The following is a 56452-nucleotide window of genomic DNA, read 5'->3' as shown; positions in this document are numbered from 1 at the left end:
ATCGCCGCTGGCAACACCGACCCGTTCTATGGCGCCAAGCTGCAGACGGCGCGCTTCTACTTTGCCAAGCTGTTCCCCGAAACCGCCACGCTGATGCGCACGGCCCGTGCCGGCAGCAAGGTGCTCATGGACACGGATCTGGCCCTGGCCTGATCGGTAGACCTGCGGATTTCAAGCTTTTTTGGCACGGAGCGCCTATGTATAAAGCGATAGTAGCTATCATTTTCGTAGCGTTTTCAGCGCCCGTCTGGGCGCAGGCGACGCCCGAAGGCCTGTGGCGCAACATCGACGACAAGACCGGCGAGGCCAAGGCCGAAATCCGCATCCGCGACATCGGCGGCGGCGTTTTGAACGGGGCGCTGGAAAAGCGCCTGTCCAAAGACGCCAAGCCCGACGATGTCTGCGACGAATGCTCGGATGACCGCAAGGGCAAGCCCATCTTGGGCCTGGAGATCATCCGGGGTGCCAAGAAGGCTGACGGCAAAGAGGTGTGGGAAGGCGGCAAGATTCTCGACCCCGAGAACGGCCGCAGCTACACCCTGCGCATGACCCCCGTCGAGGGCGGAAAGAAGCTCGAAGTGCGGGGCTCCATCGGCCCGTTTGGCCGCACGCAAACCTGGATCCGCATCCAGTAAACCCCATTCCCGTGGCCTTGCGCGCGCCATGCGGTGTTGCGCAAGGCCCCAACCAGGAACCCAACCCATGTCCCGATTCCAAGTGAAGAAAGTCGCCGTGCTCGGCGCAGGCGTGATGGGCGCGCAGATTGCCGCTCACCTCGTCAACGTGAAGGTGCCCGTGGTGCTGTTCGACCTGCCTGCCAAGGAAGGACCCAAGAACGGCATCGTCACCAAGGCCGTCGAAGGCCTGAAAAAGCTCAAGCCCTCGCCCCTGGGCGTGGCCGACGACGCGGCGCTGATCCAGCAGGCCAACTACGAAGAGCACATGCACCTGCTCAAGGAATGCGACCTCGTGATCGAGGCCATTGCCGAGCGCATGGACTGGAAGCTCGACCTGTACACCAAGATCGCGCCCCACGTGGCCAAGCACGCCATCCTGGCGTCCAACACCTCGGGCCTGTCGATCACCAAATTGAGTGAAGTGCTGCCCGAGAGCATCAAGCCCCGTTTCTGCGGCATCCACTTCTTCAACCCCCCGCGCTACATGACGCTGGTGGAGCTGATCAACACCCCCACCACCCAGCCCGAAGTGCTGGACCAGCTCGAAGCCTTTGTGACCAGCGGCCTGGGCAAGGGCGTGGTGCGCGCGCACGACACCCCCAACTTCGTCGCCAACCGCGTGGGCATCGCCGGCATGCTGGCCACGATGAAGGAAGTCGAGAACTTCGGCCTGACCTACGACGTGGTGGACGACCTCACGGGCAAGAAGCTGGGCCGTGCATCCAGCGGCACCTTCCGCACCGCCGACGTGGTGGGCCTGGACACCATGGCCCACGTGATCAAGACGCTGCAGGACAACCTGAGCATCGAGACGGATCCGTTCTACGAAAGCTTTGGCACGCCCGCCGTGCTGAAAAAGCTGCTGGAGCTGGGCAACCTGGGTCAGAAGACCAAGGCCGGTTTCTTCAAGAAGGTCGGCCGCGACGTGATGCGCTTCGAGCTGGAAAGCGAAGAGTACGTGCCCGCCGGCCAGAAGGCCGACGAGGTGTACGCGCGCATGCTCAAGAAGCCTGCCGCCGAGCGCCTGCGCCTGCTGCGCAACGCCGAAGGTGCGCCCGGCCAGTTCCTCTGGGCCATCCTGCGCAACAGCTTCCACTACGCTGCCGTGCACCTGGGCACCATCGCGGACAACGCCCGCGACGTGGACCAGGCCATGCGCTGGGGCTTTGGCATGAAGCAGGGCCCCTTCGAGCTGTGGCAGGAAGCCGGCTGGCTCGAAGTCGCCAAGATGATCCAGGAAGACATCGACGCGGGCAAAGCCCTGTGCAAGGCACCGCTGCCCGATTGGGTCTTCAAGGGCCCCGTGGCCGAAGCCGGTGGCGTGCACACGGCGCAAGGTTCGTGGAGCGCATCGCAGAACAAGTTTGTGCCCCGCCGCCAGTTGCCTGTGTACGAGCGCCAGATCTTCCCCGAGGCCCTGCTGGGCGAAACCGGCCTGCCCGACTGGCGCACCGCTGGCACCACCATTGCTGAGTCGAAGGCGCTGCGCACGTGGACGCTGGACGGCCAAGTGCTCATCGCCAGCATCAAGAACAAGATGCACGCCATCAGCCCCGAAGTGATGGAAGCGCTGATGGAAGCGCTGGAACTGGCCGAGTCCGAGTACCAAGGCATGGTCATCTGGTCCGGCGACGCGCCTTTCAGCGTGGGTGCCGACCTGGAAGCCACGATGCCCGCGTTCATGGTCGGCGGCGCCGATGCGGTGGAAAGCATCGAGCAGGAGCTGCAAAACCTGATGATGCGCATCCGCTATGCGCAGGTGCCTGTCGTCGCAGCCATCCATGGCATGGCGCTGGGCGGTGGTTGCGAGCTGGCCGTGTATTCGGCCAAGCGTGTGGCCCACATGGAAAGCTACATCGGCCTGGTCGAAGTGGGCGTGGGCCTGGTGCCCGGCGCCGGCGGCCTGACCTACATCGCCCGCCGCGCGGCCGAGAACATGGCCGCCTCCACATCCAAGGACATCCTGCCGTTCCTGACCGAGGGCTTCACCGCCGCCGCCATGGCCAAGGTGGGCACCAGCGCCATCGAATCGCGCAAGCTGGGCTTTTTGCTGGACAGCGACATCATCGTGCCCCACAAGGACGAGCTGCTGTTCGTGGCCATCAACGAAGCCAAGTCCATGGCCGCGAGCGGCTGGCGTGCACCGCACAAGCGCCTGTTCCCCGTGGCGGGCCGCAGCGGCCTGGCCACCATCAAGGCCCAGCTGGTGAACATGCGCGACGGCGGCTTCATCAGTGCCTACGACTTCAAGATCGGCGCCATGATCGCCGAGGTGGTCTGTGGCGGCGATGTGGATGCCGGCTCGATGGTGAGCGAGGAATACCTGCTCACGCTGGAGCGCAAGGTGTTCTGCCACCTGATCGCCCAGCCCAAGACGCACGAGCGCATCCTGGGCATGTTGTCCACCGGCAAGCCGGTTCGCAACTGATCCGGACGTCGATGGATAGCCGGTAGACCGACATGAGCGAACACGCCCCCAACAAATTGCAGCGCTCGCTGATGCGCCTGGACGAGGCGCCCGCCTTCATGCGCGGCTTCGTGCAGAACATCATCCTGCGCCGGGCCGTGCCCTTCACCGGCACGGCCGGGGTGCGGTTCGTGTCGCTCACGCCCGAGCGTGTCGAGGTGCACCTGGCCAACGAGCACCGTGTGCAAAACCACATCGGTGGTGTGCACGCCTCGGCCATGAACCTGCTGGCCGAAACGGCCACCGGCATGGTCGTGGGCATGAACGTGCGCGACGACTGCCTGCCGCTGGCCAAGGAGCTCTCCATGTCGTTCAAGAAGCGCGCCACGGGCGGCCTCAAGGCCGTGGCCACGCTCACCGCCGAGCAGCGCGCTGCCATGTTGGCCAGCGACAAGGGCGAGGTGCAGGTGAAAGTCACCGTGACCGACGAAGCCGGTGTGGAGCCGGTCGAATGTGTATTTACGTGGGCCTGGGTTCCTTCCAGCCGCCCCCCCAAGAATTGAAGGAGTTTCACCATGGCTCAAAAACAAGTCCAGGACGCCTACATCGTCGCCGCCACGCGCACGCCCATTGGGCGCTCGGGCCGCGGCTATTTCAAAAACACACGGCCTGACGACCTGCTGGTCGCCGCGATCAAGAGCGCCATGCTGCAGGTGCCCACGCTGGACCCCAAGGCGATTGAAGACGCCATCATTGGCTGCTCCTTCCCCGAAGGCGAACAGGGCATGAACATGGCCCGCATCGCGGTGGGCCTGGCGTTCGACCACCCTGTGGGCGGCGTTACCGTGAACCGCTTCTGCGCATCGGGCATCACCGCGCTGCAGATGGCCGCCGACCGCATCCGCGTGGGCGAGGCCGACGTGCTGATCGCCGGCGGCGCCGAGTCCATGAGCCTGGTGCCCATGGGCGGCAACAAGCCCTCGTTCAACGCCGAGATTTTTGCCAAGGACGAAAACGTGGGCATCGCCTACGGCATGGGCCTGACCGCCGAAAAGGTCGCCCAGCAGTGGAAGGTGAGCCGCGAAATGCAGGACGCGTTCGCCCTCGAATCCCACCTGCGCGCCATCAAGGCGCAAAAGGCCGGTGAGTTCACCGACGAAATCACGCCCATCGAGATCGTGGAGCGTTCGCCCAACCTCGCCACCGGCGAAGTGGTGGAAAAGCGCCGCACCGTGAGCCTGGACGAAGGCCCCCGTCCCGACACGTCCCTGGAAGGCCTGGCCAAGCTCAAGCCCGTGTTTGCCGCACGCGGCAGCGTCACGGCAGGCAACAGCTCGCAGACCAGCGATGGCGCGGGTGCGCTGATCGTGGCCAGCGAAAAGGCGGTCAAGCAATTCGGCCTCACGCCCCTCGCGCGTTTTGTGAGCTACGCCGCGCGCGGCGTGCCGCCCGAAATCATGGGTATCGGTCCTATCGAAGCGATTCCTGCGGCCCTGCGTTATGCGGGTCTCAAGAGCGATGACATCGGCTGGTACGAGCTGAACGAAGCGTTTGCGGCGCAGTCGCTGGCCGTCATCAATACGCTGGGGCTGAACCCTGCGAACGTGAACCCCATGGGCGGCGCAATTGCATTGGGGCACCCGCTGGGGGCGACGGGTGCCATCCGTGCGGCGACGGTGGTGCATGCGCTGCGTCGGCACAAGCTGAAGTACGGCATGGTCACGATGTGTGTAGGTACCGGGCAAGGCGCCGCCGGCATCATCGAGGCGTTGTAACTGGCTACTGCGCGTCTTTCAGGCGTCGTTGGGCGGTGCTCGCAATCCTCACGTACCGCAAGTACGTTCCGGTTGCTGCGCTCCGTCCGCCTCGCCTGAAAGCCGCTCGCTACGCCCTTGAGGGCGGGGTGTGAAGGCAGGGGGAAGTGCACTGCCTGTTTTTCTTTTCCATTCAAGCTGGCGCAGATCGGCATTGAACCAAGGAGACAGACATGAACAAGCAAACCTTGCAGGTCAACGGGGCGGTGTCTTTGGCGCTGCGTGTCTACGAACCCCAAGGCGCACCGCGCGCCAGCGTTGTCATCGGCGGCGCGATGGGGGTGCGGCAGTCGTATTACGAGGCCTTTGCGCTGTGGATGGCGCAGCAGGGGTTTCGGGTCACCACGTTTGACTACCGAGGCCACGGCGATTCGCTGCAGGGCGCCATGCGCGATGTGAAGGCGGATCTGTTTGATTGGGCGCAGGACTACGAGGCGGTGATTTCTGCCGCCAAGGCCGCACTGCCGTCGCAGCCGCTGTATTTGCTGGGCCACAGTCTGGGCGCGCAGTTGCCCGGTCTCTTGAAGAAGCCCGAGCAGGTTGACGGCCTGCTCAGCGTGGCCGCAGGTAGCGGCTACTGGCGCGATAACGCGCCCCAGCTCAAGCGCATCGTTCCGTATTTCTGGTGGGTGCTGGTGCCGCTGGCCACGCGGCTGTGCGGGTACTTTCCGGGGCGCACGCTCAAGAAGGTGGGCGACCTTCCGGCGGGTGTGATCCTGCAGTGGCGGCGCTGGTGCTTGCATCCTGCCTACAGCGTGGGTGCCGAAGGGCCTGCGGTGGCGCAGAGTTATGGCGCGGTGCGGTTCCCGGTGCTGGCGCTGTCGATGGCGGACGACGAGCTGATGACCTTGCGCGGCACGCACAACCTGGTGAACCTGTACGCCAACACCGAACGCCGGGTGGAGAGCATCACGCCGGCCGACCTGCAGGTGCGGCGCATTGGGCACTTTGGTTTCTTTCGCGACCAATTCCGCCAAAGCCTGTGGCCGCGCGCAGCGGCTGCGCTGGCTGCACTGGGCGGTGGCGGAATGCCCCACGGCGAAGTCTCCGGTACGACGGCCTGAGCGGTCGTTTCGCGGCACACTTGCAGCATGACTTCCTCTTCATCCACTTCTTCGTCTGCGTCTTCGTCCTCCGCGACCCACCCGCTGGACGAGGCGCTGCAACTGACGGCTTCGTCCGCTGCGACGGGCCAGTACGAAGGGCAGACCCACCCCGGCTACTGGAACATGGTGGGCCCGTTTGGCGGCATCACCGCCGCCACGCTGCTGCAGGCCATCCTGCAGCACCCTGACCGGCTCGGCGACCCGCTGTCGCTCACTGTCAACTATGCGGGCGCACTGACAGCCGGTGCGTTCACGGTGCAGGCAACTCCTGTTCGCACCAATCGCTCCACCCAGCACTGGACGCTTTCGATCCTGCAGGCTGGTGCCGACGGCGCGCAGGTGGTCACCACCACGGCCACCGCCGTCACGGCCGTGCGCCGCGAGACCTGGAGCGTGGGCGATGTGCCCATGCCTCAGGTGCCTCCGCCTGCAGAGCAAAAGGCCATCGTCGCCCCCTTGGGCGCTGTGGAGTGGCTCAACCGCTACGAGATGCGCCCCATCGCTGGCTTCATCCCGCGCACCTGGGACGGCAGTGGCGACCACAGCCTCACGCAGCTATGGATGCGCGACACACCACCCCGGCCGCTCGACTTCGTGGCGCTGTCCGCATTGGCCGATGTGTTCTTCCCCCGCGTGTGGCTGCGCCGCGCGCGCCAGGTGCCTGCGGGCACGGTGTCCATCACCGTGTACTTCCACGCCACGGCAGAGCAGCTGCAGGCCACGGGCACGGGCTTCCTGCTCGGCCAGGCGCGCGGGCAGGAGTTCCGCAACGGATTCTTCGACCAGACCGTGCAGCTCTGGAACGAGGCTGGCACCATGCTGGCCACCAGCCATCAGATCGTTTACTACAAGGAATAGGAAGTCGGCCCGTTGCTCTGCACGTGCATTCTTTCCTCCATCCATCAGCCCCCGGAACCCTTACCACCATGACCGAAGCCACCCAAGACATCCTTGCCCACACCGAAGCGGGCGTGACCACCATCACCTTCAACCGCGTGGACAAGAAGAACTCCATCACGCGCGACATGTACGCCGCCATGGCCGATGCGCTCGATGCCGCCAAGGCGGATGCCAGCGTGCGTGTGGTGGTGTTCCAGGGCGACGTGGCGATCTTCAGCGCGGGCAATGACATTGGCGACTTTCTGCAGCAGCCGCCCGCCACGCAGGACTCGCCCGTGTTCCGTTTTCTGCGCGGCATCGCCACTTTCCCCAAGCCTGTGATCGCCTCGGTGTGTGGCCCGGCCGTGGGCATTGGCACGACGATGCTGTTCCACTGCGACCTCGTTTACGCGGGCGACAACGCGGCGTTCTCCATGCCGTTCGTGAATTTGGGCCTGTGCCCCGAGGCTGCATCGAGCCTGCTGGTGCCGCAGATGCTGGGGTACCACCGCGCTGCGGAAGCCTTGCTGTTGGGCGAGCCGTTCATGGCCGAGGCCGCGTTGGAAGTGGGGCTGGTCAACCGCGTGGTGCCGCCGACCGAGTGCAATGGCGTCGCACAGGCGCAGGCCAAGAAGCTGGCGGCCAAGCCGTTGTCGTCGCTCATCGAAACCAAGCGGTTGATGAAGGGTGGGCAGACGGCGAAGGTGCTGGAGGTGATGGCGGAAGAGGGCGAGAGCTTTGGGCGCATGTTGCGTGAGCCTGCAGCGCGGGAAGCGTTCTCGGCTTTTATGGAGAAGAGAAAGCCTGATTTCAGCGCGGTTTGATTCGCTAGTTCTGAGGTATTTTTGGCTGCTGGCGCTTGTACATAAAGCGCTGGCAGCTATTGTTTTTATAGTTCGTTCTCGCCCCGTACGTTTGGGTTGAGCCTACCGAAGCTTGTTTTGGCGGTGGCTACTGCATGCCCGTGTGAAGTGCGGGAGCCGGGAGTCGCCCGGCGTGCGAGTAACTTTCTTTTGCTTCGCCAAAAGAAAGTCACCAAAGAAAAGGCGACCCCCAGTCTGCGACCCCTTCGCTGGCGCTGCGGGGCAAACCTGCGTCGTGTCGGTTGCGGGGTGCGCCGTGGAACTCGCTTTGCGCTGGCGCGCGCCGCTCGGACAACCACGGTGAGTCAGTTAACGAGGCATGGGCGCTCCGACGCCCATGCTCACCCCCCAACCGCCCCGCCGCAGGCGCAGCCCGCAGGGGGTTGGGCAGCCGAACATCCAACAGCCGGACACCCCCACGGGCCTTTGCTTCGCTCGGCCCCGCCTCGCGGGCGCAAGCGCCTCGCGCTGCGCAGGGCGGGGCCGAGCGCAGCGATGGCCCGAATGGATGTCCGATCCCGGTGGGTTCCCTTCTGTATGTGCCTGGGGCGCGCAGGGCGCGGGGTGGCGCGTGTGCCGAAGGACACACGCGCTTCGTGAACTGACTCACCGCAGTTGTCCGAGCGGAGCGCCGCAGGCGCGCAGCGAGTTCTGCGGTGCACCCCGTGACCGAGCACCCCAGGTTGCCCCGGAGCGAAGCGAAGGGGTCGCAGGCAGCAGGGTCGCCCTTTCTTTGGTGACTTTCTTTCGGCGACGCGAAAAAAAGTTACTCGCCTGCCGGGCGACTCCCGGCCTCCGTCCTTCGCATAGGCACGCGATCTGCTTCCAAATGAATAGCAAATCAGGCAGTGAATACTGGCGCTCAACCTCAAAAAGCACCCGTAGCAATCACGATCAGACAAGCTATCTATTTTTACAAAGCACTTGCTTGCTAAAAATAAACAGTTTTGCTATCGTGCCAGCATGGATTCACCCGTGCCGCGCACCAGCGCCATCGCCCCAGCTCCCAAGAAACCCCCGGCCCGCCCTCGCAGCAAGGCCGTAGCCCCCTCCGACGCCAATGCAGCCACTGCAGAGGCAACCCCCACCCGCCGCCCCCGTGGCCGCCCGCGCAAGACCGCCGAGGAACTGGATGACGGCAATCGCCGTCGCAAGCTCATGGACGGCGCGGCCAAGCTCTTTCGCACCCAGGGCTTTGCCGCCACCAGCACGCGCGACATTGCGGCGGCCGCAGGCATGCACAGCGGCTCGCCCTTCTACCATTTCGAAAGCAAAAGCGCGCTGCTCTACGCCGTGATGAGCGAGGGCATGACCATGGCCACACAAAGCCAGCAGCAGGCACTCAATGCACTGCCCGCCACGGCCACACCGCGCGAGCAATTGCACACGCTCATTCGCCACCATTTCGAGATCCTGCTCGGGCCCCGCAGCAGCTTCATCCCGGTGATGCTGTACGAGTGGCGCTCGCTCACGCCTGCGCAGCGCAAGGGCATTGCCCGCATCAAGGACAGCTACGAGGCCACCTGGATGCCCGTGCTGGAAGCGCTGGCACAGCAGGGCGCGCTGCAGGCCGAGCCCGGTGTGGCGCGGCTGTTCATCTTCGGGGCGCTCAACTGGGCGGTGCAGTGGTTCTCGCCCAAGAAGGGCAAGTCGCTCGACGCGCTCACCGACGAGGCGCTGGCCTTGTTCATCCGTTCATAACAAACAACCCCATCAAGGCAGAGTCACCATGGCCCCCACAGCGCGCAACGCCTACCAGTCTGTGTTTGCTCCGGGCCTGTTCCAGGGGCAGGTGGTGGTGGTCACCGGCGGCGGCTCCGGCATTGGCCGGTGCACGGCGCACGAACTCGCGCACCTGGGCGCGCATGTGGTGCTGGTGGGGCGCAAGCCAGAAAAGCTGCTGGCCGTGGCCGAAGAGATCACCGCCGATGGCGGCAGCGTGTCGTTCCACGTGTGCGACATCCGCTCCGAAGAAGCTGTGGTGGCGCTGGTGCAGCAGATCAACGCTGCGCAGGGCCGCATAGATGCTCTGGTCAACAACGCGGGCGGGCAGTTCATGTCGCCGCTCGAATCCATCAGCGCCAAGGGCTGGGAGGCCGTGCTGCACACCAACCTCACGGGCGGCTTTTTGATGGCGCGTGAGTGTTATCGGCAGTGGATGGCGCAGCACGGCGGCTCCATCGTCAACATCGTGGCCGACATGTGGGGCTCCATGCCGGGCATGGGGCACAGCGGGGCTGCGCGCGCGGGGATGGTCAGCTTGACGGAAACGGCAGCGCTGGAATGGGCGCACAGCGGTGTGCGCGTGAACGCCGTGGCGCCGGGTTACATCGCCTCCAGCGGCATGGACAACTACCCGCCCGAGGCGGCAGACATGCTGCGTGCCATGCCGCGCACGGTGCCGCTTGGGCGCTTTGGCAACGAGGCCGAGGTGTCGGCGGCCATCACCTTTCTGCTCAGCCCGGCAGCCAGCTTCATCAGCGGCACCAAGCTGCGGGTGGACGGCGCACGGCCCCAGGTGCGCATGGGCTGGCCGCAGCGCCCGCCTGGTGCCACCGCCGCTGCACACCCCGCCGTGCGGCCGTTTGACGGCTTTCACCGCGCGCAGGTGCCGCAGGTGTTTGCACCTTCCTATCCCCCCAAGACCGAGGCCGCATGACAGCCGTCTTCACTTCCCGATTCAACCCAGGCAGCGCCGAGGCCACCCAACGCCGCGCGGCGCTGCAGGCCCGCCTTCATGCCCTGCGCGCGCTGGAAGAGCGTGCCGCCGCCGCCTCGGCCCGGTCGCTGCCCCAGTTTGAAAAACGCGGCCAGCTGCTGCCGCGCCAGCGTGTGGCGCTGCTGCTGGATGCGGGTGCGCCCTGGCTGCCGCTGTGCACCCTGGCGGGCTACCTGCAGGACGTGAAAGACCCTGAGAAGTCTGTGCCCGGTGGCGGCATGGTCGCGGGCATCGGCTTTGTCAGCGGTGTGCGCTGCATGGTGGTGGCCAGCGATTCGGGCATCGAAGCCGGCGCCATCCAGCCCATGGGCCTGGAAAAGATCTTGCGCGTGCAGGAGATCGCGCTGCAAAACCGCTTGCCGTTCATCCACCTGGTGGAGAGCGCGGGCGCCAACCTCATGCGCTACCGGGTGGAGGGCTTCGTGCACGGTGGCACGCTGTTCCGCAACCTTGCGCGGCTGTCGGCGGCAGGCATTCCGGTCATCACCGTGCAGCACGGCTCGGGCACTGCAGGCGGCGCCTACATGCCCGGATTGTCGGATGTGGTGATCATGGTGCAGGGCCGCTCGCGCGCCTTCCTGGCCGGGCCGCCGCTGCTCATGGCTGCGACGGGTGAGATTGCGACGGAAGAAGAATTGGGCGGGGCCGAGATGCACACCGCTGTGTCCGGTCTGGGCGAATACCTGGCGCAGGACGACCGCGAGGCCATTGGCCTGGCGCGCGATGTGGTGGCGCAGCTGGAGTGGGGCGTAGCCCCGCGACCCAGCGCACCCGGCCCTACCTTGCCCGCAGACGATCTGCTCTCCCTGATGTCTGCCGACCTGCGCCAACCCGTGGACATGCGCGAGGTGATGGCGCGGCTGGTCGATGGCTCGGAGCTGCTCGAATTCAAGGCCCGCTACGGCATGGCCACCGTGTGCGCGCAGGGTCACATCCAGGGCCATGCGGTGGGCTTCATCAGCAACAACGGCCCCATCGACGTGGCGGGCGCGAACAAGGCCACGCATTTCATCCAGTGGATGTGCCAGCTGGGCCACCCCATCATCTACCTGCAGAACACCACGGGCTACATGGTGGGCAAGGACAGCGAGCAGGGCGGCATGATCAAGCACGGCAGCAAGATGATCCAGGCCGTGACCAACGCCACCGTGCCGCAGATCACCATCCAGTGCGGCGCCAGCTTTGGTGCGGGCAACTACGGCATGTGCGGGCGGGGCTATGCGCCGCGTTTCCTGTTCAGCTGGCCGGGTGCCAAGACGGCGGTGATGGGCGGCGAACAGGCTGCGCGCACCATGCAGATCGTGACCGAGGCGGCGCTGGCGCGCAAAGGCATCACGCCCGACCCGGCCGAATCGCAGGCCCAATTCGACAAAATCGTCGCCATGTTCGAGGCCCAGGCCGATGCGTTCTACACCAGCGGCCTGCTACTGGACGACGGCGTGATCGACCCGCGCGACACGCGCGCCGTGCTGGCGTTTTGCCTGGACACCTGCGCCGAGGCACAGGCCCGCACGTTGCGGCCCCTGAGCTTTGGCGTGGCGCGGATGTAAGCGCTTCGCACGCAATCGCCCCGATGGCCGAGCCTCTCAAATACCTGCTGAACGGCACCGTACCGCCGCGCATCGCGGCCATGGTGCGGCGCGCGTGGCGCAAGTTCGATACCACTGCATTTCTGCAGCAGGTGGAGCCCGGCTACGAATCGCTGGAGCTGATGGCGCGCGGCCAGCGCATTGCGCAGGCACTGCAGGCCCACCTGCCGAAAGATGTGCCGCGCGCGCTGGGTGTGCTGGTCGATTCGATGGACCCACCCATGGGCCTCGATGCCGCCGGTGAGCCCGACGCGGGTGACCGCCCCTACAGCGCCTTTTTGTATCTGCCGCACAGCATCTACATCGGCACACACGGTCTGCCGCATTTCGAGGCGGCCATGGCCGCGCAGCACGCGCTCACCCAGCGCTTTACCGCCGAGTTCTGCATACGCCCCTACCTGCTGCACCACCAGGGCCCTACGCTCGCGCGGCTGCGTGACTGGGCGCACGACGGCAACGCCCATGTGCGCCGCCTGGTGAGTGAAGGCACGCGGCCCCGCCTGCCTTGGGCGCCGCGCTTGCCCGCGTTCCAAAAGGCCCCTCAGCTGGCCCTGCCGTTGCTCGATGCACTCAAGGACGACCCATCGTCGTACGTGCGCCGCTCGGTGGCCAACCACCTGGGCGACATCGCCAAGGACCACCCCGACCTCGCTGTGGGCACCGCCCGAACCTGGCTGCAAGGCGCACCCGCCCCGCGCGAAGCCCTGGTGCGCCACGGCCTGCGCTTTCTCATCAAACGCGGCGACGCCGCTGCGCTCGATGCCCTGGGCGTGGGCCATGCCGTGGCGCTGGATGTGCGGGCCGCGCGCGTGCTGCCCGCCCGCGCACGCATTGGCGACAAGGTGCGCATCGAGGTCGAACTGCACAACCCCACGCTCCAGCCCCAGCGCGTGCTGGCGGACCTGAAGGTGCACTACGTCAAGGCCCACGGCGGCGCGGCGCCCAAGGTGTTCAAGCTGCAGACGCTGGACATACCGCCCGGCGCCACCGTAGCGGTGGGCAAGACGCTGTCGCTGCAGCAGATGACCACGCGGACCCACTACCCCGGCGCGCACCAGGTGGAGCTGGTGCTCAACGGGCGGCCCCAGCCGCTGGGGCAATTTCAGCTTTCGTGATCGAGGTTTGCAGGCACACCAACATACAAACGCAACAGCAGGAGACAAGCACCATGCAGTTCACACACGAGCACCGCGAGATCCAGAAAACCCTCAAGCGCTTCATCGACGAAGAGATCAACCCCCATGTGGACGAGTGGGAGGCGGCCGAGATCTTCCCCGCGCACGAGGTCTTCAAGAAGATGGGCAACCTGGGCCTGCTGGGCCTGTGCAAACCCGAGGAATACGGCGGCCAGGGGCTGGACTACTCGTACAGCCTGGCCATGGCCGAGGCGCTGGGCCACATCCACTGCGGCGGCGTTCCCATGGCCATTGGCGTGCAGACCGACATGTGCACCCCGGCGCTGGCGCGCTACGGCAGCGAAGAGCTCAAGCGCAACTTTCTGGCCCCTGCGATTGCGGGCGACATGGTGGGCTGCATCGGCGTGAGCGAGCCTGCGGCGGGCAGCGATGTGTCCGGCATCAAGAGTGTGGCGCGCAAGGATGGTGATGACTACGTGATCACCGGCCAGAAGATGTGGATCACCAACAGCCTACAGGCCGACTGGATGTGCATGCTGGTGAACACGGGCGAAGGGCCTGTGCACAAGAACAAGAGCCTGGTGATGGTGCCCATGCGGGATGGCCCGGGCGGCAAGCTCACCAAGGGCATCGAGGTGGCGCAAAAGATTCGCAAGATCGGCATGCACAGCAGCGACACGGGCTTGATCTACTTTGACGAGGTGCGCGTGCCGCAGCGCTACCGCATCGGTGCCGAAGGGCAGGGCTTCATCTACCAGATGCAGCAGTTCCAGGAAGAGCGCCTGTGGTGCGCCGCCAGCACGCTCGAATCGCTGAACCACTGCATCCAGTGGACCATCGACTACGCACAGGAGCGCAAGTTGTTTGGCAGTACGCTGGCCGACCAGCAGTGGGTGCAGTTCAAGCTGGCCGAACTCAAGACCGAGGTCGAAGCGCTGCGCGCACTCACCTACCGAGCCTGCGACCTGTACGTGAACGGGCAGGACGTGCTGGAGCTGGCCAGTATGGCCAAGCTCAAGGCCGGCCGCCTGAACCGCGAGGTGCCCGACATGTGCCTGCAGTTCTGGGGCGGTATGGGCTTCACGCTGGAGAACAAGGTCTCGCGCATGTACCGCGACGGGCGGCTGGCGTCGATTGGCGGAGGCGCAGATGAAGTGATGCTCGGCATCCTCGCCAAGCTGATGGGCATTGCGAAGCGGCCCGTATGAGGGGAAGCAGTTTGCCCTGCAATGAGCAGCGCGCGCGGTCTTCTGGCCCCTCTCCCCTCGCGGGAGAGGGGTTGGGGAGAGGGGCATGCGCCAGCGCTGCGCCCCAGTCCGGCGCCCCCTCTCCCCAGCCCTCTCCCGCAAGGGGCGAGGGAGTGAATACCGCCTGCTGCGTGCGTGCAACGAATCACTGAAATGACCCTTACACCTTTGCTCATCGACCGCGTGCCGCTGCCCAGCGGCAGCGTCGAAACCTGGACGCTCAACGACCCCGCCAGCCGCAATGCGTTGTCGGAGGCGATGGTGGACGCACTGCTGGCCGCGTGCGAGCGCGCCGCTGCAGATGCCGACCTGCGCGGCGTGGTGCTGCGCGGCGCGGGAGGTCACTTCTGCGCAGGTGGCAGCCTGGGCGGCTTTGCCAAGACCATTGGCCAGTCCCTGGCTGCAGGCGAAGCCGATCCGCTGGTACCGCTGAACCGCCGATTCGGCACGCTGCTGCAGGCCCTGTGCGCGCTGCCGCAGTGGCTCATCGTGGCGGTGGAAGGGGCGGCCATGGGTGGCGGCTTTGGTCTGGTGTGCTGCGCCGACCAGGTGTTGGCCCACACCAGCGCGCAGTTCGCCACGCCCGAGGTCACGCTGGGCATCGTGCCTGCGCAGATCGCGCCCTTTGTGGTGCGGCGCCTTGGCCCGTCTGCTGCGCGGCGGTGTTTGCTGACCGGCGAGCGCTGGGATGCCGCTGCCGCCCAGCGCTTGGGCCTGGTCGATGACCTGGTGGAGGGCGACATGAATGCCGCTTTGCAGGCCGCCATTGCACGCCACGCTGCCGCAGCGCCGCAGGCAGTGGCCGCCACCAAACGTTTGTTGCTGGCACAGCCCGAGACGGCGTTGCCCGCGCTGCTCGATGACGCCGCCCTCGCCTTTGCGCAAGCGCTGCGTGGCCCCGAGGCGCCGCAAGGGCTGGCAGCGTTTGCTGCGCGCAAGGCGCCGCCGTGGAGTGCGAACTCATGAAGAAAATCCTCATAGCCAATCGATCAGAGATCGCACGCCGCATCATCCACACCGCCCGCCGCATGGGCATCGAAACGGTCGTGGTCTATTCCGACCCCGATGCCAACGCCCTGCATGTGCGCGAAGCCACCCAGGCCATCGCGCTGGGCGGCGCAGCCAGCGCGGATACCTACCTGCGCACCGACAAGCTGCTGGCCGCTGCCCGTGCCACCGGCGCCGATGCCGTGCACCCCGGCTATGGCTTCCTCAGCGAGAACGCCGACTTCGCCCAGGCCGTGGTCGATGCTGGCCTGACGTGGATCGGCCCGCCGCCCGGCGCCATCCGCGCGCTGGGCAGCAAGGCCGGGGCCAAGGCGTTGGCCCAGACGCAGGGCGTGCCCTGCCTGCCCGGCTATGCGGGCGACGACCAGAGCGACGAGCGCTTTGCCGCCGAGGCTGCGCGCATCGGCACGCCCCTAATGGTCAAGGCCGTGGCGGGTGGGGGAGGGCGCGGCATGCGCCTGGTCACCGACCTGGCGCAGTTGCCTGCCGCGCTGGACAGTGCCCGGTCGGAGGCTCTGGCGGGCTTTGGCTGTGGCGACCTGCTCATCGAGCGCGCGCTGCTGCAGCCCCGCCATGTGGAGGTGCAAATCTTTGCCGACGCTCACGGCGCGTGCATCCACCTGGGCGAGCGCGATTGCTCGGTACAGCGCCGCCACCAGAAGATCATCGAAGAGGCCCCCAGCCCAGCCGTGGACGCAGCATTGCGCGAGCGCATGGGCGCCTGCGCCGTAGCGCTGGCGCAGGCTGCGGGCTATGTGGGCGCGGGCACGGTGGAGTTTCTTCTCAATGGCAGTGATTTCTACCTGATGGAGATGAACACCCGCCTGCAGGTGGAGCACCCGGTGACCGAAGCGCTCACGGGGCTGGACCTGGTGGAGTGGCAGATCCGCGTGGCGCGGGGTGAGCCGCTGCCGCTCACGCAAGATCAGGTGCATCTGCAAGGCCACGCCATCGAGGTGCGCCTGTGCGCCGAAGACGCGCACTTCCGCCCCCATACCGGTCGTGTACTGCAGTTCAGCGCACCACCGGCCGCCGCCTTTGAGCGGGCTGCGCCGGGCGCGCTGCGCTTTGACCATGCGCTGGAGGAGGGGGCAGAGGTCACGCCTCACTACGACGCCATGCTGGGCAAGCTCATCGTGCACGCTCCCACGCGGGCCGAGGCCATTGCCGCGCTGGTGCGTGCGCTGCACAGCACCCGCGTGTTGGGCCTGCCCACCAACCGCGCGTTTCTGGCGGCGTGCCTGCAGCACCCGGTGTTTTCCAGTGGGCAGGCGCTGGTGCCGTTCTTGGCAGAGCACGCTGCTAGCTTGCAAGATTTGCTATTGAAAAAGGAGCTATCAGCGCTTATGCAACCAGCGCTAGAGGCCATTTTTGCTTTAAATCCTGCGTCAGATCTGCCTTGTTCCATGGCCCGGCCTTTGCGCCTGCGCCACCAGGGCCAGGTGCACTCCGTCGCCGTGCGCGAGCTAGGCAGTGGGCGGCTGCAGGTTGAGCAGGCCGGGGCTGAGCCCACCAGCATCACGCTGCAGCTGCCCCATCGCGGTGTGCATTACGCTGCCGTGGGGCCGTTGCGCTGGCACTGGCAAACCGACGGCGTGGACGGGTGGGTAGAAGACGCATCGTGGGAGTCCGCCACACGCGCAGGCGCCGCTGGTGGCGCCACCGAGTTGCGCGCCCCCTTCAACGGAAAGGTGGTTGCGCTGCCCGTTGCCGCAGGCCAGGCGCTGGCGGCCGGCGATACGGTGGTGGTCATCGAATCCATGAAGCTAGAACACAGCCTGTCCAGCCCCGCAGCCGCCACCGTGGCCGAGCTGCTGGTGGCCCCCGGCCAGCAGGTGTCGCCCGGCCAGGTGCTGGCCCGATTTGCACCCGCCACGCAAGGAGCGCCCGCATGACCGCCACATCCGACGCAACCCCTGTGAGCGACGAAGACCGCACCGCCCTCACCGACACCGTCACCCGCTTTGCCCGCACCGAGATCGCGCCGCATGTGGACGCGTGGGATGCCGCCGGTGAATTCCCCCGCAGCCTGTACCGCCGCGCGGCCGACCTGGGCCTGCTGGGCCTGGGCTACCCCGAGCCGTACGGCGGCACGCCTGCCAGCTACGCCTTGCGCCTGCCGCTGTGGCGCGCGCTCAGCCGCCACGGTGCCAGCGGCGGTGTGCTGGCCAGCCTGCTGTCGCACAACATCGGCCTGCCGCCCGTGTTGGCCCATGGCAGCGATGCTGTGCGTGCTGAGGTCATTCCACCGGTGCTGGCGGGTGAGGAGATTGCCGCACTGGCCATCACCGAGCCCGGTGGCGGGTCTGACGTGGCCCAGCTCAAGACCACCGCGCAGCGCGAGGGGGATGAGTACATCGTCAACGGCGAAAAGGTGTTCATCACCTCCGGCATGCGCGCGGACTGGATCACGGTGGCTGTGCGCACTGGCGACGCTGGCAGCAAGGGCAGCGGCGGCATATCGATGCTGCTCATCCCCGGCCACAGCGCAGGCCTGTCGCGCAGCAAGCTCGACAAGATGGGCTGGCTCTGCTCCGACACCGCCCATCTGCGCTTTGACAACGTGCGCGTGCCCGCCCGCTACCTGCTGGGCGAAGAGGGCGCGGGCTTTCGGATCATCATGGCCAACTTCAACGGCGAGCGTTTTGGCCTGGCCGCATCGGCCCTGGGCTTTGCAGAAGCCTGCTACGACGAGGCCCTGGCCTGGGCCCGCCAGCGCAAGACCTTTGGCGCCGCGCTGGTCGAGCACCAGGTCATCCGCCACAAGCTGGTGGACATGCAGATGCGCATCCAGTCCACCGCCGCGTGGTGCGAGTCCGTGGCCGCGCAGGCCGACGTGGGCCGCACCGGCCCTGAGTGGGTGGCGCAGGTGTGCCTGCTCAAGAACCACGCCACCCAAACCATGCAGTTCTGTGCCGACCAGGCCGTGCAGATATTGGGCGGCATGGGCTACATGCGCGGCACCGTCAGCGAGCGTATCTACCGCGAGGTCAAGGTCATGATGATCGGCGGCGGTGCAGAAGAAATCATGAAAGACCTGGCTGCACGCCAGCTAGGCATTTGAAGGAGACAGGCACCATGCACAGCACCGACCACAGCAACAAAGCCATCATCACCTGCGCCATCACCGGCGTGCTGACCGACCCCGGCCAGCACCACGTGCCCGTCACGCCCGAGCAACTGGCGAAAGAAGCCCGCCGCGCCTACGACGCAGGTGCCGCCGTGGTCCATGTGCACTTTCGCAACCAGGAGCCCGGCAAAGGCCACCTGCCCAGCTGGGACCCGCAGGTGGCGCGCGACTGCGTGCAAGCCATGCGCGAGGCCTGCCCGGGTTTGATCATCAACCAGACCACCGGCGTGGTGGGCCCCAATTACCAGGGCCCGCTCGATTGCCTGCGCGCCACCCGCCCCGAGATGGCCGCGTGCAATGCCGGCTCGCTCAACTACCTGAAGGTGCGCAGCAACGGCACCTGGGCCTGGCCGCCCATGCTGTTCGACAACCAGCCCGCCAAGGTCAAGGACTTCATCGACGTGATGCTGGAAACCGGCACGCTGCCCGAGTTCGAATGCTTCGACGTGGGCATCGTGCGCTGCGTGGAGATGTATGTGCAGACCGGCATGTACACCGAGCGCCTGCCCGAATACAACTTTGTGATGGGCGTCGAGTCCGGCATGCCTGCGGACCCGGACCTGCTGCCCATCCTGCTCAAGCTGAAAATCAAGGACGCCCCCTGGCAAGCCACCGTCATCGGCCGCAGCGAGATCTGGCCCGTGCACCAGCGCGTGGCCGAACTGGGCGGGCATCTGCGCACGGGGCTGGAGGACACGTTCTATCTGCCGGATGGGGCCAAGGCGGATTCGAACGGGCCGCTGATTGAACGGCTGGCGCAGTACGCGCGCAATGCGGGGCGGGAGGTTGCGTCGCCGCAGGAGGCGCGGGGGATGTTGGGGTTGCCTATTCGAGGCTCTGCGGGCCCACTCCTGTCAGTGGAGAGCTAAGGATAGTCACGCTTGGGAACAACTCCCAATCTATAAGCTATCGACGCTCCTGATCTATGCTTTGAACCAACCTTCGAAAACGCGCGTACATGTTCGCAATTCTGAAGACGTGCATAGTCGCGGCAATCACACAAGTCAGGGCGTACAAGAAGGCCCCGTAGCCTGCAAATCCTGCAAGTCCATTTAAGAGGGGAAGCCAGTTTCGGATGGGGTCTACGAGGGGGGTGTAAAACCACCAAGACTTGGCAATTACCGCCATAAGTAGCGCAATCGCCTGGACCAGAATGAAGTGAACAAACGAAGCACAAAGTTCAACATACATTGTTGGAAGGTTGCTAGCTTCATCGTCGTTCGTGGAAGACGGGTCTGCTAAAGCGCCTCGAAATTTCTCATCGCCGAAGCCAATAAATATAGCGAAACCACCAAGGGTAAAACCGAGGAGGTTAGGCAGCACAGAAAGGCTTTGGTCCCACCAAGCGACGCACGATCCTCCTGCTGGACACTGAGGTGCCCACCACGTATTCCAGGTCAGCGCGAGCACGAGCGCCGCCAGATGCAAGTATGGCGAGCAGAGTAAAGCGCCTAGGCCACCATAGGCCTTCCAATAAACCTTGAAAATTGAGCGAGCGCCGCTGTACATAGCCGTTGCATCCTAGATGCATCACTCATCTTTTGCACGTCGGAGAACATCCAATGCTGTTTCAATTGCGCTATTGACACGCATGTATAGACGCTTCGGCTTTTGGGCTGTTGTTCTTTCAATGGGGCGACCAAAGTCGTCGCGGCCGATCCCCTTGACATTTCCATTTCGCGCCGCCACTTCGGCTTCCGCGCGGAGTTGGTCATCGGGCTGCAATTCTTGGCCCCTGGCGGCCGCCAGAGTTTCCTGCCTGCTGCGGACATTCATCGCGGCCAAGCGTTCTTCGAACTTGGCTTCCAAATCTCCCGCATCGTCGGGGTTGGGACGCTTGAAAGAGAGCTCAATCCGATGAAGTCCGGGTATATCAAAAACTTCATCAAGTGCATCTTCGTCCGGTAAAGCAGTTACGGCTATTTCCGGGAACTGATGCTCGTTCGCCGTCTGTTCCAACAATGGTTGGAAAAACTTTTCCATTGCTCCAACAGAAAGAGCGTCTTTTTTGTCTTTTGCCACGAACCACAGTTGGTGCTCCCTCGGATAGAAGACGAATTGGATTCGTTGCATATGAGCGAGCAAGTGTTCAGGTATGGCAATTTGCTCAACCTCTTCGGGAGTAGCTTGTCTCCGCGTGCGCGTGTCAAACCAAGGCTCATTCGCGTCCACCTTGACGAAGCGATACACCTCGCCAGTGAATTCATTCGCCTCAACCGCGTCTCGGAGTCCTTGTAAGCGGCCAAGCATCAGGCCATGTATTTCTCCTTGTGAGTACAAACGCCGCGCTGCATGAGCCGCTCTGAAAAGATCTACGTAGCGCTGAGGAGAATGTGGTCGGTGCATTGCTACATTGAGCGCACTGATCGTTATTGTTCTAATTTGCTTAGCCACGCACTTGCCCTCCCGTTTGCGCAGTTTGGTCTGTTTTATTGCGACTAGCGTTCAGCTTGCGCCTCGGCTAGTTCTTTCACTCTATCAAAGTCCGTAGTTCTGTCACTTGATATTTGTCGTAGCTCCCGGGACTCCGGATAACAGAACTGCGCCGTGGGGGACGGTGTTCTTCAATGCGCTGACTTATGACGAGCGATTGCCGTTACTGCCTTTTCGTCCAGAACGAACCCCCGCCCATACTTCTTCGCCAGTGCATCCGCACGCTTCATGAACGCCTCAACACCCGTTCCATAAACGAACTGCATCGCCCCCCCCGTCCACGCCGGAAACCCAATCCCAAAAATCGACCCGATGTTCGCGTCATGCACGCTGGTCAGCACCCCTTCAGCCAGGCAGCGTGCGGTTTCGATGGCCTGGCGGTAGAGCAAGCGGTCCTGGATTTCCTGCACGCTCCATTCCACGCCAGGCTTTTCGAACAGAGGTTTCAGCTCTGGCCACAGGTGCTTCCTGGCGCCTGCGGGGTAGTCGTAAAAGCCGCCGCCACCGGCGCGGCCGGGGCGCTTCAGCTCCTTGACCATGCGCTCCACCAGCAGCTCGCCGGGTGTGGTGGTGTAGGTCTTGCCTTCGGCCGCGTAGTCGGCGCGGGTCTGGTCCAGCACGTGCACGCTCAGGGTCAGCGCGGTTTCGTCCAGCACGGCCAGCGGGCCCACGGGCAGGCCAGCTTGCATGGCGGCGTTTTCAATCGCAGCGGCGGGGATGCCTTCGCCCAGCATGGCGGCGCCTTCCATCACGAAGGTGCCGAAGGTGCGGCTGGTGTAGAAACCGCGTGAGTCGTTGACCACGATGGGCACCTTGCCCAGGGCCTGCACGTAGTCGAACGCGCGGGCCACGGTTTCGTCGTCCGTCTGTTTTCCGCGAATGATTTCCACCAGCTTCATCTTGTCCACGGGGCTGAAGAAGTGGATGCCGACAAACTTCTCGGGCCGGCTGCTGGCCGTGGCGAGGCTGCTGATGGGCAGGGTGGAGGTGTTGCTGGCAAAGAAGCCGCCGGGTGCCAATTGCGGCTCGGCCTCTTGCGTGACTTTGGCTTTCAGGTCACGGCTTTCATAAACCGCTTCGATGATGAGGTCACAGCCCGCCAGGTCAGCCGTGCTGGCGGTGGGCGTGATGCGGGCCAGCAGCGCCTGCTGCGCCTCGGCCGTCATGCGTCCCTTGTCCACGCGGGCCTGGGTGAGCTTGGCGCTGTAGGCCTTGCCGGCCTCGGCCTTCTCTGCGCTCACGTCCTTGAGCACGGTGGCGATGCCCCGGCTGGCCTGGGCCCAGGCGATGCCCGCGCCCATCATGCCGGCGCCCAGGATGCCGACCTTTTGTGGCTTGTAGCGTGGGGCTGAGCCTGGGCGCGACTTGCCGCTCTTGATCGCGTTCATGTCAAAGAAGAACGTGTTGATCATGTTGCGCGCCACGGGGCCGGTCATCAGGCGGGCGAGGTAGCGGCTTTCGATGCGCAGGGCAGTGTCGTAGTCCACCATCGCGCCTTCGACCATGGCGGCCAGCGCCGCCTCGGGCGCGGGGTAGCGGCCGCGCGTGGTCTTCTTGAGCATGGCGGGCGCTACCGTCAGCGCGCCTGCAATCTTGGGGTTGGCGGGCGTGCCGCCGGGCATCTTGTAGTTCTTGTCGTCCCACGGTTGCACGGCGTGCGGGTGGGTGGCGATGTGGGCCAGCGCGGCGGGCAGCAGCTGATCGCGCGTGGCCACCAGCTCGTGCACCAGTTGCAGCTCCAGCGCCTCGGCGGGGTTGAAGAGCTTGCCTTCCAGGATGTAGGGCTGTGCGCCCATCAGGCCCAGCAGGCGCGTCATCTTGGTCACGCCGGTGGCGCCGGGCATCAGGCCCAGCGTGACCTCGGGCAGGCCGAACTGGATCTTGGCATCGGCCACGGCGATGCGGTAGTGGGCGATCAGGGCCACCTCCCAGCCGCCGCCCAGTGCTGCGCCGTTGAGGCAGGCCACCACGGGGATGCCCAGCGTTTCGAGCGTGCGAAAGTGCTTCTTCATGCGCTCGATCTCGCCAAACGCGTTGGGCGCATCGGCGGGTGTGAGGCGCATGGTGGCCTTGAGGTCGGCACCGGCAAAGAAGCTGGTCTTGGCCGATGCCAGCACGATGCCTTTGAGCGCAGTGCCCAGGCGTTCGCGGTCGCCCAGCACCTGGGCCGTGACCTCGCCCAGCTCTTGCTGCCACTGGCGGCACATGGTGTTGACGGGGGAGTTGGTTTCGTCAAACGTGATGACGGCGACCTGGCCTTCGGTGCCCTGGGCGGGGATGAGTTCGTAGCGGATGGTTTGCATGTTGTTGTCTCCTTCCCAGTCAATCAGATTCGCTCGACGATGGTGGCAATGCCCATGCCGCCGCCCACGCACAGCGTGGCCAGGCCATAGCGCTGGCCCCGGCGGTGCAGTTCGTCAATCAGGGTGCCGAGGATCATGGCGCCTGTGGCGCCCAGCGGGTGGCCCATGGCGATGGCGCCGCCGTTCACGTTGACTTTGTCGTGCGGTACGCCCAGCTCGCGCATGAAGCGCATGGGCACGGCGGCGAAGGCCTCGTTCACTTCGAACAGGTCGATCTGGTCGATGGTCATGCCCGCACGGGCCAGCGCCTTTTTGGCAGCGGGCACGGGGCCGGTGAGCATGATGGTGGGGTCGGCCCCGCTGAGGGCCGTGGCCACAATGCGCGCGCGCGGCGTCAGGCCGTGGGCCTTGGCGGCGGCCTCGTTGCCGATGAGCACGGCGGCGGCGCCATCCACAATGCCCGACGAGTTGCCCGCGTGGTGAACGTGGTGGATACGCTCCACCTGCGGGTAGCGCTGCAGCGCCACGGCATCAAAGCCCATGCCACCCAGTTGCTCGAACGATGCCTTGAGCGCGCCCAGGCCCTCCAGCGTGGTCTTGGGCTTGATGAATTCGTCTTCCGCCAGGATGGTCTGACCGATGAAGTCGCGCACGGGCACGACCGAATTCTTGAAGTAGCCCGCGGCACGCGCGACGGTGGCGCGGCGCTGCGATTCGAGTGCGAAGGCGTCCACGTCGGCACGGGTGTAGCCGTCCAACGTGGCGATCAGGTCGGCGCCGATGCCTTGGGGCACGAACAGCGTGGCGGAGTTGGTGGCGGGGTCTTGCGCCCAGGCGCCACCGTCGGAGCCAATGGGCACGCGGCTCATGCTCTCCACGCCACCCGCCACCACCAGGTCCTCCCAGCCGCTGCGCACCTTTTGCGCGGCCATATTCACGGCTTCGAGGCCCGACGCGCAAAAGCGGTTCACCTGCACGCCCGCACAGCGAAAGTCCCACCCGGCCTTGAGCGCGGCCACCTTGGGCAGCACCGAGCCCTGCTCGCCCACGGGCGAGACGATGCCCATGACCACATCGTCCACCGCCGCCGTGTCAAAGCGGTGGCGCGCTTGCAGCTCGGTCAGCAGGCCTGCGAGCAGGTCAATGGGCTTGACCTCGTGCAGGGTGCCGTCCTTCTTGCCCTTGCCGCGCGGGGTGCGCAGCGCGTCGAATACATAGGCTTCGGTCATGAATGGTCTCCGGTGGTTTCTCTAAACTTCAAGCAGTGCGGCGATAAAGCAGCTGGGCTGGCTCACGCCACTACAAGGTGCTTTCTGACGCGGGTGCAGTGGTTTTTGCACTATCTTTCGGCGGTTGCTATCTACATTTCTGGCTATGGAACGAAATACATCCCCTGCATTGCAGCGCATTGCTCGCAGCGCCATCGAATACGACGACACGCGCGAAGGGTTTGCGCTGGAGCACCATGTGGTTCTCGCCGCATCCAGCGCGCTGGCGGTGGCGGCCTTCATGGCGCCCAGCCGCAGCTCGGCGGCCATACGCGGCATTGGCGCAGGCTTGCTGCTGATGCGCGCGCTGAGCGGCAGCCAGGGTGTGCGCTCCTGGCTGAATGTCACCGACCGCCGCCCCGGTGCGCCGCTCAGCCCCGAAGAGGCCCGCGCCGCCTGGTATCTGTAGCGGCATTCGGCGCCCACTGGTACGTTGTGAAGGGCGTTGTGCACTGCGTTATTCACGGTGCGGTGCATTCCGTTATTTGCCCAGGCCCATGGCCCGCGCAATCACTTCTTTCATGATCTCGTTGGTGCCGCCATAAATGCGCTGGACGCGTGCGTCGGCATAGGCGCGGGTGATGGGGTATTCCCACATGTAGCCATAGCCACCGAACAGCTGCACACATTCGTCCATCACCTTGCACTGCAGGTCGGTCGTCCAGTACTTGGCCATGCTGGCGGTTTCGGTATCGAGCTGATCGCGCACGATCAGCTCACAGCATTTGTCCACGAACACGCGGGCCACCTGCACCTGCGTTTGAAGCTCGGCCAGGGTGTGGCGGGTGTTTTGAAATGACGCCACGCTCTGGCCAAAGACTTTGCGCTGCTTGACGTAGTCCAGCGTCCAGTCAATGGCGGCCTGGGCGGCGGCCACGGCGGTGATGGCGATCTGCAGGCGCTCCCAGGGCAGCTGCTCCATCAGGCAGATGAAGCCGCGCCCTTCCATGGCGGGGCCGCCCAGCAGGTTGCCCACCGGCACCTGCACGTCGTTGAAGAACAGCTCGGACGTGTCCTGCGCCTTCATGCCCATCTTCTTGAGGCGCTGGCCTTTTTCAAAGCCGGGCATGCCGCGTTCCACCAATAACAGGCTGGTGCCCTTGGCGCCCGCAGCCGGGTCGGTCTTGGCGACCACGATCACCAGGTCGGCATGCCAGCCGTTGGTGATGAAGGTCTTGCTGCCGTTCAGCACGTAGTGTGATCCGTCCGCACTTTTGATGGCCGTGGTCTTGATGCCTTGCAGGTCGCTGCCCGCAGCCGGCTCGCTCATGGCGATGGCGCCCACCAAGGCGCCGCTGGCCATCTGCGGCAGGTACTTCTGTTTCTGGGCTTCAGTGCCGTAGTGCAGGATGTACGGCGCCACGATCTCGCTGTGCAGACCAAAGCCGATGCCCGTGGTGCCTGCACGCGCCAGCTCTTCCATCTGCGCCACCGAGTACAGCTTGTCGGCCCCGGCGCCGCCGTACTCCTCGGGCAGGCTCATGCACAGAAAGCCGTTGGCGCCCGCCTGGCTCCACACCTCGCGCGCCACATAGCCCTGGTCTTCCCAGGCGGCGTGGTGGGGCGTCACTTCGTTGTCGATGAAGCGGCGAAAGCTGTCGGCAAAGGCCTGGTGGTCGGGCTGGAAGAGGGTGCGTTCGATCATGGTGGGGCTACCAGGTTATTTATGCAAAGTTACTGCTTGGTTAAATTCTGCCACCGACTGAGTCCGGATGCACCCCCTGAAACGCAAAAGCCGCCCGAAGGCGGCTTGAAGGAGGCGGGTCAGGCGCTCATGGCTTGACGTAGTCGGAGACCACCTTCCACTTGCCATCGGTGATCTGCGACAGGCGAGAAAGATCGCTGCCCAGGCGCTTTTGTGGGCCAAAGGTGCCCTCGGCGCTGCCGAACATGTCGGGCGGAATCACCATGGTGTCCATGGCCTTGATGAAGCTGTCGGTGCTCAGGTTGGGACCTGCCTTCTGGGCCGCCTTGATGAAGGCGTCGATGGCGTTGTAGCCGTAGACCGAGAACACGGTGGGGTCTTCGTTGAACTTGGTCTTGTACTTGTTGGCCCAGAAGCGGATGGGCTGGCTGGCTTCATCCAGGTAGGGGTGTTGCACCGTCATGGTGGCGTACAGCCCGTCCATGGGCTTGCCGCCCAGCTTGTGGATGAGGTCGGTGTAGGCGGCGCTGGAGCCCAGGAAGGTAGGGTTGAAGCCCGTCTTGCGCGCCTCGCCAATCGTGCCGATGGTCTCGCGGATGATGGTGCCCAGGATCACGAAGTCGCATTCGGACGACTTCATCTTGGCGACCTGTGAAGAGAAGTCGGTGGCGCCGCGCTTGTACGAGGTCTTCTCGGTGAAGTCCATGCCCATGGACTTGAGTGCCGCCTCGCCCCCGCGCATCACCTCCAGGCCAAATTCATCGTCCTGGTAGATGGTGCAGATCTTCTTGGCGCCCTTTTCCTTGATGAGCTTGGGGGCTGCCAGGCGGATCTGGTCATAGTAAGTGGCGGCAAACGAATACTTGAGCTTGTGGAAGGGCTCGTACATTTCCCGCGCGGCCGTCACCGGGAAGAAGTTGATCACGTTCTTGCTGAACTGCACGGGCATGGCGGCCAGGTTTTGCGCCGTGCCGATGTGCGCCACCATCATGAAGATCTTGTCCTGGTTGACCAGCTTCTGCGCGGCCAGCACGGCTTTCTTGGGGTCGTAGCCCGAGTCCTCCACCTTCAGGTCCAGCTTGCGGCCATTGACGCCGCCTTGCTCGTTGGCCTCGTCCACGCGCAGCATCATGCCCAGCCGCACCTGCTTGCCAAAGCCCGCCAGCGGGCCGGACAGATCCTGGATGGAACCCAGCGTGATGGTGTCCTTGCTCACGCCCTGGCTGGGCTGGGCCTGTGCAGCACCTCCGGCCATGGCCACGATGGCCAGCGCGGCAATGTGATGAAACTTCATGGCACGTCTCCTTTGGTTGGATCGAACTCGGTTGCTCGTTATAGAACGATGCCCGGGGTGGGGCACCAGCACTTTCCCTATCCTGATGGGCGTGGCCTGTGGTTGCGTGACGTGCGCACCTACCGGTACATCGCCTCAATCTGGGGGGCGTACTTCTGCTGCACCAGCTTGCGCTTGAGCTTCATGGTGGGTGTCAGCTCTTCATCCTCGGCCGTGAGCTGGGTGTCGAGCAGGAAGAACTTCTTGATCTGCTCCACGCGGGCGAACTTGGCGTTCACGCGGTCGATTTCGCCCTGGATCAGCTCTTGCACCTCGCGCGTGCGGGTCAGGCTGGCGTAGTTGGAGAACGGCACGTCGTTGTCCTGTGCGTACTTTTCCACGTTCTCCTGGTCGATCATGATGATCACCGTGAGGTAGGGCAGCTTGTCGCCAATCACCACCGCGTCGGTGATGTAGGGGCTGAACTTGAGTTCGTTCTCCAGCTCGCTCGGCGTGATGTTCTTGCCGCCCGCCGTGATGATGATGTCCTTCATGCGGTCGGTGATGCGAAGGTAGCCATCGGCGTCGATCAGGCCCACATCCCCCGTGTGCAGCCAACCTTCGGGGTCGATGGTTTCGGCGGTTTTCTCGGGCTGGTTGAGGTAGCCCTTGAACACATTGGGGCCACGCACCAGGATTTCGCCCGTGGCGGGGTCGATGCGCACCTCGTTGTAGCTGGCCGCCGGGCCGATGGAGCCCGGTTTGATGCGGCTGGCCGGCACACCGGTGGAGGCGCCGCAGGTCTCGGTCATGCCCCACACCTCCAGCATGGGCACACCCAGCGCCAGGTACCACTTCACCAGATCGGGCGAAATGGGCGCTGCGCCTGTGACCAGAAAGCGCGCACGGTGGATGCCGATGAGCTTGCGCACATTGTTGAGCGCCAGAAAGCGCGCCAGCATGAACTGCGCCTTCAGCAAACCGCCCACCGGCTGTCCGGCCAGCACCCGATCTGCGATGCGGGTGCCCACGCCAATCGACCAGGCATAGGCCGCCTGCTGCATGCGCGTGGATTCCTTGAGCGCGATCATCACGCCCGAATAGAACTTCTCCCACACCCGGGGTACGGCGGTGAACACCGTGGGCGCGATCTCTCGCACGTTCTCGGGCACGGTGTCGGGGTTCTCGACAAAGTTCAGGCGCGCGCCGGTGTAGAGCGAGAAGTATTCGCCGCCCATGCGTTCGGCAATGTGGCACAGAGGCAGGAAACACATGGTCTCGTCCGCCTCGCTGCGCGAGATCAGCGTGTTGTAGCCGCGCACGGTGTAGGTGAGCGCGGCGTGTGTGTGCATGGCGCCCTTGGGCTTGCCGGTGGTGCCCGAGGTGTACACCAGAATGGCCAAGTCTTCGGGTCGGCAGGCCTTGACGCGCTGCATCAGCGCGTCGGGGTGTTGTGTATTCCAGGCCCTGCCCAGCTCGCGCAGGCCCGCAAGGCTCAGCACATCGGGGTCGTTCAGGCTGCGCAGGCCTTCCATGTCGAACACCACCACCTTGCGCAGCAGGGGCAGGCTGCTGCGCACTTCCAGGGCTTTGTCGAGTTGTTCATCGTCTTCCACAAACAGCACGGTGGTGCGAGAGTCTTCGCTCAGGTAGTGCACCTGCGCCGCCGCATCAGTGGGGTAGATGCCGTTGGACACGCCGCCACAGCTGAGCACAGCAAGATCGGCCAGCACCCATTCTATGTTGGTGTTGGACAGGATGGAGGCGCATTCGCCCGGCGCAAAACCCAGCGACATCAACCCGCCCGCGATCTCGCGCACGGCTTGGGCCGTCTGGTCCCACGTCCAGCTCTTCCAGATGCCCAGCTCTTTTTGCCGCATCCACACGCGCGGGCCGCGCTCGGCCACGGCGTTCCAGAACATGGCGGCGATGGTGTCGCCTGCGAGCACGTCGGTGCCTGCGGGCTGGATGTGATCTAGGTCCCAGAGGTTAGACATTTGCGCTTATCTCCAGGTCTTCTTTTTCTTCCAGCGCCGCTCTCCGCGCACGCCGACATCTTTCATCCCAAGGTAGAACTCCTTGATGTCGTCCTTCTCGCGCAGGCGCTCGCAGCTGTCTTCCATCACGATGCGGCCGTTCTCCAGCACATAGCCGTAGTCCGATGCGTTGAGCGCCATGTTGGCGTTCTGCTCGACCAGCAGGATGGTGGTGCCGCGCTCACGGTTGATGCGCACCACGATCTCGAAGATCTCCTTGGTGAGCTTGGGGGACAGGCCCAGGCTGGGCTCGTCGAGCAGGATGAGTTCGGGGTTGGCCATGAGCGCACGCGAGATCGCGAGCATCTGCTGCTGCCCTCCCGACAGCAGGCCCGCGTCCTGCGCGGCGCGCTCCTTCAGGATGGGGAAGTAGCCATACACCGTTTCGATATCCCGAGCCACGGCGTCGGCATCGCTGCGCGTGTAGGCGCCCATGAGCAGGTTGTCGCGCACCGAGAGCAGCGCAAACACCTCGCGCCCCTCGGGCACATGCATGAGGCCCCGGCGCACGATGGCGGCTGGGTCGTTGGCGGTGATGTCGGCGCCCTGGAATTCGATGGAGCCCTTGCGCGGGTCGATGATGCCGCTGATGGTCTTCAGGATGGTGGTCTTGCCCGCGCCGTTGCTGCCCAGCACGGCGGCGATCTCGCCGCGCCGCACCTGCAGGCTCACGCCGCGGATGGCCTTGATGGGGCCGTAGGCACTCTCCACGTTCTGCAGGCGCAGCAAGGGTTGGTCAGCAGCAGCTGCTGCTGCGGATGTGTTGACGGCGGCAAGTACGGCGTTCATGCCCGAACCCCCATTTTTGAACCCGCCGGACGCCGCAGGTTGCTCACGTCGTCGATGGTGCCCAGGTACGCCTCGATCACGCCGGGGTGCGATTGCACCTCGCGCGGCGTGCCCATTGCCACCACCTCGCCCTGGTTCATGGCCAGCACGCGGTCGGACACCTTGGAGACCAGCGACATGTCGTGCTCCACCATCAGCACGGTGATGCCCAGCTCGTGCTGGATGTCCTGGATCCAGAAGGCCATGTCGTCCGTCTCCTCCACGTTCAGGCCCGACGAGGGCTCGTCGAGCAGCAGCAACTGCGGCTCAGTGCACAGCGCACGTGCCAGCTCCACCACCTTGCGCACGCCGTAGGGCAGGCCGGCCACCATGGTGTCGCGGTAGTGCTGCAGGTCGAGAAAGTCGATGACCTGCTCGGCCTTCTCCCGGGCCTGAATTTCCCCTTCACGCACCTTGCGCGTGAAGAACATCTCGGCCCACAGGCTGCTGTGTTGTCGGGTGTGGCGGCCGATCAGCAGGTTGTGCAGCACACTCGCGTGCTCGAAGAGTTCGATGTTCTGGAAGGTGCGTGCAATGCCCAGGCCTGCCACCTTGTGCGGCGGCTGGTCGGTCAGTGGCAGCAGGGCCCCGCCCGGGCCCGCATAGGCGATGGTGCCGGTGGTGGGCGTATAGATGCGGCTGATGAGGTTGAACACCGTCGTCTTGCCCGCGCCGTTGGGGCCGATGAGGGTAAACACCTCGCCACGGCGCACGTCAAAGCTCACGTTGTTGACCGCGAGCACGCCGCCAAAGCGCACACTGAGGTTCTGGGCGCTGAGCAGGATTTCGTCAGTCATGGGTACAGCAATTGGGGTCATTTCACAGGTCCAGTGTGCTGAATGCCGTCCGCAGCCGTTGCGACTGGCGTGACCGAGGCCAGTGCCCCCGCGCAAGGGCCGCCCCGCCGCGCTGGGGGCGTGCCCCTCCCGAATCGCGCAGCGAATCGAGAGAGGGGGAAGGCGCGAAGCGACTCAGGGGGTGCTTCATTTCAATCGATCTGATTTCTGGAACGACTTCTGCCGCTTGAACAGGCCCTTGCGGTAGAACGGGAACATCTGCAGCCAGGTGCGTACCTTGAGCCAGCGGCCATACAGGCCCATGGGTTCGAACAGCACAAAGGCGATCAGCACCGCGCCGTACACCACAGCCTGCAGGCCCGGTGCCTGGCCGATGGCGGCGGGCAGCCAGTCCTTGCTGAGCGAAATCATCTGCGGCATGGTGATGAGGAAGATGGCGCCCAGGAACGCTCCATGCACCGATCCCAGCCCGCCGATCACGATCATGAGCAGCAGGTCGATGGACTGCAGGATGTTGAACTGGTCCGGCGAGATGAACTGCAGCTTGTGCGCGTACAACGCACCGCCGATGCCTGCAAGTGCAGCCGATATGGAGAACGACAGCGTCTTGTAGCGGGCCAGGTGGATGCCCATGCTCTGCGCGGAGATCTCTGAATCACGGATGGCGACAAACGCGCGGCCCGTGGGCGAGCGCAGCAGGTTCAGGATGGCCAGCGTGCTGACCACCGCAATCACAAGGCACAGAAAGTAGAACGACTCTGTGGTCTCGAACGAGTAGCCCGCGATTTGTGGCGGTACCAGGTGCTTGCCGGAGTTGCCGCCGGTCACAGACTCCCACCGCGCGAACACCTCTTCCACGATGAAGCCGAAGGACAGTGTGGCCATGCCCAGGTAGATGCCTTTGACGCGGAGTGCTGGCAGTCCCACCACCACGCCCACAGCGGCCGACAGCCCCGCCGCGCAGGCCAGCGACAGCGCAAACGGCCAGCCCATGCCAGTGAGCACCGCCTGCGTATATGCCCCCACGCCCAGAAACGCTGCATGCCCCAGCGAGAACAAGCCGGTGAAGCCCGCCAGCAGCATCAGCCCCAGGCCCACGATGGCGTAGATGAGCACAAAGGTGAGCTGTGCCAACCAGTATTCAGGCGCCACCCAGGGCGCGGCGACCAGGGCCAGGCACAGCAGGCTGTACCAGAACACATGCCCGCCATGCTTGGCGAGGCGAATGTCTTGCTCGTACGAGGTCTTGAAGAGAAAGCGCATGGGTCAGACTTTCTTTCTCAGCTTCTCGCCGAACAGTCCGTTGGGTTTGACCATCAGCATGATCAGCACGACGATGTACGCGGCTGTGTCCTTGAACCCATCGGGCAGATAGAAGCCCGAGAGCGATTCGACAATGCCGATCACCAGCCCGCCCACGATGGCCCCGGGCAGGCTGCCAAAGCCGCCCACTACAGCGGCGGGGAAGGCCTTGAGCCCGATCAGCCCCATGTTGGCATGCACAAAGGTGATGGGCGCCAACAGCAGCCCGGCTACCGCCGCCACCGCCGCGGCAAGCCCCCAGGCCAGGCCGTTGAGCCGCTGCACCGGGATGCCCATGTAGTAGGCCGCCAGCTGGTTTTGCGAGGCGGCCTGCATAGCAATGCCCAGCTTGCTGTAGCGGAACATCGCGAACAGCAGCACACACAGCACGCCCGTGGCGCCGATCACCACCAGCTGCTCGGCGCTGACCACCAGTTCACCCAGCCGCAGGGACTGGTCCTTGTAGGGCACGGGCAGCGTGTGCGTGTCGGTGCCGATGTTGGGGATCATGGTGACCAGGCCGCGCAGCACATAGCCGATGCCGATGGTGAGCATGACGATGGAAAACGCGGGCTGGCCCAGGATGGGGCGGATCACTGCACGCTCCAGCACCGTGCCAAACAGCCCCATGGCCAGGATGCTGGCGAGCACCGCCACCCAGAAGGGAAAGCCCAGCACGGTCATGAGCGCCAAGCCACAGAAAGCGCCGAGCATCATGAGTTCGCCCTGGGCAAAGCTCACGGTCTCCGTGGCTTTGTAGATAAGCACGAACCCGAGCGCGATCAGCCCGTAGATGCACCCCTGCGAGACACCGCTGATCAACAGTTGCACAAATTGCACACTGGCTCTCCAGAATAAGTGATACGCAAAGCGGGTAAATGCGGGGTGTGCGCCTCGTGGGCATGGGATGGCCGCATCGTCGCTTGCGCAGGTCCTGCAGAATATTTATACAAAGCGATTGCTTTGTATAAATAATGGTGCACGCGCGCTGTGCATACCGCACTCGGGGCTAACCCTGATGGGGCGGGCGAGCGGGTAGCGGCGGATATTGACGCAGTGCTGCACCCTGCGCAATAGGAGTAACGTCGGGTGGGTGAACAGGTTCTGACGCCGGGCCACAGGAGAGCCACATATCCGCAGAGGTTGAAGTGCAAGGTGGTGTCACGCTGGTGACATGGCGCAGGCCCGATGTGCAAAACGCGGTGGATGCCAGCACAGCCCGCACCAGCGCGCTCGCCGCCGAAGGGCTGCCGTTACGGCGAGCCTTGCTGCAGGAATAGGCGGGCGGCCGCGAATGCCTGGCCGAAGCACTGCGCGGCGCCTCGCGGTTTGCCGCAGGGCAAGTGCGCCACGGCCAGTTTTAAGTAAAAATAGCCTCTAGCGCTTATCTATTAAGCGTAAGAAGCTACAAAATCAGGAGCATCTGGATGGTTTCGATTGCACGCACCATCCCGCAGTGACCCCCAGGAGACCCATGAGCAAATCCACCGCCACCCCAGCCCCGCAAGCCTTTGAGCCCGAGTTCATTGCCGGGCTCAAATCCATCTTTGAAGAAAAAATCGTGTTCAACCAGGTGCTGGGCCTGAAGATCACGTCACTGGCACCCGATGGTGTGGTGGGCCGCATCGACATGAAACCGGACCTGGTGGGCCACTATGCCTATAACCGCATCCACGGCGGCGTGATCAGCGCGGGGCTCGATGCCATGGGCGGGCTGGCCGTGATGGCCGCGATTGGCGCCAAACACCTGGATGAAGCACCCGAGCAGCGCCTGCACCGCTTTGCCAAGCTGGGCACCATCGACCTGCGCATTGACTACCTGCGCCCCGGCATTGGCAGCCACTTCGAGCTGCGCGCCCAGGTGCTGCGCCTGGGTTCGCGTGTCGCAACCACGCGCATGGAGTTTCTGGGGCCGGATGGGCAGATCATGTCGGCCGGAGCTGCGGCTTACATCGTCTCTTGATTGGGGCGCGCTCCTGAGCCGCCTCGCCACGGGGCGTTGCCATTCGCAGGATGTGTGATCCCGCAAGCCTTGCAAGCGCATGCTACGAGAGAACCGTTTGGTTACCGTTCTTGCGTAACCAGGGCATCTTTCACGGGGCGCGATACCTACGATGACTCTCTTTTCAAGGAGATCTGATGGCCGTGCAAAACCCCTTCTTTGGCAAGCGTGAACCCGAGTCGTTCCAACCCCGCAACAGCACCACTTCAGGCTCCGTATTGGGGAGCTCAGCGGCGAGCAGTGCTGCGGCTGCACAGCCGGTGCCCAGCCCTGCTGTCCCCAAGGCCGCCAGCAGCAGCGACAGCTCGGGCAGCAAGCTCACGGTGGGCCCGAACATCAAGCTCAAGGGCGTGGAAATTACCGATTGCGACACCCTCGTGGTCGAAGGCACGGTGGAAGCCACCATGGATTCGCGCGTGATCCAGATTGCTGAGCATGGCGCCTTCAAGGGCTCTGCCGAGATCGACATTGCCGAGATCCATGGCGAGTTCAACGGCACTCTCACCGTGCGCCAGAAGCTGGTGATCTACAGCACCGGCAAGGTCAACGGCAAGATCCGCTACGGCAAACTGGTGGTGGAAGAGGGCGGTCAGCTGGCGGGTGAGATCGAGGCCGGGTTCTCGCCCTCGTCATCCAGCAGCACTCTGCAGCGCACGGCAGCTCCTCTGCGCACCGAACCGGCCACTGCACTGGCCGCCTGACCGGGCCATGAAGGCGTCCGCGCACCGCCAGGCGTGGTCTGCGCGAACCGACCTTCCGTGCTTTTACCCCGGCGCGTTGTGCTTGGGCACTGGGCGCGGCCTGCCCTGGTCGTCGATGGCCACATAGGTCAGGCGCGCCTCCGTCACCTTCACATACCGGCCCTGGTCGGTAAACCGTTCGGCATACACCTCCACCTCCACGGTGACCGAGGTGTTGCCCACCCGCGTGATGGACGAGAAGAACGACAGGATGTCGCCCACGCGCACGGGCTGCTTGAAGATGAATTCGTTGACGGCCACCGTGGCCATGCGGCCCTGGATGTAGCGCGCGGGCAGCACAGAGCCCGCCAAGTCCACCTGCGCCATCACCCAGCCGCCAAAAATGTCGCCATTGCCATTGGTGTCGGCGGGCATGGGGATGACCTTGAGCACCAGTTCCTTGTCGGTGGGCAATGCGGCGGGTGGTGGGCTGAAAACGGCAGACATGGGCACAATCTCGGTTGGGGCTGAGCCAATCCTTGTCGGAACCTGGGGTTTTGCAAGGCGGCTGGCCCGCAAAAAAACCACCTTGGCATCAGCCGGGTCGGTAAAAACAACAACAACCGGAATTGTCCCCCATGCGCCACCTTGGCGAAACCGCCCCCCCCACCCCTGGCACGCCCGCGCCCCCCAAGTCCGACTGGGTCACGCTGAGGCGGCTCCTCCCTTACCTGTGGCAATACAAGTGGCGCGTGGTGGCGGCCATTGTGTTCATGGTGGGCGCCAAGCTGGCCAACGTCAGCGTGCCGCTGCTGCTCAAGACACTGGTGGACGCGATGGCGTTCAAGCCTGGTGACCCCGCCGCGCTGCTGGTGGTGCCGGTGGGCTTGCTGGTGGCGTACGGGGCGCTGCGCCTGTCCACCTCGTTGTTCACCGAGCTGCGCGAGCTGGTGTTTGCCAAGGCTACGCAGGGTGCAGCGCGCTCCATTGCGCTGCAGACGTTCGAGCACCTGCACGCGCTGAGCCTGCGCTTTCACCTGGAGCGCCAGACGGGCGGCATGACGCGCGACATCGAACGCGGTGTGCGCGGCATCGAGTCACTGATTTCGTTTTCGCTGTTCAACGTGTTTGCCACCTTGATCGAGGTGATCCTGGTGTTGAGTGTGCTGGCCGTCAAGTTCGATGCCTGGTTTGCCTGGATCACGCTGGCCGCGCTGGTGCTGTACATCGCCTACACCGTGCTGGTGACCGAGTGGCGCACCAAGTTCCGCCGCGAGGCCAACGAGTTCGACTCGGCAGCACACTCCAAGGCCGTGGATTCGCTGCTGAACTACGAGACGGTCAAGTACTTCAACAACGAAGGCTTCGAGGCCCGCCGCTACGACGAAAGCCTGGAGCGGTTGCGCCTGGCCCGCCTCAAAAGCCAGACCACGTTATCGATGCTCAACACCGGCCAGCAGCTCATCATTGCCGTGGGCCTGGTGGCCATGCTGTGGCGCGCCACTCAGGGCGTGGTCGATGGCCGCATGACGCTGGGCGACCTCGTCATGGTCAACGCCTTCATGATCCAGCTGTACATCCCGCTCAACTTTCTGGGCGTGATCTACCGCGAGATCAAGCAGAGCCTCACCGACCTGGACAAGATGTTCACGCTCATGGACAAAGAGCGCGAAGTGGCCGACGCACCCAGCGCCCAGCCGCTGGCGGGGCTGAGCCAGCCCACCGTGCGTTTTGAGAACGTGCACTTTTCCTACGACGTGCGTCAAGGCAGCGACCTCAGCAGCGGCCGGCCCATCCTGCAGGGCATCAGCTTCGAGATCCCGGCGGGCAAGACGGTGGCGGTCGTGGGGCCTTCGGGTTCGGGCAAGTCCACACTGGCCCGGCTGCTGTTTCGCTTCTACGACATCCAGCAGGGGCGCATCACCATTGCGGGGCAGGAGATCCGCAGCGTGACGCAGGCGAGCGTGCGCCAGGCGATTGGCATCGTCCCGCAGGACACGGTGCTGTTCAACGACACGGTGGCCTACAACATCGCCTATGGCCGCACCGGTGCCAGCCAGGATGAGATCGAAGCCGCCGCCCGTGCCGCGCGCATCCACGACTTCATTGCCAGCACGCCCAAGGGCTACGCCACCATGGTGGGCGAGCGCGGGCTCAAGCTCTCGGGCGGTGAAAAGCAGCGCGTAGCGATTGCCCGCACCTTGCTCAAGAACCCGCCCATCCTGATCTTTGACGAGGCCACCAGCGCGCTGGACTCCGCCAACGAACGCGCCATCCAGGCCGAGCTGCAGGGCGTGGCGCAGAACAAGACCACGCTGGTGATTGCGCACCGCCTCTCCACAGTGGTGGATGCGCACGAGATCCTGGTCATGGACGCGGGCCGCATCATCGAGCGCGGCACGCACGCGCAACTGCTGGCCCAGGGTGGCCGCTACGCGAGCATGTGGTCTCTCCAGCAGGAGGCCCCCCCTGAGTCGCCTGCGGCGCCTTCCCCCTGAGGGGGACGATGCCATCGCTGCGGGGCGGCCCTTGCTAGGCGTCCCGCGCCTGGGCCGCGCCGGTTTTGTACGCTCTGCGCGAAGCGCACGATGCAAAGCGTAGCGTCCCGTTTTCTTTTTTCGAGATTGCACTATCCCATGAAGCCTGTACTGCTTGCCCTCATGTTCCTGTCCGAAGAACATCGCGCCCAGATGGCGCAGTCGTTCGAGCTGGTCTACGCGCCCGACGCTGCGCAGGCCGCAGCCGCCATTGCCGAGCATGGCGCGCGCATCACCGTGGTCCTGACCATCGGCGCCACGGGCCTCTCAGCCGCGCAGATCGATGCGTTGCCTGCGCTCACGCTGATTTGCGCGCTGGGCGCAGGCTACGAGAACATCGCCGTGGCCCACGCCAAGGCGCGGGGCGTTGTGGTGGCCACGGGCGCGGGCACCAATGACGACTGCGTGGCCGACCACACCTGGGGCCTGCTGATTGCCGCGCAGCGCCGCATCCTGCCGCTGGACAAGGCCACGCGCGCGGGCATCTGGCGCACGGCCTTGCCGCTGCCGCCCAACGTGTCGCACAAGCGCCTGGGCATCATCGGCCTGGGCACCATCGGCAAGAAGATCGCACAGCGCGCGCTGGGCTTCGAGATCGAGGTGGGCTACCACAACCGCAGCGCGCGCACCGATGTGCCGTACCGCTACTTTGGCGATGTAAAGGCGCTGGCCGAATGGTCGGACTTCCTCGTGGTCGCCACGCCCGGTGGCGCGGGCACCAAGCACCTGGTCAACGCAGACGTGCTGAATGCCCTGGGCGCGCGCGGCGTGGTGGTCAACATCGCGCGCGGCAGCGTGATCGATACCGCCGCCCTGGCCGCCGCGCTGGTCGAAGGCCGCATTGCGGCAGCAGGCCTGGATGTGTACGAGAGCGAGCCCGCGCCCCCGGCTGAACTGCTGGACCTGGACAATGTGGTGCTGACACCCCATGTGGCGGGCTGGTCGCCCGAAGCGGTGCAGGCTTCGGTGGACCGTTTCCTGGAAAACGCTCGCCGCCATCTGGCAGGCGAGGCGCCGGTGTCTCCGCTCTGAAATTCGGATGAAAAATTGCTCTGGCGCTTTATGGATAAGCGCAAGCAGCTATCAAATCAGGAGTTGTGGCAATGTCCCTGGATGTCGATGCTTTGCAGGCGCGGCTGCGCGCGTTTGCCGCCGAGCGGCACTGGCAGCCGTTTCACACCCCCAAGAACCTGGCGATGGCGCTGATGGTGGAAGCGGCAGAACTGACCGAGATTTTTCAGTGGATGACCCCCGAGCAGTCGCTGGCGGTACGTGATGACCCGGCGCTCACGGAGCCCATTGCCGATGAGGTTGCCGATGTGCTCCTGTACCTGCTGCAGCTGGCAGACCACGCGGGTGTGGACCTGGCGCAGGCGGTGGAGAACAAGCTGCGCAAGAACGCCGTCAAACACCCGGCGCCGTGCGTTGGTGGTGCAGCCGTGGGTGGTCGTGAAATTTAGATGAAAAGTGCCTCTGGCGCTTTACTGGTAAGCGTCGACAGCTATCAATAGTGAAGCGACCGGCTCTCGCCCTGCAAGGATCCAGCGACAGCAAAAAGCCCCGCGAGCGGGGCTTTTGTTGGGGGCTTTGGCGAACCAGCGTCTGGCTTATTGCTTGCGGGCCGCAATCGCCTTCTCGGCCGAGGTGACCAGGTCGGCACCAATCTGGCCCTTCCACTTGTCATATACCGGGCGTGTGGCCTTCACAAAGGCGGTGCGTTCGGCGGGGCTCAGCTGGGTCACCGTCACGCCCAGTGCGGCGATGTCTTTGAGCAGAGGTTTGTCGGCTTCGACCACGCCCTTGCGGGCCAGGGCGATTTCTTCCTTGCCCGCGTCGATGGCGGCTTGCTTGACGATCTCGCGGTCGGCTGGGGTCCAGCTGTTCCAGATCTCCTTGTTCACCACAAAGATCAGCGGATCGTTCACGTAGCCCCACAGCGTGATGTGCTTTTGCGCCACGCTGTGCAGCTTGGCGGCGGTGAAGATGGACAAGGGGTTTTCCTGTCCGTCCACCGCGCCGCTGGCAAAGGCGGGCTGTGCGTCGGCCCAGCTCATCTGCGTGGGGTTGGCGCCCAGGGCGGTGAAGGTGTCGAGGAACAGCGGCGAGCCCACCACGCGGATCTTCAGGCCCTTGAGGTCTTCAGGGGTCTTGATCGCCTTCTTGGAGTTGGAGATTTCGCGGTAGCCGTTTTCGCCCCAGGCCAGTGGCATCACACCGGCCTTGTCCAGCGTGGCGAAGATGCTCTTGCCCACGTCGCCCTGCGTCACAGCGTCCACGGCTGCGTAGTCGGGGAACAGGAAGGGCAGCGAGAACAGGTTGAGTTGCTTGACCTGGGGCGACCAGTTGATGGTGGAGCCCACGGCCATGTCGATCACGCCCTGGCGCAGCGCGCTGAATTCACGCGTCTGGTCGCCCTGGATCAGCGACACGCCGGGGTAGAGCTTGATGTTGATGCGGCCATTGGTGCGCTCGCGGACCTTGTTGGCCCACAGCTCGCCGCCCTTGCCCCAGGGGAACGCGGGGCCCAGCACCAGCGACATGCGGTATTCGCTCTTGTACGCAGTTTGTGCGATGGCGGCAGGTGCGGTGAAGGCCAGGGCGGCTGCAGCGGCCACGGCAGAGGTGAGGAAGGTGCGCAGTTTCATCGGTTGTCTCCTTATTGGATGGTGAATGGGTGAGGAAAAATCAGTAGCCCAGCCGCTGGGGCAGCCAGAGCGCAATCTGCGGAAACACGACGACCAGCAGCATCGCCAGCGTCATGGCCAGCACCAGCCAGACGACCCAGCGGGTGGTCTGCTCCATGCGTACACCGGCAATCTTGCTGGACACCATCAGGTTCACGGCCATGGGCGGGGTGAACTGGCCGATGGCCACCGTGAGGGTCAGCACCACGCCGAACCACACCACGTCCCACTGGTAGTGCTGCATGATGGGCATGAGCAGGGGCACAAAGATCAGGAAGATGGAGATGCCGTCGAGGAACATGCCTGCGATCAGCAGCATGACGATCAGCGCGCCGAGCACACCCTGCTCGCTCAGCCCCGACTGCACGATGGTGCGGGTGATGGGGTCGATCACTCCCAGGGTGGACAGCGAGAACGCAAAGATGCCAGCCAGCGATACCACCACGAGGATCACGGCCGACAGTTCACCGGCTTCGCGCAGGATGGTGAACAGGTCGCGCACACGGATCGTGCGGTGAATGCACATGCCCACAAACAGGCCGTAGAACACGGCCACCACGGCAGCCTCGGTGGGAGTGAACCAGCCGGCGCGCATGCCGCCCAGAATCACCACCGGCGCGGCCAGCCCCCACGCCGCCTCGCGCAGGCTGCGCCAGAACGGCGGGCGGGGCATGTCGGCTTCAGCGCCACCCATCTTGTGGCGCCGTGCCAGCCACACGGCGGGCACGATCAGCGCAATGCCCGCCAGGATGCCTGGGAACATGCCTGCGGCAAACAAGGCGGGCACCGAGGCGCCCGGCACCAGCACCGAATACACGATGAACGCCACCGAGGGCGGGATGAGGATGTCGGTGGCTGCTGCGCCCGCCACCACACTCGCCGAGTAGGCAGCGGGATACCCGGCGCGCGCCATGGCGGCGATCATGACGCCACCCACCGCCGCTGCGGTAGCAGGGCCCGAGCCGGAGATGCCGCCCAGGAACATGGCCACGGCAATCGCCACCAGCGGCAGCATTCCGGGCCCTCGGCCCACGATGGACACCGCAAAGTTCACCAGCCGCAGCGCCACGCCTGAGCGGTCGAAGATCGAGCCCACCAGCACAAACATCGGGATGGCCAGCAGCGGGTATTTGCCCAGGCCTGCGTAAAAGTTCTGCGGCACGGCCAGCAGGCCGAACCAGGGGGTCTCGGCATTGGCCACGGCAATGGCCGTGGCGCCCGCCAGACCCAGGGCCGCACCAATCGGAACGCCCAGAAACATCATGCCCAGGAAGGCGACAAACAGCAGGGTAGCGATCACGGGCGGGCCTTCGGTGCGGTCGATGCGGCCGATGCACGCCGCAGGCGGGCAAACAGTTGCAGTGCCCGGGCTGTGGTCAGCGCGCACAGCACGGGCAGCCAGACGGTGTACCACCACTGCGGCACACCGATGCCGGGCGATGTCTCTTCAAACCGGTAGTCGTCCCACACCACGCGGATGCTCAGCACCGTGATCAGCCCAAACAACAGCGCCACCATGAGAGCACCAAACTGCGCCAGCACCCGACGCCGGTGCTCGGAGCCGCCATCGGCAAAGAACTCGATGCGTATGTGCAACTGGCGCGCCACGGCGGCGGAGCCGCCGACCATGGCCAGCACGATCATCAGGAACACCGATATTTCTTCGGTCCAGGCGAAGGATGCATCGGTGAAATAGCGCAACACCACGTTCACAAAGGTGATGAGCGCCAGGGCGGCCATGGTCAGGACGATGAGCCAGTCTTCCAGGCGCAGGGAGCGGGGTTCGTCAGCGGCAGCGGGCGCTGCAGGCACTATGGGCGCAGAGGGCTGCCCATCGGGAGTGGAGGTGGACATGAACGCGGGGAGTCAGAAGAACACGGGGCAAATGCCGATCTTGCTGCCCGGCGGCGTTGTGCACCTGGGGCGTTGACCGAGGGAGAAGCGGGGTAGACGCGCTGGGTATTATGCGTCGCTCGCTATGCATGCACAGCATTGGTGCGGGGGGCCAGCGCAGCCGGGAGACGCGCATGGAGCCGAGGGCTGCAGGCGCGCGGGCCTGTGGAAACCCTGATGCCCGGTGCCAGCACGTTGCAGCGCCCGCGCGGATAATGCGTCGATGGAAACCAAGTGGCTTGAAGATTTCGTCAGTCTTGCGGAAACCCGCAGCTTCAGCCGGTCAGCGCAGCTGCGGCATGTGACGCAGCCCGCGTTCTCGCGGCGCATCCAGGCGCTGGAAGCCTGGGCTGGCACCGATCTGGTGGACCGCAGCTCTTACCCCACCCGACTCACTCCGGCTGGCAAGACACTGTACGACCAGTCTCTGGAAGTGCTGCAGGCGCTGCAGAACACGCGTGCCATGCTGCGGGCGCACACCAGCGCGGGCAAGGACATGATCGAGTTTGCCGTGCCGCACACGCTGGCGTTCACGTTTTTCCCGGCCTGGGTGTCGAGCTTGCACGACAAGTTTGGGCCGTTCAAAAGCCGGCTGATTGCGTTGAACGTGCACGACGCCGTGATGCGCCTGGTGGAGGGCGGGTGCGATCTGCTGATTGCCTACCACCATCCTTCGCAGCCCTTCCAGCTGGATGCCGACCGTTACGAGATGGTGAGCCTGGGGCAGGAAGTGATCTCCCCCTACAGCAAGGCCGACGCCGACGGACAACCCGTGCACCGCCTGCCGGGCCGGGCCGGGCAGCCACTGCCCTACCTGGGCTACGCCCCGGGCGCCTATCTGGGACGCGTGACCGAACTGATCCTGAAGGAATCCGGCACGCCCATCCATCTGGAGCGCGTGTACGAAACCGACATGGCCGAGGGCCTCAAGGCCATGGCGCTCGAAGGCCATGGCGTGGCCTTTCTGCCGCACAGCGCCGTGAAGAAAGAATTGCGTTCGCGCCGCCTGGTCAGTGCAGCACCGGTCGATAGCGAAGGCCTGCAGATGACCATGGATGTGCGCGCCTACCGCGAAAAACCAGCGGGCAAAGAGGCTCCCAAAGGCACGGCACAGGCGCTGTGGATGTACCTTCAAGCGCAGGCCGGGTCATGCTAAGGGTAAATACGGATATAAACACTTTGCATAGTTGCGCGCGCAAACGGCATTGGAATTTCACGGTAACGACACGTACAGTCGGCGCCATCGCTGGGTCGGCTGCCGCAGCGTGTGCCGTCTAAGAGCAGATTCTTAGTCCCCACGGTGGCACGAACATTGCGAATCCGATCCATCCACTCACCGAGACGCCGTATGAAAGTTCAGCATTGGGGAATTGCCTGGGGCCTTGCCGCTGCAAGCTGCGCTTTCGCGGCCTCTGCGCAGGCCTCGGTGCTGGAGCGTATCGGTGCCGGCGGCAAGCTGGTGATTGCGTACCGTGAATCGTCGGTGCCTTTTTCGTACATCGACACCCAGTCCGGCAAGCCGGTGGGTTATGCCATGGACCTGTGCCTGCGCCTGGCCGAGGTGGTGCGCAAGAAAACCGGCAAGAAGGACATGGAGGTTGAGCTTGTAGCGGTCACGCCGGCCAACCGTATCGCCATGATCGAGCAGGGCAAAGCCGACATGGAGTGTGGCTCTACCACCAACAACGCCGAGCGGCGCCAGAAGGTTGCGTTCACCATCCCCCATTTCATCACCGGTGCGCGGCTGCTGGTGAAGACCTCCAGCCCCATCGACCGTGTGGAAGACCTCAATGGCAAGAAGCTGGTGTCCACCAAGGGCACGACACCGCTCAAGGCCGCCGATCAGGCCAACCGCGAGCGCTTGATGGGGATCACCATTGTTGAGGCGCCGGACCACGCCAAGGCGGTCGAGATGGTCGAGAAGGGCGAGGCCGATGCTTTTGTGATGGACGACGTGCTGTTGTATGGCCTGGCCGCCGGGCGGCCTGACCCCAAGGCGCTCAAGGTGGTGGGCCGCTTCATGACCACCGAGCCACTGGCCATCATGCTGCCCAAGAACGACCCCGAGTTCAAAAAGCTCATTGATGAAGAGATGCGCCGCCTGATCACCAGCCGGGACATCTACCCCATTTATGACAAGTGGTTTAACAAACCCATCCCTCCCAACAACACGGTGCTGAACCTCCCGGTCAGCTACTTGTTGCGCGACTTCTGGAAATACCCCACCGACCAGGTTCCGTTCTGACTAATATCCCGGTCGAGGTTTCTGTTTTTGGAGAATGCGACCTGCCGGCACTGCCGGCGTGGGCGAATCTCTAGAATCCCCCCGTTTTTAGCTTCACACACAAGGAGATACCAATGAAGAAGCATTTGCTCGCGGTTGCCGTGACCGCCCTGGCTGCAGGTAGCGCTTTCGCTCAAGCCACCGATACCCTGGCCAAGATCAAGGCCTCGGGTAGCGTGACGCTGGGCGTTCGCGAATCTTCCGGTCTTTCCTACACCCTGGGTAACGGCAAGTTTGTGGGCTTCCATACTGAAATGGGCGAAATCGTCCTGGCCGACATCCAGAAGCAACTGGGCCTGCCCAAGCTGGATATCAAGTACCAGCCCGTCACCTCGCAAAACCGTATTCCCCTGGTGACCAATGGCACCGTGGATCTGGAGTGCGGCTCCACCACCAACAATGCCGCCCGCCAAAAGGACGTTGCCTTTGCCGTGACCACCTACGTGGAAGAAGTGCGCACTGTTGTCAAGGCCAACTCGGGCATCACGTCCATCAAGGACCTGAACGGCAAGACCATCGCCACCACCACGGGCACCACTTCGGTGCAAACCCTGCGCAAGCATGAGCGTGCTGGCGGCATCGACTTCAAGGAAGTCTTTGGCAAAGACCACGCTGACAGCTTCTTGATGCTGGAAACCGGCCGCGCCGATGCGTTTGTGATGGACGGCTCCATCCTGGCTGCCAACATCTCCAAGTCCAAGAACCCTGCCGACTACAAGATCGTCGGTGAAGTTCTGAGCGTGGAGCCTATCGCCTGCATGCTGCGCAAGGACGATCCAGCCTTCAAGAAGGCCGTGGACGACTCCATCAAGCGCCAGATTGCAGACGGTTCGCTGGCCAAGCTGTACGACAAGTGGTTCATGCAACCCGTGCCACCGACCAACACCAAGATTGGTCTGCCGATGTCCGACGCAACCAAGGCAGCATGGGCATCGCCCAATGACAAGCCCATGGAAGACTACGCAAAGAAGTAATTTTCTGAACGCTTGTGCCCCTTCGGCCAACCGGTTTGAAGGGGCTTTTTTGTTGGGCTCGCAAAGGGTTGCGCCCAACGCAATACCAAGAATTTAAGGGGTGCTCCTATGAGTTGGGATTGGCAGGTGTTCTGCCAGGACACCATGGACAGGGAAGTCGTGCAAAGCTGCTTTGGCAAGGGCGGCGATATCACCTACCTGGACTGGATGCTGTCGGCCTGGGGTTGGACGGTGTCTGTTTCGGTGCTGGCCTTGGTGCTGGCGCTTGTGTTGGGTTCCTTGATCGGGACGCTGCGTACCTTGCAGGACCGGCCCATGATCGTGCGCTTGGGCAATGCCTGGGTCGAGCTGTTTCGCAACATTCCGTTGCTGGTGCAGATTTTCCTGTGGTACCACGTGCTACCCAGCCTGTTTCCGGTGCTCAGGGGCGTTCCTGGCTTTGCGCTGGTGGTGCTGGCACTGGGCTTCTTCACGTCGGCACGTATTGCCGAGCAGGTGCGCTCCGGCATCCAGGCGTTGCCACGCGGCCAGCGGTACGCAGGTCTGGCCGTAGGCTTCACCACGTTCCAGACCTACCGCTATGTGCTTCTGCCCATGGCGTTTCGCATCATCATCCCGCCGCTGACCAGCGAGACGATGAACATCTTCAAGAACTCGTCCGTGGCGTTTGCCGTGTCGGTGGCTGAACTCACGATGTTTGCCATGCAGGCGCAGGAAGAGACCTCGCGCGGCATCGAGGTCTACCTGGCGGTGACGACGCTGTACATCATCTCGGCTTTTGCCATCAACCGCATCATGGCCTTCATCGAAAAACGCGCACGCATCCCTGGCATGGTCGTGAGCGGCGCGGCCGGAGGGGGGCATTGATATGAATATCGATTTCTCCTTCTACAACTGGGAGCTGATCTCCAACTTCGTGCTCAAAGGGCTGTATTTCAGCCTGCTGCTCACGCTCATCGCCACCATCGGAGGCGTGATCTTCGGCACGGTGCTGGCGCTCATGCGCCTGTCGGGCAAGAAGTGGCTGGATGTTCCTGCGACCATCTACGTCAACGGCATGCGATCCATTCCGCTGGTGATGGTGATCCTGTGGTTCTTCCTGCTGGTGCCAGCCATCATCGGCCGCCCCATTGGCGCGGAAGTGTCGGCGATCATTACCTTCATCGCCTTTGAAGCGGCCTACTTCAGCGAAATCATGCGCGCTGGCATCCAGTCCATCCCACGCGGCCAGGTGTATGCCGGCCAGGCGCTGGGCATGACGTACGGCCAGAACATGAAGCTGGTGGTGCTGCCCCAGGCGTTCCGCAACATGCTGCCGGTGCTGCTCACGCAGACCATCATCCTGTTCCAGGACACGTCGCTGGTCTACGCCATCGGTGCCTACGACATGCTCAAGGGCTTTGAAGTGGCGGGCAAGAACTTTGGTCGTCCGATCGAGGCATACCTGGCCGCTGCGGTTCTGTACTTCATCATGTGCTACGCGCTGTCCTGGGCGGTCAAGCGCCTGCACCAGAAGATCGCGATCATCCGCTGATCGATGCTGGTGCAAAAGAGATTGGATTGAGGAAAAAGAAATGATCGAACTCAAAAACGTATCCAAGTGGTATGGCCCGGTGCAGGTGCTCAACGAATGCACGGCCACCATCCAAAAGGGTGAAGTGGTGGTGGTGTGCGGCCCCTCGGGCTCAGGCAAGTCCACGCTGATCAAGACCATCAACGCGCTCGAACCCTTCCAGAAGGGCGAGATCACAGTGGACGGAATTGCACTGCACGACCCCAAGACCGACCTGCCCAAGCTGCGCAGCCGCGTAGGCATGGTGTTCCAGCATTTCGAGTTGTTCCCGCACCTGTCGGTGACGGACAACCTGACCATTGCGCAGATCAAGGTGCTGGGCCGCAGTGCGGACGACGCCAAGAAGCGCGGCCTGAAGATGCTCGAACGCGTGGGCCTGATGGCGCACAAGGACAAGTTCCCTGGGCAGCTCTCTGGCGGCCAGCAGCAGCGCGTGGCCATTGCCCGTGCGCTGTCGATGGACCCCATCGTGATGCTGTTCGACGAACCCACGTCCGCGCTCGACCCCGAAATGGTCGGTGAAGTGCTGGACGTGATGGTGGGCCTGGCCAACGAAGGCATGACCATGATGTGCGTGACCCACGAAATGGGCTTTGCCCGCAAGGTGAGCAACCGCGTGATCTTCATGGACGTGGGCGGCAAGATCCTGGAAGACTGCTCCAAGGACGACTTCTTCAACAACCCCGACGCACGCCAGCCGCGTACCAAGGACTTCCTCAACAAGATCCTGCAGCACTGAACGGTGCTTGCACGCCCGTGCCGCAGGGGTTTGGGGCTACAAAAAAGCGCTCTCCGGAGCGCTTTTTTCATGGGGCCACCCAGGGCTGAACGTCTGCTGCGCGCAGGCTAGCGCTTGCTCCGCCGACCGGCTGGCGAGGGGCTTTCCACGATGAGTTGCGACTCGAAATCCGTCCACAGATCGTCGCGCCGCTTCAGTGCTTCTGACACCGCCTTGTGCCGCAGCTGGGCCACAGCCGAGACCAGCGCGTTGCACAGGAAGAACGCGGCGGTGTACGAGTCGAACGGCGATGCGTTGGACGTGCGCACCTGCAGCCGGTGGTGGGACAGCGCGGCCAATGGCGCTGCGGCGCTGTCGGTGATGGCCAGCACCTGGGCCCCCGCGTCGCGAAAGCGCTGCGCCACTTTCACCGGCCCGCTGGCGTAGCGGCGGATGCTGAAGACCAGCAAGGCGTCCTCGGGCTGGATCCACAGCAGCTGGTCGGTGGCGTCCACCGCGCCAGCCCCCAGTTCGTGCACGCCGGGGCGGCACATGTTCAGGTGCAGCGCCAGCCAGGCGGCCACCGGTGCGCTGTTGATCTGCGCCAGCACAAAGATGCGTCCCTTGCCCTGTGCAATGCGCGCCACCATGGCCTCGAAGGCTGCCATGTCCAGTCCGTCGCGCGTGGTGGTGAGGTTGTGCTGGTCGTGCAGCAGCGCGTCGTCCACACACTGCTGCAGGCTGCGCCGGTTGCCGATGGTGACCGGCGCGCGCTGCCCCGCCGTTTGGAGCAGGGCGGTGACCTCGGCCCGCGCCTCGCGCTGTGCCTCGGCATAGCTGCCGTAGCCCAGCTTGGCAAACAGCCGCACCACGGTCGATGCGCTGGTGCCCGTGCGTGCTGCCAGGGCGGTGGCCGATTCCAGCAGGGCGTGGGGGTAGTCACGCCCCAGGGCCACGGCCAGCGCGCGTTCGCTGGCGGTCAGGTCGGCGTCCTGGCGGGCCAGCCGCTCGGTCAGCATGGCGCCGGATTCGTGCAATGATGATTTCATAAAATTCTCATTCGTGCAAAATACGTTGCAGAACTTCGGGTTGCGTGCAACACTGCGGCCCAAATTTTGCCCCTACCTGGGGCTTGCCCAAGGACAACGATGCTCAATACCCCCAACGAAAGCCAGCTGCCGGTGCGTGCGCAGGTCCTGGACTGGCTGGCCCGACAGCAGCAGTCCATGCAAGACCTGTTGCAAAAAGTGGTCAATATCGAGAGCGGCAGCCGCAATGAGGCGGGCGTGACGGCCGTGGCCCATGCCCTGGCCGAGCGCCTGCAGGCTGCCGGTGTGCCGGTGCAGTTTGAGCCCGTGCCCGGCTATGGCGTGCTGCTGCATGCGCAGGTCAACCCGGCAGAGGGCGCTGCAGCCGGTGGAGCACCCATCATCCTCATGGGGCACATGGACACGGTGTTTCCAGATGGCACCGTGGCCAAGCGCCCCTACCGCGAAGAAGCGGGGCGCGCCTACGGCCCCGGCGTGGCCGACATGAAGTCCGGTCTGGTGCTCAACGTGTTTGTGGCCGAGGCCTTTGCGCGCTGTGGCGGCCTGCAGGCGCCGCTGCACCTGTTCTTCTCGTGCGATGAAGAGATCGGTTCGCCCGCCACGCGTGACCTCATCATGGCCCGCGTGCGGGGGGCGCGTGCCGTGTTCAACGCCGAGCCCGGCCGCGTGAGCGGCAACGTGGTCACCAGCCGCAAGGGCTCGATGGTGGTGGAATTCGAGGTGCAGGGCGTGGCCGCGCATGCAGGCATCAACCACGCCGCTGGCGCCAGCGCCATCGAAGCCCTGGCCCGCAAGACCCTGGCGCTGCATGCGCTGACCGACCCGGCCACGGGCGTCACCTGCAACGTGGGCGTGGTGCAGGGCGGCATCGTGCCCAACATGGTCGCCCCACACGCACGCGCCGAGGTGGACCTGCGCTTTACTGCCGACACCAACCCCGACGAGCTGCTGGAGCGCGTGCGCGCCATCGTCGAAGAAGAATCCTTGCCCCGCACCCAGGGCCGCGTCATCGCCGCGCGCCGCACGATGCCCATGAAGCCCACCCCGGACGACTTGCTGGCGCTGTACCAGCAAGGCGCAAGCGCGCTGGGCTTTGAGGTGCAAGGCGAATTCACCGGCGGCGCGGCCGACAGCGGCCTGACCGCATCGGTGGGCGTGCCCACGCTGTGTGCCACGGGCCCGGTGGGCGGACATGCACACACCGAACGCGAGTACTGCGAGCTGTCCACCTTTGTCCCGCGCGCGCAGGCCGTGGCGCTGGCCGTGCTGTCACACCCTTGATTCTTTCCGTATCTTTTCAACCTGTTTCTTGAGTTCTTTGACCGCCATGAACACCACACCTTCCCGCCGCCACCTTCTGACTACCGGACTGGGCCTTGCCGGTCTTGCCGCGCTGCCCTCCATGGCACAAGATAAGTTCCCTTCGCGCCCGATCACGCTGGTGGTGCCGTTCCCGCCCGGTGGGTCGGTGGACATCATGGCGCGCCAGTATTCCGAGCCGCTGTCGCGCGTGCTGGGCGTGCCCATCGTGGTGGAAAACCGCGCCGGCGCGGGTGGCTCGGTGGGCGCGCAGTATGTGGCGCGCTCCAAGGCCGACGGCTACACCCTGGTGGTGTCGTCGCAAAGCAGCCACCTGGCCAACCCGCTCACCCAGCCCAAGATTGGCTACGACCCGGTCAAGGATTTTGAAAACATCGCCATCCTGGGCCGCCAGCCCAACGCCCTGGTGGTGCACAGCAGCCTGCCTTTCAAGACCTTCAAGGAGTTCATAGACTACGCCAAGAAGAACCCCGGCAAGCTCAACTATGGCAGCGGTGGCGTGGGCAGCATGGGCCAGCTCAACGTGGAAATGCTCAAGGTCTCCACGGGCGTGTTCACCACGCACATTCCCTACCGTGGGGGCACGCCGCTGATCACGGGCGTCGTGGGCAACGAGGTGCAGTTCATCCTCGACAACCTGGTCATCATGCTGCCGCACATCCAGGCGGGCAAGGTGCGCGCCCTGGCCGTAGCGGCCGACCAGCGCCTGCCCCAGCTGCCCGATGTGCCCACCATGGCCGAGGTCGGTCACCCCGAGCTGAACCTCACCTCATGGACGGGCTTGGCCGCGCCCGCGGGCACGCCTGAAGCGGTGGTGCAGACGCTGTACAAAGCCGTGCGCCAAGTTGCCACATCGCCCGCCATGGTGACGAACCTCAAGGAGCGCGGCGTGATCGTGCCCGAAGAGATGCCGCCCGCCGCGTTTGAAAAGATGATGGCAGAGCGCCTGGTGAAGTTTGGCGACGTGGTGCGCAAGGCAGGCATCACCGCCGAATGACGCGGTGTTGCTCTGAATTTTGAGTGTTTTTGGCTGCTAGCGCTTATTGGATAAGCGCTAGCAGCTATCAAAACAATAGTTGATAACCCGATGGGACAATGCTGCCCATGACAGCCGCACTCCACCCCCCCACCGCGCCCACCACCCTCACCATCATCCGCCCCGACGACTGGCACCTGCACGTGCGCGACGGCGAGCCCCTGCACACGGTGGTGCCCCACACCGCCGCCCAGTTTGGCCGCGCGATCATCATGCCCAACCTGCGCCCACCGGTCACCACGGCCGAGCAGGCCCTGGCCTACAAACAGCGCATCCTGGCCGCCGTACCTGCCGGTGTGCAGTTCGAGCCGCTGATGACGCTGTACCTCACCGACAACCTGCCCGCCGACGAGATCGCGCGCGCCAAGGCCGCAGGCGTGGTGGCCTGCAAGCTCTATCCCGCCGGCGCCACCACCAACAGCGACGCGGGCGTGACCGACCTGCGCAAGACCTACAAGACGCTTGAAGCCATGCAGAGAGCCGGCATGCTGCTGCTGGTGCACGGCGAGGTGACCAGCAGCGACATCGACCTGTTCGACCGCGAAGCCGTGTTCATCGAGCAGCAGCTCATCCCGCTGCGCCGCGACTTCCCCGAGCTGAAGATCGTCTTCGAGCACATCACCACCAAGGACGCGGCGGACTACGTGGCAAGTGCCGATTGCTTCACCGCCGCCACCATCACCGCGCACCACCTGCTGTACAACCGCAACGCCATCTTCATCGGTGGCGTGCGCCCGCACTATTACTGCCTGCCCGTGCTCAAGCGCGAAACCCACCGCGTGGCCCTGGTGCAGGCCGCCACCAGCGGCAGCAACAAGTTCTTCCTGGGCACCGACAGCGCTCCGCACCCTGCGCACCTCAAGGAACATGCCACCGGCTGCGCGGGCTGCTACACCGCCCACGCGGCCATCGAGATGTATGCCGAGGCGTTCGACAACGCCGGTGCGCTCGACCAGCTCGAAGGTTTCGCCAGCTTCCACGGCCCCGACTTCTACAGCCTGCCGCGCAACACCGGCAGCGTCACCCTGCGCCGCGAGTCGTGGACACCGCCCGACAGCTTTGCGTTTGGCGAAGCCGAACTCAAGCCCCTGCGTGCCGGTGAAGCGCTGCCGTGGCGGCTGGTGTAAGCGAAGCCTTCGACGCCATCGACTGGAGCGCCCCCTGGCTGGCGCCGTGGCGCGGCCTGGGACAGGCTGTGGTGCAGCAACTGCAGCACGATCCGTCAGTGCACCGGGCGTTGCAGGCCGCGGCGCCGCCGGGAATGCTTGTGGGCTTTGCGCCGCAAGACGAGCTGCCGGACGGCACGGCCTACGAGCAGTACATCTGGGACACCCGCCGGGTGCCCACGCGCGACAACCTGCACGACTTCTTCAACGGCCTGGTCTGGCAACAGTTTCCGCACACCAAGCGGCGCCTGAACGAGCTGCAGGCCCGGGCCATCGCCGCCGATGGTGTGCAGGCTGTGCGCGGGCCGTTGCGCGATGCGCTCACGGTGTTTGACGAGAACGGCGCCGTACTGCAAGCGCCGCCCGCGCTGTGGGCCGCGCTCAGGGCGCGAGACTGGCAGCGCCTGTTCATCGACCTGCGCCCGCTGTGGGGGCAGGCCCGGCTGGTGGTGTTCGGGCATGCGCTGCTTGAAAAGCTGGTTATCCCTCGAAAACCCATGGTGGCGCATGTGTATCAGGCGCCAGTAGCTATTGAATCAATAGCAATTTTGGATGCTTGGCTGGCGCAGGAAATTCAGCCGCAGCCGTGGTCTGCCAAGCCCTTCACCCCGCTGCCCGTGCTGGGCGTACCCGGCTGGTGGCCCGCCAACGCTACGCCGGACTTTTATGCGGACACCCAGGTGTTCCGCCGGCCCCGGGCTGTGTCAGGGGGCTAATTCCCGTCAACGCTTGTGTGATAAGGCCTGTGCGCGGGTTTGCACCTACCATAGCGCGATGAAATCGCGGCCATGGGGCTGCCAGGGGCGTGCAGTGGCCCCAGCAGCGGGTGTTTGGTGCTTGAAGCGCAGCACCCGGCCCCCATCTGAGCCAGCAAACACTTGTTGTTGTTTACCCCACGGAGAAACCATTCCATGAAGCGGATCCTTTTGTTTGTGATGACCAACCTGGCCGTCGTTGTCGTGCTGGGGGTGGTGGCCAGCCTGCTGGGCGTCAACCGCTACCTCACGGCCAACGGGCTCAACCTGGGCGCGCTGCTGGGCTTTGCGCTCGTCATGGGCTTTGGCGGCGCCATCATCTCGCTGCTCATCAGCAAGCCCATGGCCAAGTGGACCTCGGGCGTGCGCGTGATCGACGGCTCCGGCTCGCCCGACGAGCGCTGGATCGTCGAGACCGTGCGCAAGTTCGCCACCGAAGCCAAGATCGGCATGCCTGAAGTCGGCATCTTCGAAGGCGACCCCAATGCGTTTGCCACGGGCGCGTTCAAGAACTCGGCTCTGGTGGCGGTGTCCACGGGCCTGCTGCAAGGCATGACGCGCGAAGAGGTCGAGGCCGTGATCGGCCACGAGGTGGCCCACATCGCCAACGGTGACATGGTCACCATGACGCTGATCCAGGGCGTGATGAACACCTTTGTGGTGTTCCTGTCGCGGGTGATCGGCTATGCGGTCGACAGCTTTCTGCGCAAGAACGACGAGAGCAGCTCGGGCCCCGGCATCGGCTACTACGTGACCACCATCGTGCTCGACATCCTGCTGGGCTTTGTGGCCGCGATGATCGTCGCCTGGTTCAGCCGCCAGCGCGAGTTCCGTGCCGATGCAGGCGCGGCGCAACTGATGGGCCGCCGCCAGCCCATGATCAATGCCCTGGCCCGCCTGGGTGGCATGCACCCGGCCGAGTTGCCCAAGAGCATGGCCGCCATGGGCATTGCCGGTGGCATTGGCAAGCTGTTCAGCACCCACCCGCCCATCGAAGAGCGCATTGCTGCGCTGCAGAACGCGCAGCAGCAAGGCTGATCCGGTTCAACCTGGCCCTTGAAGGCCGCTGCAGGGGTTGCCCCTGCGGCGGCCTTTTTGTTTCTGGGTGGGTTGTCGGCCTTGTGGGGCGGCTCAAGGGTTTGTAACCTTTTGTCGATAACCAGTGGAAACCCAATCCCGCATGCCGTGCGGGCAGCAGCGGGTTGCCGATCCTTATTCCCACGAGAACACCTTATGTCCATCTCCCACGCACGTGTTGCGGTCCGCCTGGCCCTGGCCTTTGGCGTTGTCTGTCTGGTCATGTCGCTCTCGGCCGCCGTCGGTATCTGGCGGCTGGCGGGGCTGCAGGACATTGCCGACGACCTGGGCGGCGCATCGTCCGAGCGCGCGCTGCTGGCGCGTGAGCTGCACGCCATCGTGGTGCTGAGCTCCGCACGCGCCGAAACACTGCTGGAGATCGACAACCCCGCCTACGCGGCGCGCATCGACGCGGACCGCAAAACCACGTCGGCCCGTTCGTCCGAAGTGCGCAAGCGCCTGGACGAGCTGGCGGCAGACCCGGAATCCCAGGCCTTGTTCGATGCCATCGACAAGGCAGGCAACGGTTTTCGCACGGTGCGGGACGACCTCGTCAAGCGCCGCAAGGCGGGCGAGGCCCTGCCCCCCGACGCCATTGCCAACCAGCTGCGGCCTGCGGCCGATGCCTATGCCGCTTCGGTGAACAAGCTGGCCGAGTACCAGCGCCAGCGTGTGGCCGAGGCCCGCGAGGCTGCCGCCCGCAGCGAGAGCCAGGGCATCACGCTGCTGGCCGCAGGCTCGCTGGTGGGGCTTCTGCTGAGCCTTGCCTGCGCCTGGCTGCTGTCGCGGTCCATCCTGCAGCCGCTGGCCCATGCGTCCGAGGTGACCGACCGCATTGCCGAGGGCGACCTCACCTCCCCCGTGCCCGCGCCGCAGGCGGGCAGCCGCGACGAACTGCAAGCCCTGCTGGCGCGCCTGGGGGGTATGCAGGCGCGGCTGGCGGAACTGGTGGTGGGCATGCGCCAGGCCAGCACCTCGGTGGCCGGTGCCAGCAGCGAGATCGCGGCGGGCAACAGCGACCTGTCGGCCCGCACCGAGCACACAGCTTCCAATCTGGAAGAAATCGCCGCCAGCATGGAAGAACTGCTGGCCACCGTGCGCCACAGCGCCGACGCCGCAGCGCAGGCCAGCACCCTGGCCACCGGTGCCAGCAGCGTTGCCCAGCGCGGGCGCGAGGCCGTGGACCGCGTGGTGGGCACCATGGATGGCATCGCGCTGTCGTCGCGCCGCATTGCCGACATCACCAGCGTGATCGATGGCATTGCGTTCCAGACCAATATCCTGGCGCTGAACGCGGCCGTGGAAGCGGCCCGTGCCGGTGAGCAGGGGCGGGGCTTTGCGGTGGTGGCCAGCGAGGTGCGCAGCCTGGCCCAGCGCTCGGCAACGGCGGCCAAGGAGATTGGGGGCCTCATCAGCGACAGCGTGCGGCAGGTGGAAGAAGGCACCAAGCTGGTCCATGCAGCGGGCGGCACCATGGGCGAGATCGTGAACTCGGTGCAGCAGGTGGCCACCATCATTGGTGAGATCAGCACGGCTGCGCGTGAGCAGACCACGGGCCTGAGCCAGGTGGGCGAGGCGGTCTCGCAGCTCGACCAGATGACGCAGCAGAACGCTGCGCTGGTGGAGGAATCCTCCGCCGCAGCCCAGGGCCTGCGCGTGCAGGCGCAGCAACTGGCCGAGCTGGTGGAGGCCTTCCGGCTGCCCGCAGGCAACGCGCTGCGCTGAGCTGGGCTGGGCGGAGAGCAGGGGCGTACCGCTCTACTTCACCTCCACCCGCCAGCGACGGCGCGGCGCACGCAGCGCATGGCGCTTGCGGTACTCGGACGGGGCCATGCCGGTGTAGCGCACAAAGATGCGCCGGAACGCAGCCGGGTCGGCGTAGCCGCAGGCCACGGCAATGCTGGGCACGCTTTCCAGCGTCACCTCCAGCATCACCCGGGCACGCGCGCAGCGCAGGCCGTGCAGGTGGTCCAGCGGCGACTGCGCCAGCTCCTGCTGGAAATGCCGCAGCAGGGTGCGCGTGCTCACCGATGCGGCCTCGGCCAGCCGGTCCAGCGAGTAAGGCTGGTCCAGGTGCGCCTCCATCCAGGCAATGGCGCGGGCGAGTGTGCTGTCGCGCGTGGCGGGTATGTGCTGCTGTGCGTTGGCCTGCAGCGCCGCGCGGGCGCGCTGGTGGTCGGGGGTCATCACGGTCTCGCAGGCGGCAGCCAGCTCCGGCCCCAGCGCCTGGCGCACCAGGGCGAT

At 64.7% G+C, this 56452-nt stretch carries 51 protein-coding genes (2 of these 51 running past the window's edge); 35 read left to right on the top strand and 16 right to left on the bottom strand.

Annotated features, from left to right (window positions below):
- From ACSQ22_RS10840 to ACSQ22_RS10760, 17 genes are all read left to right on the top strand, one after another.
- On the top strand, positions 1-153 hold the end of the coding sequence (locus ACSQ22_RS10840; RefSeq protein WP_218298868.1) for an acyl-CoA dehydrogenase C-terminal domain-containing protein. Its footprint begins 1644 nt before the window's first position; the window shows 153 of its 1797 coding nt (coding positions 1645-1797); its start codon lies beyond the left edge, outside the window; the stop codon is at positions 151-153.
- 44 nt (positions 154-197) lie between these two features.
- On the top strand, positions 198-635 hold the full coding sequence (locus tag ACSQ22_RS10835) for a DUF2147 domain-containing protein (protein ID WP_218298867.1): 438 nt from the start codon (positions 198-200) through the stop codon (positions 633-635).
- A 67-nt stretch (positions 636-702) separates the two neighbouring features.
- Entirely contained in the window at positions 703-3105 is a 2403-nt protein-coding gene (locus tag ACSQ22_RS10830; protein WP_436130292.1) for a 3-hydroxyacyl-CoA dehydrogenase NAD-binding domain-containing protein, read from the top strand.
- A gap of 32 nt (positions 3106-3137) precedes the next feature.
- On the top strand, positions 3138-3647 hold the full coding sequence (locus ACSQ22_RS10825; RefSeq protein ID WP_218298865.1) for a DUF4442 domain-containing protein: 510 nt from the start codon (positions 3138-3140) through the stop codon (positions 3645-3647).
- Between the two features lie 12 nt (positions 3648-3659).
- The gene (locus tag ACSQ22_RS10820; protein WP_409798261.1) at positions 3660-4859 is read left to right on the top strand and encodes an acetyl-CoA C-acyltransferase; all 1200 of its coding nucleotides are present in this window, start codon (positions 3660-3662) and stop codon (positions 4857-4859) included.
- Between the two features lie 212 nt (positions 4860-5071).
- The gene (locus ACSQ22_RS10815; RefSeq protein WP_436130291.1) at positions 5072-5962 is read left to right on the top strand and encodes an alpha/beta hydrolase family protein; all 891 of its coding nucleotides are present in this window, start codon (positions 5072-5074) and stop codon (positions 5960-5962) included.
- 27 nt (positions 5963-5989) lie between these two features.
- Positions 5990-6862, top strand: coding sequence for an acyl-CoA thioesterase (locus tag ACSQ22_RS10810; protein ID WP_409860651.1), 873 nt, complete (start codon positions 5990-5992; stop codon positions 6860-6862).
- Positions 6863-6930: 68 nt separating this feature from the next.
- The gene (locus ACSQ22_RS10805; protein WP_010462523.1) at positions 6931-7707 is read left to right on the top strand and encodes an enoyl-CoA hydratase; all 777 of its coding nucleotides are present in this window, start codon (positions 6931-6933) and stop codon (positions 7705-7707) included.
- A 1002-nt stretch (positions 7708-8709) separates the two neighbouring features.
- Positions 8710-9447, top strand: a complete 738-nt coding sequence (locus ACSQ22_RS10800) for a TetR/AcrR family transcriptional regulator (protein WP_436130290.1) — start codon at positions 8710-8712, stop codon at positions 9445-9447.
- A gap of 28 nt (positions 9448-9475) precedes the next feature.
- Positions 9476-10405: an SDR family oxidoreductase gene (locus ACSQ22_RS10795; RefSeq protein ID WP_436130289.1), complete on the top strand. Its 930-nt coding sequence runs from the start codon at positions 9476-9478 to the stop codon at positions 10403-10405.
- Complete coding sequence (locus ACSQ22_RS10790) at positions 10402-12015, top strand: acyl-CoA carboxylase subunit beta (protein WP_436130288.1); 1614 nt, start codon at positions 10402-10404, stop codon at positions 12013-12015. Before ACSQ22_RS10795 ends, ACSQ22_RS10790 begins: the two co-directional genes overlap by 4 nt.
- Before the next feature lie 23 nt (positions 12016-12038).
- Positions 12039-13169, top strand: coding sequence for a DNA alkylation repair protein (locus ACSQ22_RS10785; RefSeq protein WP_436130287.1), 1131 nt, complete (start codon positions 12039-12041; stop codon positions 13167-13169).
- Between the two features lie 53 nt (positions 13170-13222).
- The gene (locus ACSQ22_RS10780; protein ID WP_436130286.1) at positions 13223-14398 is read left to right on the top strand and encodes an acyl-CoA dehydrogenase family protein; all 1176 of its coding nucleotides are present in this window, start codon (positions 13223-13225) and stop codon (positions 14396-14398) included.
- A 192-nt stretch (positions 14399-14590) separates the two neighbouring features.
- Positions 14591-15403, top strand: coding sequence for an enoyl-CoA hydratase/isomerase family protein (locus ACSQ22_RS10775; RefSeq protein ID WP_436130285.1), 813 nt, complete (start codon positions 14591-14593; stop codon positions 15401-15403).
- Positions 15400-17340 carry a biotin carboxylase N-terminal domain-containing protein gene (locus ACSQ22_RS10770; RefSeq protein WP_436130284.1) on the top strand — a complete coding sequence of 647 codons (1941 nt, stop codon included), beginning with the start codon at positions 15400-15402 and terminating at the stop codon, positions 17338-17340. Before ACSQ22_RS10775 ends, ACSQ22_RS10770 begins: the two co-directional genes overlap by 4 nt.
- Positions 17337-18509: an acyl-CoA dehydrogenase family protein gene (locus ACSQ22_RS10765; protein ID WP_436130283.1), complete on the top strand. Its 1173-nt coding sequence runs from the start codon at positions 17337-17339 to the stop codon at positions 18507-18509. The genes ACSQ22_RS10770 and ACSQ22_RS10765 overlap by 4 nt, the downstream gene beginning before the upstream one ends.
- A 14-nt stretch (positions 18510-18523) precedes the next feature.
- Positions 18524-19444 carry a 3-keto-5-aminohexanoate cleavage protein gene (locus ACSQ22_RS10760; protein ID WP_436130282.1) on the top strand — a complete coding sequence of 307 codons (921 nt, stop codon included), beginning with the start codon at positions 18524-18526 and terminating at the stop codon, positions 19442-19444.
- 661 nt (positions 19445-20105) lie between these two features.
- Here ACSQ22_RS10760 and ACSQ22_RS10755 read toward each other — a convergent pair.
- From ACSQ22_RS10755 to ACSQ22_RS10745, 3 genes are all read right to left on the bottom strand, one after another.
- Positions 20106-20969 (bottom strand): DUF4747 family protein, encoded by an 864-nt coding sequence (locus ACSQ22_RS10755; protein WP_436130281.1) that lies wholly within the window; start codon positions 20967-20969, stop codon positions 20106-20108.
- A 170-nt stretch (positions 20970-21139) separates the two neighbouring features.
- Positions 21140-23311, bottom strand: coding sequence for a 3-hydroxyacyl-CoA dehydrogenase NAD-binding domain-containing protein (locus ACSQ22_RS10750; protein WP_436130280.1), 2172 nt, complete (start codon positions 23309-23311; stop codon positions 21140-21142).
- Between the two features lie 23 nt (positions 23312-23334).
- On the bottom strand, positions 23335-24540 hold the full coding sequence (locus tag ACSQ22_RS10745; RefSeq protein ID WP_436130279.1) for an acetyl-CoA C-acetyltransferase: 1206 nt from the start codon (positions 24538-24540) through the stop codon (positions 23335-23337).
- Between the two features lie 145 nt (positions 24541-24685).
- Between ACSQ22_RS10745 and ACSQ22_RS10740 the strand changes: the two genes are divergently transcribed.
- A complete protein-coding gene (locus ACSQ22_RS10740; RefSeq protein ID WP_225581100.1) occupies positions 24686-24988 on the top strand; it encodes a hypothetical protein in 303 nt (100 codons plus the stop codon).
- A gap of 72 nt (positions 24989-25060) precedes the next feature.
- Here ACSQ22_RS10740 and ACSQ22_RS10735 read toward each other — a convergent pair whose 3' ends face one another.
- From ACSQ22_RS10735 to ACSQ22_RS10705, 7 genes are all read right to left on the bottom strand, one after another.
- On the bottom strand, positions 25061-26224 hold the full coding sequence (locus ACSQ22_RS10735) for an acyl-CoA dehydrogenase family protein (RefSeq protein WP_436130278.1): 1164 nt from the start codon (positions 26222-26224) through the stop codon (positions 25061-25063).
- Between the two features lie 127 nt (positions 26225-26351).
- Positions 26352-27518 (bottom strand): ABC transporter substrate-binding protein, encoded by a 1167-nt coding sequence (locus ACSQ22_RS10730; RefSeq protein WP_056059375.1) that lies wholly within the window; start codon positions 27516-27518, stop codon positions 26352-26354.
- A 119-nt stretch (positions 27519-27637) separates the two neighbouring features.
- Positions 27638-29494, bottom strand: coding sequence for an AMP-dependent synthetase/ligase (locus tag ACSQ22_RS10725; RefSeq protein ID WP_436130277.1), 1857 nt, complete (start codon positions 29492-29494; stop codon positions 27638-27640).
- A gap of 6 nt (positions 29495-29500) precedes the next feature.
- On the bottom strand, positions 29501-30322 hold the full coding sequence (locus ACSQ22_RS10720; protein WP_099731262.1) for an ABC transporter ATP-binding protein: 822 nt from the start codon (positions 30320-30322) through the stop codon (positions 29501-29503).
- Positions 30319-31158 carry an ABC transporter ATP-binding protein gene (locus ACSQ22_RS10715; protein ID WP_121507582.1) on the bottom strand — a complete coding sequence of 280 codons (840 nt, stop codon included), beginning with the start codon at positions 31156-31158 and terminating at the stop codon, positions 30319-30321. The genes ACSQ22_RS10720 and ACSQ22_RS10715 overlap by 4 nt, the downstream gene beginning before the upstream one ends.
- Before the next feature lie 186 nt (positions 31159-31344).
- Complete coding sequence (locus ACSQ22_RS10710) at positions 31345-32421, bottom strand: branched-chain amino acid ABC transporter permease (RefSeq protein ID WP_055393742.1); 1077 nt, start codon at positions 32419-32421, stop codon at positions 31345-31347.
- Between the two features lie 3 nt (positions 32422-32424).
- Positions 32425-33300, bottom strand: coding sequence for a branched-chain amino acid ABC transporter permease (locus ACSQ22_RS10705; RefSeq protein WP_121422272.1), 876 nt, complete (start codon positions 33298-33300; stop codon positions 32425-32427).
- Positions 33301-33934: 634 nt separating this feature from the next.
- Between ACSQ22_RS10705 and ACSQ22_RS10700 the strand changes: the two genes are divergently transcribed.
- A complete protein-coding gene (locus ACSQ22_RS10700) occupies positions 33935-34423 on the top strand; it encodes a thioesterase family protein (RefSeq protein WP_176888282.1) in 489 nt (162 codons plus the stop codon).
- Positions 34424-34599: 176 nt separating this feature from the next.
- Positions 34600-35163, top strand: a complete 564-nt coding sequence (locus tag ACSQ22_RS10695) for a bactofilin family protein (protein ID WP_228897378.1) — start codon at positions 34600-34602, stop codon at positions 35161-35163.
- A 63-nt stretch (positions 35164-35226) separates the two neighbouring features.
- Here ACSQ22_RS10695 and ACSQ22_RS10690 read toward each other — a convergent pair whose 3' ends face one another.
- On the bottom strand, positions 35227-35649 hold the full coding sequence (locus tag ACSQ22_RS10690) for an acyl-CoA thioesterase (RefSeq protein ID WP_055393750.1): 423 nt from the start codon (positions 35647-35649) through the stop codon (positions 35227-35229).
- Positions 35650-35780: 131 nt separating this feature from the next.
- Here ACSQ22_RS10690 and ACSQ22_RS10685 point away from each other — a divergent pair, with 131 nt between their 5' ends.
- From ACSQ22_RS10685 to ACSQ22_RS10675, 3 genes are all read left to right on the top strand, one after another.
- A complete protein-coding gene (locus ACSQ22_RS10685) occupies positions 35781-37640 on the top strand; it encodes an ABCB family ABC transporter ATP-binding protein/permease (RefSeq protein WP_436130276.1) in 1860 nt (619 codons plus the stop codon).
- Between the two features lie 138 nt (positions 37641-37778).
- Complete coding sequence (locus tag ACSQ22_RS10680; RefSeq protein WP_436130275.1) at positions 37779-38711, top strand: 2-hydroxyacid dehydrogenase; 933 nt, start codon at positions 37779-37781, stop codon at positions 38709-38711.
- Between the two features lie 71 nt (positions 38712-38782).
- Positions 38783-39139 carry a nucleotide pyrophosphohydrolase gene (locus ACSQ22_RS10675; protein ID WP_436130274.1) on the top strand — a complete coding sequence of 119 codons (357 nt, stop codon included), beginning with the start codon at positions 38783-38785 and terminating at the stop codon, positions 39137-39139.
- A 147-nt stretch (positions 39140-39286) separates the two neighbouring features.
- Here the strand turns inward: ACSQ22_RS10675 and ACSQ22_RS10670 are convergent, their stop codons facing one another.
- Genes ACSQ22_RS10670 through ACSQ22_RS10660 form a run of 3 tightly spaced genes read right to left on the bottom strand, consistent with a single transcriptional unit; the run spans position 39287 to position 42217 of the window.
- Complete coding sequence (locus ACSQ22_RS10670) at positions 39287-40324, bottom strand: DctP family TRAP transporter solute-binding subunit (RefSeq protein ID WP_436130273.1); 1038 nt, start codon at positions 40322-40324, stop codon at positions 39287-39289.
- Positions 40325-40364: 40 nt separating this feature from the next.
- The gene (locus tag ACSQ22_RS10665; RefSeq protein ID WP_218298842.1) at positions 40365-41663 is read right to left on the bottom strand and encodes a TRAP transporter large permease; all 1299 of its coding nucleotides are present in this window, start codon (positions 41661-41663) and stop codon (positions 40365-40367) included.
- Positions 41660-42217, bottom strand: a complete 558-nt coding sequence (locus ACSQ22_RS10660; RefSeq protein WP_436130272.1) for a TRAP transporter small permease — start codon at positions 42215-42217, stop codon at positions 41660-41662. The genes ACSQ22_RS10665 and ACSQ22_RS10660 overlap by 4 nt, the downstream gene beginning before the upstream one ends.
- Positions 42218-42479: 262 nt before the next feature.
- Here ACSQ22_RS10660 and ACSQ22_RS10655 point away from each other — a divergent pair, with 262 nt between their 5' ends.
- The 6 genes from ACSQ22_RS10655 (at position 42480) to ACSQ22_RS10630 (ending at position 47826) form a co-directional block, all read left to right on the top strand.
- Positions 42480-43412, top strand: a complete 933-nt coding sequence (locus ACSQ22_RS10655; protein ID WP_055400828.1) for a LysR family transcriptional regulator — start codon at positions 42480-42482, stop codon at positions 43410-43412.
- A gap of 192 nt (positions 43413-43604) precedes the next feature.
- Positions 43605-44501: an amino acid ABC transporter substrate-binding protein gene (locus ACSQ22_RS10650; RefSeq protein ID WP_121422279.1), complete on the top strand. Its 897-nt coding sequence runs from the start codon at positions 43605-43607 to the stop codon at positions 44499-44501.
- Positions 44502-44614: 113 nt separating this feature from the next.
- On the top strand, positions 44615-45514 hold the full coding sequence (locus ACSQ22_RS10645) for an amino acid ABC transporter substrate-binding protein (RefSeq protein WP_121507575.1): 900 nt from the start codon (positions 44615-44617) through the stop codon (positions 45512-45514).
- A gap of 108 nt (positions 45515-45622) precedes the next feature.
- On the top strand, positions 45623-46381 hold the full coding sequence (locus tag ACSQ22_RS10640; RefSeq protein WP_055400823.1) for an amino acid ABC transporter permease: 759 nt from the start codon (positions 45623-45625) through the stop codon (positions 46379-46381).
- Position 46382: 1 nt separating this feature from the next.
- A complete protein-coding gene (locus ACSQ22_RS10635; RefSeq protein WP_055400821.1) occupies positions 46383-47048 on the top strand; it encodes an amino acid ABC transporter permease in 666 nt (221 codons plus the stop codon).
- 40 nt (positions 47049-47088) lie between these two features.
- Positions 47089-47826, top strand: coding sequence for an amino acid ABC transporter ATP-binding protein (locus tag ACSQ22_RS10630; RefSeq protein ID WP_055400819.1), 738 nt, complete (start codon positions 47089-47091; stop codon positions 47824-47826).
- Between the two features lie 107 nt (positions 47827-47933).
- Here the strand turns inward: ACSQ22_RS10630 and ACSQ22_RS10625 are convergent, their stop codons facing one another.
- Entirely contained in the window at positions 47934-48854 is a 921-nt protein-coding gene (locus ACSQ22_RS10625; RefSeq protein WP_436130271.1) for a MurR/RpiR family transcriptional regulator, read from the bottom strand.
- A 99-nt stretch (positions 48855-48953) separates the two neighbouring features.
- Between ACSQ22_RS10625 and ACSQ22_RS10620 the strand changes: the two genes are divergently transcribed.
- From ACSQ22_RS10620 to ACSQ22_RS10595, 6 genes are all read left to right on the top strand, one after another.
- A complete protein-coding gene (locus ACSQ22_RS10620; RefSeq protein ID WP_436130270.1) occupies positions 48954-50135 on the top strand; it encodes a M20 family metallopeptidase in 1182 nt (393 codons plus the stop codon).
- Between the two features lie 46 nt (positions 50136-50181).
- The gene (locus ACSQ22_RS10615) at positions 50182-51171 is read left to right on the top strand and encodes a Bug family tripartite tricarboxylate transporter substrate binding protein (RefSeq protein WP_436130269.1); all 990 of its coding nucleotides are present in this window, start codon (positions 50182-50184) and stop codon (positions 51169-51171) included.
- A 98-nt stretch (positions 51172-51269) separates the two neighbouring features.
- The gene (pyrC, locus tag ACSQ22_RS10610; protein WP_436130268.1) at positions 51270-52337 is read left to right on the top strand and encodes a dihydroorotase; all 1068 of its coding nucleotides are present in this window, start codon (positions 51270-51272) and stop codon (positions 52335-52337) included.
- Entirely contained in the window at positions 52322-53092 is a 771-nt protein-coding gene (locus ACSQ22_RS10605) for a DUF3025 domain-containing protein (RefSeq protein WP_436130267.1), read from the top strand. Before pyrC ends, ACSQ22_RS10605 begins: the two co-directional genes overlap by 16 nt.
- A gap of 195 nt (positions 53093-53287) precedes the next feature.
- On the top strand, positions 53288-54169 hold the full coding sequence (gene htpX, locus ACSQ22_RS10600; RefSeq protein ID WP_010462430.1) for a protease HtpX: 882 nt from the start codon (positions 53288-53290) through the stop codon (positions 54167-54169).
- Between the two features lie 195 nt (positions 54170-54364).
- Positions 54365-55933, top strand: a complete 1569-nt coding sequence (locus ACSQ22_RS10595; protein WP_436130266.1) for a methyl-accepting chemotaxis protein — start codon at positions 54365-54367, stop codon at positions 55931-55933.
- A gap of 33 nt (positions 55934-55966) precedes the next feature.
- Here ACSQ22_RS10595 and ACSQ22_RS10590 read toward each other — a convergent pair whose 3' ends face one another.
- On the bottom strand, positions 55967-56452 hold the 3' end of the coding sequence (locus tag ACSQ22_RS10590) for a GlxA family transcriptional regulator (protein WP_436130265.1). 594 nt of this gene lie beyond the right edge of the window; 486 of the gene's 1080 nt are visible here — the last part of the coding sequence; the start codon falls outside the window, past its right edge; the stop codon is at positions 55967-55969.

This window comes from Acidovorax sp. LjRoot38 (assembly GCF_964252975.1).
In the GTDB taxonomy this organism is placed as follows: domain Bacteria; phylum Pseudomonadota; class Gammaproteobacteria; order Burkholderiales; family Burkholderiaceae_C; genus Acidovorax; species Acidovorax facilis.
Note: the sequence above shows the minus strand (reverse complement) of the source record. Positions and strands in the feature narration are given on the sequence as shown.

Excerpts from the sequence above, each read along its gene's own strand:
- ACSQ22_RS10790 (WP_436130288.1), top strand. The coding sequence starts at position 10,402 with ATGACAGCCGTCTTCACTTCCCGATTCAACCCAGGCAGCGCCGAGGCC.
- ACSQ22_RS10625 (WP_436130271.1), bottom strand. The coding sequence starts at position 48,854 with ATGAAATCATCATTGCACGAATCCGGCGCCATGCTGACCGAGCGGCTG.
- ACSQ22_RS10835 (WP_218298867.1), top strand. The coding sequence starts at position 198 with ATGTATAAAGCGATAGTAGCTATCATTTTCGTAGCGTTTTCAGCGCCC.
- ACSQ22_RS10595 (WP_436130266.1), top strand. The coding sequence starts at position 54,365 with ATGTCCATCTCCCACGCACGTGTTGCGGTCCGCCTGGCCCTGGCCTTT.
- ACSQ22_RS10715 (WP_121507582.1), bottom strand. The coding sequence starts at position 31,158 with ATGACTGACGAAATCCTGCTCAGCGCCCAGAACCTCAGTGTGCGCTTT.
- ACSQ22_RS10690 (WP_055393750.1), bottom strand. The coding sequence starts at position 35,649 with ATGTCTGCCGTTTTCAGCCCACCACCCGCCGCATTGCCCACCGACAAG.
- ACSQ22_RS10615 (WP_436130269.1), top strand. The coding sequence starts at position 50,182 with ATGAACACCACACCTTCCCGCCGCCACCTTCTGACTACCGGACTGGGC.
- ACSQ22_RS10685 (WP_436130276.1), top strand. The coding sequence starts at position 35,781 with ATGCGCCACCTTGGCGAAACCGCCCCCCCCACCCCTGGCACGCCCGCG.
- ACSQ22_RS10775 (WP_436130285.1), top strand. The coding sequence starts at position 14,591 with ATGACCCTTACACCTTTGCTCATCGACCGCGTGCCGCTGCCCAGCGGC.
- ACSQ22_RS10670 (WP_436130273.1), bottom strand. The coding sequence starts at position 40,324 with ATGAAACTGCGCACCTTCCTCACCTCTGCCGTGGCCGCTGCAGCCGCC.
- ACSQ22_RS10650 (WP_121422279.1), top strand. The coding sequence starts at position 43,605 with ATGAAAGTTCAGCATTGGGGAATTGCCTGGGGCCTTGCCGCTGCAAGC.
- ACSQ22_RS10795 (WP_436130289.1), top strand. The coding sequence starts at position 9,476 with ATGGCCCCCACAGCGCGCAACGCCTACCAGTCTGTGTTTGCTCCGGGC.
- ACSQ22_RS10765 (WP_436130283.1), top strand. The coding sequence starts at position 17,337 with ATGACCGCCACATCCGACGCAACCCCTGTGAGCGACGAAGACCGCACC.
- ACSQ22_RS10635 (WP_055400821.1), top strand. The coding sequence starts at position 46,383 with ATGAATATCGATTTCTCCTTCTACAACTGGGAGCTGATCTCCAACTTC.
- ACSQ22_RS10730 (WP_056059375.1), bottom strand. The coding sequence starts at position 27,518 with ATGAAGTTTCATCACATTGCCGCGCTGGCCATCGTGGCCATGGCCGGA.
- ACSQ22_RS10710 (WP_055393742.1), bottom strand. The coding sequence starts at position 32,421 with ATGCGCTTTCTCTTCAAGACCTCGTACGAGCAAGACATTCGCCTCGCC.
- ACSQ22_RS10680 (WP_436130275.1), top strand. The coding sequence starts at position 37,779 with ATGAAGCCTGTACTGCTTGCCCTCATGTTCCTGTCCGAAGAACATCGC.
- ACSQ22_RS10725 (WP_436130277.1), bottom strand. The coding sequence starts at position 29,494 with ATGTCTAACCTCTGGGACCTAGATCACATCCAGCCCGCAGGCACCGAC.
- ACSQ22_RS10785 (WP_436130287.1), top strand. The coding sequence starts at position 12,039 with ATGGCCGAGCCTCTCAAATACCTGCTGAACGGCACCGTACCGCCGCGC.
- ACSQ22_RS10720 (WP_099731262.1), bottom strand. The coding sequence starts at position 30,322 with ATGAACGCCGTACTTGCCGCCGTCAACACATCCGCAGCAGCAGCTGCT.
- ACSQ22_RS10660 (WP_436130272.1), bottom strand. The coding sequence starts at position 42,217 with ATGTCCACCTCCACTCCCGATGGGCAGCCCTCTGCGCCCATAGTGCCT.
- htpX (WP_010462430.1), top strand. The coding sequence starts at position 53,288 with ATGAAGCGGATCCTTTTGTTTGTGATGACCAACCTGGCCGTCGTTGTC.
- ACSQ22_RS10700 (WP_176888282.1), top strand. The coding sequence starts at position 33,935 with ATGAGCAAATCCACCGCCACCCCAGCCCCGCAAGCCTTTGAGCCCGAG.
- ACSQ22_RS10640 (WP_055400823.1), top strand. The coding sequence starts at position 45,623 with ATGAGTTGGGATTGGCAGGTGTTCTGCCAGGACACCATGGACAGGGAA.
- pyrC (WP_436130268.1), top strand. The coding sequence starts at position 51,270 with ATGCTGCCCATGACAGCCGCACTCCACCCCCCCACCGCGCCCACCACC.
- ACSQ22_RS10695 (WP_228897378.1), top strand. The coding sequence starts at position 34,600 with ATGGCCGTGCAAAACCCCTTCTTTGGCAAGCGTGAACCCGAGTCGTTC.
- ACSQ22_RS10630 (WP_055400819.1), top strand. The coding sequence starts at position 47,089 with ATGATCGAACTCAAAAACGTATCCAAGTGGTATGGCCCGGTGCAGGTG.
- ACSQ22_RS10780 (WP_436130286.1), top strand. The coding sequence starts at position 13,223 with ATGCAGTTCACACACGAGCACCGCGAGATCCAGAAAACCCTCAAGCGC.
- ACSQ22_RS10820 (WP_409798261.1), top strand. The coding sequence starts at position 3,660 with ATGGCTCAAAAACAAGTCCAGGACGCCTACATCGTCGCCGCCACGCGC.
- ACSQ22_RS10760 (WP_436130282.1), top strand. The coding sequence starts at position 18,524 with ATGCACAGCACCGACCACAGCAACAAAGCCATCATCACCTGCGCCATC.
- ACSQ22_RS10800 (WP_436130290.1), top strand. The coding sequence starts at position 8,710 with ATGGATTCACCCGTGCCGCGCACCAGCGCCATCGCCCCAGCTCCCAAG.
- ACSQ22_RS10645 (WP_121507575.1), top strand. The coding sequence starts at position 44,615 with ATGAAGAAGCATTTGCTCGCGGTTGCCGTGACCGCCCTGGCTGCAGGT.
- ACSQ22_RS10620 (WP_436130270.1), top strand. The coding sequence starts at position 48,954 with ATGCTCAATACCCCCAACGAAAGCCAGCTGCCGGTGCGTGCGCAGGTC.
- ACSQ22_RS10815 (WP_436130291.1), top strand. The coding sequence starts at position 5,072 with ATGAACAAGCAAACCTTGCAGGTCAACGGGGCGGTGTCTTTGGCGCTG.
- ACSQ22_RS10825 (WP_218298865.1), top strand. The coding sequence starts at position 3,138 with ATGAGCGAACACGCCCCCAACAAATTGCAGCGCTCGCTGATGCGCCTG.
- ACSQ22_RS10740 (WP_225581100.1), top strand. The coding sequence starts at position 24,686 with ATGGAACGAAATACATCCCCTGCATTGCAGCGCATTGCTCGCAGCGCC.
- ACSQ22_RS10735 (WP_436130278.1), bottom strand. The coding sequence starts at position 26,224 with ATGATCGAACGCACCCTCTTCCAGCCCGACCACCAGGCCTTTGCCGAC.
- ACSQ22_RS10770 (WP_436130284.1), top strand. The coding sequence starts at position 15,400 with ATGAAGAAAATCCTCATAGCCAATCGATCAGAGATCGCACGCCGCATC.
- ACSQ22_RS10830 (WP_436130292.1), top strand. The coding sequence starts at position 703 with ATGTCCCGATTCCAAGTGAAGAAAGTCGCCGTGCTCGGCGCAGGCGTG.
- ACSQ22_RS10745 (WP_436130279.1), bottom strand. The coding sequence starts at position 24,540 with ATGACCGAAGCCTATGTATTCGACGCGCTGCGCACCCCGCGCGGCAAG.
- ACSQ22_RS10675 (WP_436130274.1), top strand. The coding sequence starts at position 38,783 with ATGTCCCTGGATGTCGATGCTTTGCAGGCGCGGCTGCGCGCGTTTGCC.
- ACSQ22_RS10805 (WP_010462523.1), top strand. The coding sequence starts at position 6,931 with ATGACCGAAGCCACCCAAGACATCCTTGCCCACACCGAAGCGGGCGTG.
- ACSQ22_RS10750 (WP_436130280.1), bottom strand. The coding sequence starts at position 23,311 with ATGCAAACCATCCGCTACGAACTCATCCCCGCCCAGGGCACCGAAGGC.
- ACSQ22_RS10655 (WP_055400828.1), top strand. The coding sequence starts at position 42,480 with ATGGAAACCAAGTGGCTTGAAGATTTCGTCAGTCTTGCGGAAACCCGC.
- ACSQ22_RS10810 (WP_409860651.1), top strand. The coding sequence starts at position 5,990 with ATGACTTCCTCTTCATCCACTTCTTCGTCTGCGTCTTCGTCCTCCGCG.